Below are 45,150 nucleotides of genomic sequence, written 5' to 3' on the forward strand. Positions count from 1 at the left end.
ATTAGCCTTTTCTACGCGAAAGGATTCGCGCTGTTGCGGGGGCAAAAAAGGGTGTTTGTGTCGTGTTTGTTTTTTATTTCATAGTGTAGGTTATTGTTTTGCTCAAAGTCGGGAGACTTTGCGCAGCGGTTTATTACTAATTTCAAATCTAAGATTTATAATTTGTACTTTAAGTCAAATCAATGTAGAATGATTTCTACAAAATTTTAGTTTGTAGTTTTGGTTTTACATTTTACTAAAAAAATTTTTGATGTTTTTTATTGGTAATAAATAATTTTAGTAGTAATTTTACCACATAATTTCGATACGAATAGCGGTAACTATTCGAGGCTTTCGAAAGAAATTTAGCTCAAAATCGGGTAACTAGCTCCATTTTTTTGAGCTTTTTTTATGCTTTTTTGTCAAAAACCAGTCGCTTTTTGGTGGGTTTTTTCGTTGAATTTCTAGTCAATTTAGCGGTTTTTCCTCTTTTTATTTTGTTTGGGGCTTTTTTTCAACTTAACAAGTCGAGTTTTTCAACTCGTCAGGTCGAGTTACAACACTCGACCGGTGCAATTTGAGCTAAATATTTTGCAAAAAAAAGCCCCGAACGCGGTAACGATCGAGGCTTTCGAGAGAGACTTAGTCTCAAATACGAGTAACTAGCTCGCTTTTTGGTAACTTAGTGTACCTAGCATTTGTTTCAGCTTTTTAGCTGGACGAAACAAAATGCGACTTTTCTTAATGTCCGTTGCCGTAACATCTTCTTCAAAATCTTGTCCGCTAGCGCTAACGCTTACTTGAAACGTACCTACGTGCCCTAATTTTACAATTCGGCCTTGGCTAAGCTCCATTAGCATGTTGCGTTCTAATGAACGTAAAACAGCGTAACAATCGGTGTCCGTTAAGGTACACTGATACGCAATCATTTCGGCTAACGACTCTAAAGTAGTTTCACCATTTGCAATCGACGTTGCATAATACTTTTCAGGCGCTGTTATGTCCTGAGGATTCTTCTTTGGAAGAATCTTAAACTTAATACTCATAATTTTACTGTATTAAATTAAAAACTAATTTTTGCCTCTTGGAAATGCTCTGAAACACTATCCTGACCTGCATTACAAAGGTCAAAATAATATTTGAAAACAAAAAGTCTACTTATTCACAATTTGACTTAGTTTTTAACAGAACGAGCAATTTGGAAAAAAGCTATTTTTAACTCGTTAAGCCAATAGGGTAAAGGGATGAGAGGTTTTTTTGGGGTTGGGAATTGGGTATTGGGTATTGGGTGAAGGGTTTTGGGTTAAGGGTACAAGGCATAAGTTTATACTCTGCAACTCTGATACTTTGCAACTCTGATACTCTGAAACTTTGCCACTCAGAAACTCAGCCACTAAAAAAAAACTCTAATTCACCACCGCATTAATCTTCTGCCAAAGCACTTCATCAAAAGTAGAAAGGGCCAAGTTGCTACTGTCAGCAGCTTCACCCATTCGTATGATAACTAATTTACGACTTGGCACCACGTAAATTTTTTGGTCGTTTTTACCTAATGCGCAATACATATCTGCCGGAGCGGTAGTAATGATACTACCATTAAATTGCAACTGGCTTTGCGGAAGATGAAAGCTGCTTTTTCCGTTTAACCACCACAAATAGCCGTATGCCATATTGATGTTTTGCGAGGTGTTTGTAGCTGAGGTATGATATGGTTGGTTAATTATGGTTTGCCCGTTCCAATTGCCATTGGCTAAAGCCAGTAACCCAAAACGCGCCATACTTCGGCTGTTGCTCCAATAGACACTTAATGCCGTTGGATCGGTTACCCAAGCGCCTGTCATTCCAATTGGGTTGCGTAATTTGTTGTTAAAATAATTGTCCCACGTTTGGTTAGTGGCAGTGGCTACTACATCTTGTAATTTTACATATACATTATGGTAGGCCCATCGGGTACCTGCATCGGCTACGTATTGTAAATTATTGGGTGTAACCGTATCGCCCAAAGCATCGTTTAACCCAGAATTCATACTTAATAAATTCTTGCAAGTAATTAGGTTTTCCTTAGCTAAAGGCGCACTTGTCCAACCCGTTCCTAAATAATCGGATACTTTGTTGTTAATGTTTAAAAATCCTTCTTGTGCCGCTATTCCTGTAACGGTAGCGGTTAATGTTTTTCCTGCACTTGCCCAATACCAAGGGGTAGTAGCAGTATGCCCGTTATAATACTTTTCTAAAACTATTTTTCCGTTGTGTAAAACAATACAACTTTTTGAGTTTTTTTCAATTAAGTACGCGTCAAGTGCCGCAATATTTGCCGTATTCCAGCCCAAACTTTCAGGTGTTTTGGTTTCCCAAGTACCTGTATTTGGTGGAAAATACATCGCTTCCACAGGTGGTATAGGAGATGAATTTGAAGCAGGATTTTCGTCGCTACATGAAATGAATAGAATACTTAATAATAGACTACTTAGACGGATTAGATTGTTAGACATTTTAGACATATTAGATTTCTTAGATTTTTAGACTTCTTAGACTTCTTAGATTGTTAGACTTTTAGATTTTTTAGACTAATTAGATTTCTTAGATTGTTAGACTTTTAGATTTTTTAGACTAATTAGATTTCTTAGATTGTTAGACTTTTAGATTTTTTAGATTTTTTAGATTTTTCCCTTAACCCTTAACCCTTAACCTTTAACCCTTCACCCTAAACCTTCTTCGCTTCCTCCCAAAACACATCCATTTCGGCTAAGGTCATATCCGATAACGATTTGCCTAATTCGGTGGCTTTGCTTTCTAGATATTTAAAGCGGTTGATGAATTTTTTGTTGGTGCGTTCTAAGGCGTCTTCTGGGTTGATGTTTAAAAATCGTGCGTAGTTAATCATAGAGAATAACACATCGCCAAATTCGGCTTCTATTTTATCTTGATTGTTAGCCGCAATTTCCACTTGTAATTCGGCAATTTCTTCTTCTACTTTTTCCCAAACTTGATGGGTTTCTTCCCAATCGAATCCTACGGCTTTTACTTTGTCTTGTATTCTACTGGCTTTTACTAAAGCGGGTAAGCTTTTCGGAACGCCTTCTAAAACAGAGGTTCTGCCTTCTTTTAATTTCAGCTTTTCCCAATTTTGTTTTACTTGTTCTTCGTTTTCTACCACCACATCGCCATAAATATGGGGATGACGGTCTATTAGTTTATCGCAAATGCTATTGGCTACATCGGCAATGTCAAAATCATTTGTTTCCGAACCTATTTTGGCATAAAACACAATATGTAGCAACAAATCGCCCAGTTCTTTTTTAATTTCTGGTAAATCGTGGTCTAAAATAGCATCACCCAATTCATACGTTTCCTCAATGGTAAGATGACGTAAACTTTCTAACGTTTGCTTTTTATCCCACGGACATTTCTCACGTAAATCGTCCATGATGTCCAGTAATCTTTCAAAGGCTTGTAGTTGTTGGGCTCTTGTGTTCATTCTTTTATTTCAAAATTCAAAATTCGTTGTTGGTTGTTCAAAATTTAATGGCTTTCAGCTTTTAGCGATTAGCTTTTTAGATTTGTTTGATTTTTAGATTTTTAGAGTATCAAAGTATCAAAGTATCAAAGTATCAAAGTATCAAAGTTGCAAAGTATTTACTTTTTACTTTTTACTTTTTACTTTCGACTTATGCCTTCACCCTTCACCCAAAACCCAAAGTTAAAAAAAATATCCCAAACTAAATTAAGAATGGGATATACTATATTTTTTTGATAGAAAAAGCTTATTCAGCGGTTTCTTCTTTTACTTCTGTATTTAAAGCATCTAAAGTCACATAGCCTTTAGGTTGTAAAATATTATACCAGTTAAATATTTTTTTAATATCCGAAGTGTATACTCGGTCTTCGTCATATTCTGGTAAAATTTCACGGAAATAGCTTTTTAATTTATCGTCTGCTTCTTTGTGCGAAATAGTAGCTTCTCCGTTTTCTTTGGTAGCTATTGATTTAAAAATATCTATTAATTTTACTTCTTCATTGTAAGTAAACACGGCAATTTCAGCTAATAAACTAACATTACTTCTTAAACTGACAGTAATTTTTTTACCATCTAATAAAGATTCTGCCACAAATCCAGAACGGGTTTGTACTTTTAATTCGAAAAGTCCTGGCTTCCCAGAAATGGCTAATATTTTTTGAAAACTCATGGGTTATAATTTAAATGTGAGCAAATATATATTTTAAAAAATGAATTTCCAATTTGAAAATCCAAAATAAAACATAAAATTTTTAGGTCCGATTTATTTGATTTTTAGGTTGGCAAATTTCATTCTATAATCGGGTCTTGCTTTGCCTTCCATAATATTTTGAAGTTTCTTACCTACTAATTTTTTCTTTAACATAGAAAGGTGGTCAGTAAATAAAATACCTTCAATATGGTCGTATTCATGCTGAATAACGCGTGCGATTAAACCGCTATACGTTTCGGTTTTTTTTACAAAATTTTCGTCAAAATATTCAATAGTAATGGTTTCATGACGCAAAACGTCTTCACGCACATCGGGAATACTTAAACAGCCTTCATTAAACGCCCAAATTTCACCTTCTTCTTTTAAAATTTTAGCATTAATAAACGTTTGTTTGAACCCTTTTAATTGTTCGGATTCCTCTTTAGTAACTTCGTCGCTATCTGCAAAAGGGGTGGTGTCAATTACAAATAATCGGATGGCTAAACCTACTTGAGGTGCTGCCAAACCTACGCCATAAGCATTGTACATGGTTTCATACATGTTGCTTAGTGTTTCAGTTAAGTTTGGGTATTCTGGTGTAATGTCTTCGCAAACTTTTCTTAAAACAGCTTCGCCATATCCGTATATAGGTAAAATCATGGTTTCTTTTTTTTTGCAAAATTAGCAAATTTTCTTTTAAAAAAAGTAACTATTATTCATTAGCACCACCAACATCACTATTATCTAATTTTACAGGATATTTAGGATTGAACAAAGCAATAAACTTTTTGGTTTTATAGGTGTTGTAAGTCATTTTATTTGATAACGCAATTATCGTAACCGTATCTGTTTTTTGCGTAATATACGATGAGGTATTTCCGTGCCACCAACCGTTATGATAGGTTAGAGTAGGCGCTTCTTTCCATTCACGTAAACGAATACCCAATCCGTAATTTTTTTCACCTTTCGATTCGTAGCTGTATCCTTTAAATATTTCTTTCTTTAGTTTTTCGCTAAAAAAGTTTTCTGAATACGTGGCTAAATCAAACTTTAATAAATCGCGTGCTGTAGAATAAATGTTTTTATCCCCATATACCAAATCCAAATGGTCAAAAGCCAGTCGCAATCGATTCGATTTATAGGTTTGACTTACTGTGTCGTGGTGTTTTTCGTAGTCAAAAACAAACGTGTTTTTCATACCAAGTGGTTTAAAAAGAAGTTCATTCATGGCTTCATGATAACGCATTCCAGATACTTTTTCAATGATTAACGCTAATAAAGAATAGTTGGTGTTGCAATAGGCAAATCGCGTTCCTGGTTTGCTTTCTAAATGAATTTTGCCTGAATTTATAAGTTTTAAAATGTCTTGATTGGTAATTCTTTTAGAGCGGTCCCATTTTACATCTCGTTCAATAAAATAACCATAATGACGCAAGCCGCTTCGGTGATTTAGTAACATTCTTACCGTTATTTCTTTGTGATAAAAACCTTCTAAGTAGTTGGAAACTTTATCGTCTAAACCAATTTTTTCTTCGTCAACCATTCTTAAAATAACCGCTGCCGTTAAAACTTTACTTACAGAAGCGATATGAATGGGCTTATTTTTTCCGTTTTTATCGTCTTTTTCTTTGTAAGCAAACCCTTGATAATCTTCAAACAAGATTTTTCCGTTTTTTGCGACTAAAAACTGACCATAAAAATCACCTTTGTTAATTAATTTATTGTATTGGTAACTGATTTCGTTTTTTTGTTTCTCGCAATACGCAGAATCTAATTCGTTAAATGCTACAAAAAAGTCGCTTTGGTCTTGTTGTGTGCCATTTTTTTTTGAAAATTCCGATGCGTTGTCTTTGCAAGAAAGTGTAAATAAAGCAAGTGATAAGAGTGTAAGGCGTATTCTCATTATTTTCTGATTTCTATAGTTGGATTTTGTTCGATTAACTGCTCAATAAATTGGTCTCTATTATTTGGCGATATAAATATGTCGTCGTATTTGTGATAAACAATCTCAATGCCTCTATGATGAAAACCAGGTTTGTAAAAATTTGTTTTCATAATAGAATTGGAATATTTTATGGTTCTAATTTCTGAAATTTTAATTTTTGTTTTGTAAAAAAACATAGAAACAACCAATAGGTTTTCTTGAATTTCGTAATACGTAGTCAAAAATGTAACTGTAATTATTACACTTAAAAGTAAAATTAGAATACCAATTGGTGCCAAAACCATTTCAATAGAATCTCCAGATAAAAAAGCAATAAGCGATACGAGTACTGCAGGAAATAGGGGTATAAAGAAATTAATTTTACTAAAGTCCGATTTGTATTTCATATATTATTTAGCTGTTTTTTTTGGGCGAAATAGTAGCTTGAATTTTTTATTGGCTTTGATTATATAAAAATGTCATCTGCTTTTGCAAATTAAAGTATTTTTGAAGTATTTTTGATAAAAAATATTGAAAATGTCAACTATCAACTGGAAAATCGTAAAAGAGTACGAAGATATCACGTATAAAAAATGTGATGGTGTGGCGCGTATTGCCTTCAACAGACCTGATGTGCGAAATGCATTCCGTCCAAAAACAACTGCCGAATTATTAGATGCTTTTAAAGATGCCCACGAAGATACTTCTATTGGAGTGGTTTTATTATCTGCAGAAGGACCTTCTTCAAAAGACGGAATTTGGAGTTTTTGTAGCGGTGGCGATCAAAAAGCAAGAGGCAAACAAGGGTATGTAGGCGAAGACGGCTACCACCGATTGAATATATTAGAAGTACAACGTTTAATTCGTTTTATGCCAAAAGCAGTAATTGCTGTGGTTCCGGGCTGGGCTGTTGGTGGCGGACATAGTTTGCACGTCGTATGCGATTTAACTTTAGCAAGTAAAGAACACGCCATTTTTAAACAAACCGATGCTGATGTAACCAGTTTTGATGGCGGTTATGGTTCGGCCTATTTAGCCAAAATGGTAGGACAGAAAAAAGCAAGAGAAATTTTCTTTTTAGGAAGAAACTACTCGGCACAAGAAGCTTACGATATGGGTATGGTAAATGCTGTAATTCCGCACACTGAATTAGAATCTACTGCTTACGAATGGGCACAAGAAATATTAGGAAAATCGCCAATGTCTATTAGAATGTTAAAATTTGCTATGAATTTAACAGATGACGGAATGGTGGGACAACAAGTTTTTGCTGGTGAAGCCACACGTTTGGCTTATATGAGCGAAGAAGCTGTAGAAGGTAGAAATGCGTTCTTAGAAAAACGCAAACCTAATTTTGAGAAAAAGTATATTCCTTAGATGGGTGAAGGGTGAAGGGTGTTAAGTAAAGGGTAAAAGTAAAAAGTAAAAAGTGTTCACAAATAAAAAACTTCTTTTAGTTTTAAGTAGTTCAATGCTCTTGTATTGGTTGCTTAGCAAAACAATTGATGTATATCAGATTACTATTATAGGCGTGCTTTATGAAATTATTTGGCTTCCAATGTTAGTATTGTTTATTGTTTTGCCAATACTAAACACCTATTCACTAATTAAAAACAAAAATTGTTTGATGTCTTATTTTAGTTTGGCATTCAATGTAATTACACTATTAATCGTTTTCTTAGTTTAATGAAAAACAGAATACAACCTTGGATTCAAGCGGCACGCTTACGAACGTTACCCCTTTCAATTTCTGGAATTTTGGTAGGAAGTGCGTATGCGTATTACCAACATACATTTGAATGGATCATTTTTGTGTTGGCATTATGCACCACATTGTCTTTTCAAGTACTATCCAATTTTGCTAATGATTATGGCGATGGCATAAAAGGTACCGATGCCAATAGAATTGGCGAAAAGCGATTAGTAGCTTCGGGTGAAATTACTTCTGCCCAAATGAAAAAGGCAATTATCATCAACTCGGTTATAGCCTTTGTTTTAGCTGTAGCTTTAATTTATTTTGCATTTGGACAAGAAAATTTTGTGTATTCGTTTACTTTTTTGGTTTTAGGAATGGCTTCAATTGCCGCAGCCATAAAATACACCGTTGGAAATAACGCTTATGGATATAGCGGTTTTGGAGATGTTTTCGTTTTTATCTTTTTCGGATTGGTTGCTGTTATTGGAAGCAATTTCTTATACTCGCAAAGTATCGATATTAAATTATTTCTTCCCGCTACGGCTATTGGAATGTTAAGCACCGCTGTTTTAAACTTAAATAATATGCGCGATATTGAGAATGACCGAATCGCAAATAAAAATACGTTAGTGGTGAAGTTTGGATTGAAATTTGGTTTATGGTATCAAAGAGTGTTAGTTTTTATGCCGATTGTACTTTATATACTTTTTTCATTAAATTTTAAAAACGGGACTCCAGGATTTTCTTTTTTATTTTTATACTTAGCAATATCACACAATAAAACGATAACAAAAATTGTAGAAAAAAATTCTCCAAATGAATTTGATCCGCTTTTGAAAACGGTCGCATTGACTACTTTTTTGTTTGCCATTTTATTATCATTAAAAATAATTACATCGTAAATCTTTATGATTAAATAATAGTAACTATGAAAATAACATTTTACGGACACGCGTGCTTGGGCATTCAAATCAATGATATTCATATTTTGGTAGATCCTTTTATTACAGGAAATGCTAAGGCATCACACATTTCTATTGATGAGATTGAAGCCGATTATATATTGTTAACGCACGCACATCAAGACCATATTTTAGATGTAGAAATAATTGCCAAACGAACCGATGCGGTAATTGTTTCTAATTATGAAATTGCTTCACATTATGGAAATAAAGGATTTCATTATCATCCGATGAATCACGGCGGAAGTTGGGATTTCGAATTTGGGAATGTCAAATATGTAAATGCGATTCATACCTCCTCATTTCCTGATGGAAGTTATGGTGGGCAACCTGGTGGATTTGTAATTGAAGGCGAGCATAAAAACATATACATTGCAGGCGATACGGCTTTAACAATGGATATGAAATTGATTCCGATGCGAACCAAATTAGATTTGGCTATTTTGCCTATCGGAAGTAATTTCACAATGGATGTAGAAGATGCTATTATTGCTTCAGACTTTGTAGAATGCGATAAAATATTAGGCTATCATTACGATACGTTCGGTTATATCGAAATTAATCACGAAGAAGCCAAACGAAAATTCTTTCAAAAAGGAAAAGATTTAATGCTGTTAGAAATTGGACAAAGCATCGATTTATAAACTTTGGTATCAAAATTGCTTAACAACAGAAAAACTATTTTATGAAAAAAATATTCTTATTCCTTCTTATTGCTCATATTTCTTTCGCTCAGAAAGATGGTTTTTGGGATAAAGAACGCGCGTTTACAAAAGAAATTAAACTTTCATCGGGCAACCGAACCTTAGTGAAAATTGACGACTTGCCTGAAGGTGCCTCTGAATTTGTATTCCGAATTTCACTAATTGATGAAAACGGAAAAATCACAAATAGCTTGGCATCTGTTTTAAAAGCCATACCCGATCCAACAGGTATTAGTCAGGGCGCAGCAGGAGCTCTTTTTTTAACCAATTCTCTTTCTGGTGACGATACTTGTGTTTATGGAATTTACACGTCTGAGAAGGCCGGAAATCAGTTTTTAAAAGACGGAAAGTTAGAAACGGCTTGTTATTTCAGTAAAGAACCCATAAATAAAGACAGTAAAGTAATTTCTATTAAAAACACAAAATGTTTTGAAAACACACCAAATATTTGGTTTGCTTTTGAAAATAAAAACTGGGTATTAAGCACCAAAATAGTATTGGAAGTAGTGTCTTGGATAGATTATTCAGCCAGTAGAGGGTGGAATTTAGAATCAAAAAAAGAAATCGTTACACTTGGAAAAAAATTAGATTGGTATAAAAAATCATCAAATGAAGCCGTTTTTTTAGCTCAATTTGTAGCAAGTTTTATAGATAAATATAAATATTCAGAGTACCAACAATTATTGGCTATTGAAAAAACAAAAGCGGTTAACGATGTACAAGAAATTGCTTTAAAAAAATCAAATCAATATGAAAGTTATTTGAATACCATTCGTGCGGAAGCCGTTAAGTTGTTTAAAGACAGCAAAGTTGACGAAGCCATTTCTATAATTCAGAATGAAATTATATTTAAGAAAGCAGCCAATCATATCGATTATGGTTTATTGGGAAATTTCTACTTGTTTTCAAAACAATTTGCTAAAGCAGAGGATAATATAAACAAAGCTATAGTGTTAGACAAGAACGATTTAATACATCAATTACAATTGGCACACGTGTATTTATTTACAGAACGTATTTCGGAAGCTAAAGACCTCCATAATCAATACAAAACGCAAAACATTGCCTCAAATACAAGTTGGGTAAATCAAACGAAATCTGATTTTTCTGAGTTCGAAAAGAAAGGTTTTCCAGTAAATAATTTTAAAAAAATACTAAGAATCCTTGAATAAAAGTCAATAACAAAATCCCAAATCCCAAATCGTTTTCGTTAAATTTGGAATTTGGAATTTTTTAATTTGGAATTTTAAATGCACGCTACCTATAAAAAATACATCCTAAACTTTAAACGGCCAAGCGGCACCTCTCGTGGTGTGATGACGGAAAAAGAAACCTGGTTTTTACTATTGGAAGAAAATGGTAAAATTGGAATAGGTGAGTGCGGATTGTTGCGAGGCTTATCTATTGATGACCGCCCAGATTATGAAGAAAAATTAAAATGGGTGTGTGAAAACATTCATTTGGGAAAGGATAAATTATGGGATGCTTTACTTGAATTTCCTTCCATTCAATTTGGTGTAGAAATGGCATTTTTGTCTTTGCAAGCCGTTTCACCATTTGAATTATTTCCTTCTGATTTTACCCAATCAAAAGATTCAATTTTAATTAATGGACTGGTTTGGATGGGTGAGGAAGCGTTTATGAAACAACAAATTGAAGAAAAATTAGCGGAAGGTTTTACCTGTATAAAATTGAAAATTGGCGCTATAGATTTTGAAAAAGAATTGGGTTTATTGCGATTTATTCGTCAACATTTTGATGCTAAAACCATTGAAATTCGTGTAGACGCAAATGGTGCTTTTACTTCAAATGAAGCTTTAAATAAATTAAATCAATTATCTGAATTTGAATTACATAGTATAGAACAACCTATTCAAAAAAACAACACTGACAAGATGTCAGAGCTATGCAAAACCACACCTTTTCCAATAGCGTTAGATGAAGAATTGATTGGTGTTTTTAAATATGAAGATAAAGCAATGCTTTTAGACGCCATACAGCCACAATATATTATTTTGAAGCCCATTTTTATTGGCGGCATAAAAGGCAGCTTAGAATGGATAGAATTGGCCGAAAAACGAAATATTGGTTGGTGGATTACTTCTGCTTTGGAAAGTAATGTGGGATTAAATGCGATTGCACAATTTACGTACACGTTAAACAATAAAATGCCACAAGGATTAGGAACGGGTGGTTTGTATACCAATAATTTCGATTGCCCTTTAGAAATTAAAAATGGGCAGTTAGTTTATGTAAAAGAACGAAATTGGGAATTTAAATTGTAATTTTACAAATAGTTCCTATAAATTATACGTGTTATGAAGTTACTTTTATTACTTTTCTTTTGTTTTACTATGAATACAATATCAATTTATGATTTTTCTAAAAACTCAAACGTTTCCGACTGGATTATAGTTGATGATGTGGTTATGGGAGGACGTTCTAATGGTCAGTTTTCTATCGATGAAGATGGGAACGGTGTATTCTCTGGTACAGTTTCTACTGAAAATTATGGGGGATTTTCGTCTGTAAGGTATCAATTTGACAAAATAAATACTACAGCAGACAGTAAAATTACTTTAAAAATAAAAGGTGACGGTAAAGATTACCAAATTAGAATTAAAGACAAAATATCAAAATATTATTCTTATATCACCACATTTAAAACTAATGGAGACTGGCAAGAAATTAGTATCAATATGAAAGATTTATACCCTTCTTTTCGTGGTCAAAATTTAGATTTACCCAATTATAACAGTAGTTCATTTGCTGAATTGGTTTTTTTAATTGGAAATAAAAAAAATGAATCCTTTCAGTTAGTAATTGATAAAATTGAGCTGAATTAAAAAATTAGTCGCTTTTCGTAAATCAAAATTCGTAAATCCTAAATTACAATTTATCCATATTACTTGCCAATGTTTCTATAAACTTTGTAATTGGTCCTTTTACCATCATCGCCATCATTGCGTTAAATTCACCTTCAAAAAATAATTGAATATCGGTTTCATTTTCAGAAATCGCATCTATTTTTGCAGTTAAAGTAAACGGTAATTTACTTGATGCAGCACCTAAAATAATTTCTGAATTTGGTGTGCTTGCTTTTTTTACCAATTTAATTTCTGGCATACCTTTTAAGCCAAATTCAAAGCAATTTTCATCAATAACTTCAAATTTTGCCATATTTTCAGGCATTAATTTCTCAAAATTTTTAATATCAGATAAGGCATTAAAAATGTATTCAGCTGATTTTTTTACGTTTGTTTTTGGACTTTCTAAATTCATTATTTTGTTTTTTTTGTTTCAGGTTTCAAGTTTCAAGTTTCAGGTTTCAAGTTTCAGGTTTCAAGTTTCAGGTTTCGTAAATCTAAACTCGTAAATCTTAAATTCAAATTTACGCTTTATTTTTTGTAATTCAAATAATCTTGCAATAGTATTGTTGCGGCAATTTCGTCAATTAATCCTTTGTTTTGGCGTTGTTTTTTCTTTAAACCGCTATCAATCATAGTTTGAAATGCCATTTTTGAGGTAAAACGTTCATCTACACGTTCCATTTTCATATTTGGAAATTCGGTATGAAATTGCTCGATAAATTTTTCTATAATTTCTGTGCTTTCACTTGGTAAACCATTCATTTGTTTCGGTTCGCCAATGATTACAGTTTCCACATTTTCTTTCGAAAAATAGGTTTTTAAAAAAGCAATTATATCTGTAGATGGAATAGTGGTAAGTCCGCTTGCAATAATTTGAAAGTCGTCTGTAACCGCAATTCCAGTTCGTTTTTGTCCGTAATCTATGGATAAAATTCGTGCCATTAAATTAATTTAAATACAAAAGTAAGTAAAACCCTATGTAAATATATGAATTAGTACAAATAAAAAATCTCACCTTGACCAATCAAGATGAGATTTTAAAATAAATATTTCTGAATTTATTGTTTTGCAGTTGGTAAACTTTCTAAAATTTCCACTTCAAAAATGATATTACTGTTTGGTGGGATTACGTTTCCGGCACCTCTTTCGCCATATCCTAAATTTGCTGGAATAAAGAAAATGGCTTTATCATTGAAATTCATATTGTTAATTCCTTCTAAAAATCCAGGGATTAAACCTCCTTTGCTTCCGTATTTAAATGGAAAAGGTTGGTATCCGTTTTGGTTGGCTCTGTTTTGATCAAATTTACCATACATTTTGTTAATGGCTTCGTAGCTACTGTCAAAAAGAGTACCGTCTTCTAAATATCCTGCATAATGCACATAAATGTCTTTACCTTCTGCAGGTTTTACGCCTGTTCCTTTTTGTAAGATGCTATATTGTAAACCTGAAGCAGTAGTTGTCGTTTTTGCTTTTAAAGCAGCTAATTCAGCAACTTTAGCAGCTAAAAGCGGCCCTAATTTTTCTTTCATTTCTTTATCAGCAATGGCTTTTGCTTCCGCTTCTTTTTGTCTTTTTTCCGCTTCTAATTTTGCTGCAGCTTCTGCTTTAATTCTGTTTTCTTCTGCTTCTTTTTTATCTAATTCAGGTTTTATTTTCATATATTCTGAAAATACTTTTTCTGCATTGAAATTTTTAGCTAATTTTCCTTTTCTAACAATTACTACTTTTTCAATTACATCATCTTGAGCAATAGCATCTACTACTTTTTGCCCTTCAATAACGTGACCGAAAACACTATGTTTGTTGTCTAACCAAGGCGTGTCTTTGTGTGTGATAAAAAATTGAGACCCATTTGTTGCAGGACCTGAATTTGCCATAGATAAAATTCCAGGTTTGTTATGTTTTAAGCTTGGATCAAATTCATCTTTAAACTTATATCCAGGATCTCCCGCTCCAGTTCCTAATGGACAACCACCTTGAATCATAAAATTAGCAATAACTCTATGAAATTTTAAACCATCATAATAAGGTTTTCCTTTTCTGTCGTTGGTTACAAATTCATTTTTACCTTCTGCTAACGTAATAAAATTCGCTACAGTAATAGGTGTTTTTTGAAACTCTAATTGTAAGGCAATTTTACCTTTGTTGGTATAAATTTCTGCAAATATACCTTCCAAAACTACTGGTTTTGGTTTTGCATTTTTAGTTTGTGCTAAAGAAACAGTGGCAGTTAATGCACACAATAATACTACTAACTTTTTCATTTTTAATTAATTTGGTTTTTCTAATAATTCTACTTCAAATAATAATGTGGCATTAGGCGGAATGGTGCCATACCCTTGTTCGCCATACCCTAAATGCCCAGGTATTAATAAGGCCATTTTATCGCCAAATTTCATATTTTCTAATCCTTCAATAAATCCAGGAATTAAGCCGGTTTTACTTCCGTAAGTAAAAGGAAAAGGTGCATATCCGTTTGCTTCTTTTCTGGCTTCATCTAATACACCATTCTCTTCGGCTACATTTGCATAACTTGTGTCAAACAGCGTGCCATCTACAAAAAATCCGGCATAATGAACAAATACTTCTTGGCTATAAACTGGTTTTTTTCCTTTTCCTGAAGAAATTAATTTATAAATTAATCCTGTTTTGGTTTTCGTACCTGTCGCTTTAATATCCTCAATTTGAGCTACTTTTTTGATTTTAACTTGCTCAAGTACTTTTTGTAATTCGACTTGTTTGTCAAAATATTCTTTAAAGACTTTAACCGCGTCGAATTTTTTAGCAGCATCACCATTTCTGATGATTTTTACAGTATTTATTTTATCGCCAACCACAATTGTACTTACAATATCTAATCCTTCTACTACTTCGCCAAAAACACTGTGTTTTCTATCTAAATAAGGTGTTTGATCTGTTGTTATGAAAAACTGAGAACCATTTGTGTTAGGTCCTGAATTTGCCATAGATAATATTCCCGCTTTTCCGTGATTTAATTCTGGGTGAAATTCATCTTTAAATTTGTACCCAGGTCCGCCTTGACCAGAACCTAAAGGATCACCACCTTGAATCATTGGTGGATTTGCTTCGACTCTGTGAAAAGTTAATCCATCGTAGAAGTGAATGCCTTTGTATTTGGAGTTCACATAATTATTTTTTCCTTCAGCTAATGTAACAAAGTTAGCTACGGTAAAAGGTGTTTTTTCGAACTCTAATTTTATAGTAATATTTCCTTTAGATGTTTCAATTAAAGCATATAAACCATCTGATAAATTACCATTTTCAACTTTGCCTGTGCAAGAAATAAATAGCGTGCTAAATAAAAGGAATGTAAGTATCTTTTTCATTTTTAATTATTCTGGGGTTTCTGTTTTAATTTCATTTAACGTTACGTGACAAATAATAGGCTGATTCGTTCCGATTTTTTTATCATCACCGTGATATCCGTATGCAGATTGTGATGGAAAAATGAATTTCACCTTATCGCCTTTATGCATTAATTTGATACCGTTTCTTAAGCCACTCATAATGTTTTGTTTGTCTACATAATAGGTTTGTGGTTTTAATTCTTCAGCAGAATAAATAGTATTTCCGTATAAATCGGTAATTTCATATTCAAAATTCACTACATCACCTTTTACAGGAAATACGTTTTCAGTACTTTTATTTTCATAAGCATACCAAAAGCCTTTTTCTGAACGATTGTATATAAATGCAGTATCTTTTTGAATGATTTTAGTAATCGCAATTTTTTCTTGTTCATTTAACTTTTTATTTCTGTCAATGGATTCTTTCATAAAAGTTCCAGAATTTTGAGAAATGGGTTTACGCGCTTGCTTTTCAGAACACGAAGCAATGAAAATGGTTGTTGCAACAAGTAAAATATATTTGAATGAGTTCATTTTTGTTAATTTATTTTTTTTCGACTGCTAAAATAGCAATAAATTTAGTTATTGTGTCTTCTAAACTATCAAAAGATTTTCCGCCAGCGGCATTTTTGTGTCCGCCACCATTAAAATGATTTCTGGCAAATTGGTTGACATCAAAATCACCTTGTGAACGAAACGAAATTTTAATAATTTTTTCTTCAGCAACTTCTGTAAAAAAGGCTGTAAAATCTATATTTTTAATAGTTAAGCCATAATTTACAATACCTTCTGTATCGCCTTTTTTAACTTGTAGTTCGTTTTGTTCTTGTTGCGAAAGTGCAATATAACTGGTTTTGTATTCGGGTAACACTTTCATATTTGAAAGCGCTTTTCCTAAAATTTGTAGTTTATTATAATCGCCATTATCGTATAAATTTACGTGAATTTGCGAATTATTCACGCCGATATCAATTAAATTGGCTACAATACGATGCAAGTTTCCGGTAGTTCTTGGAAATCGAAACCCACCAGAATCTGTTGCGATTCCTGTATATAAGCACGTAGCTGCATCTAAATTTATGAAGTCGCCAAGTCCTAATTTTTGGATGAATTCATACACCATTTGGCAAGTGGAACTATACTCAATATCTGAAAACATATATTTTGCATAGGTATCAGGTTTCTCGTGGTGGTCAATCATAAAAAATGTAGCAGAAACCGTTTTTAAAACCGTTTCCATTTGCTCACCTGTACGATGAAATGCATTAAAATCTAACGTAAAAATTAGTTCTGCTTCTTTTAAAACAGAAGTTGCTTTATCTGTATGTGCACCTTCAAAAATTAGTGTTGCGTCATTTGTACCTGGAATCCATTGTAAATAATCTGGAATTTCATTGGGTACAACAACCGTAATTTGGTGATTTAATTGTTTTAAAATATGATATAACCCAAGCGTAGAACCCATTGCGTCACCATCTACATTTCTATGCGGAATGATAGCAATTTTTTTTGGAGTTGCTAAGAGTTGTTTTATTTCAGAAATTTGACTTTCGTTTATATGTTGCATTAGTTGAATAGTTTAAAACCAATTAGTACACCTAAAAAACCAATAAAAATCGATGATATTGTGTATAAAAGCGCTAAGTTATAATTTTGATTTTGAATAAATTGAATGTTTTCTAAACTAAATGTTGAAAAAGTAGTAAAACCACCACAAAACCCAGTTATTAGTAAAAGTTTCAACGTTTCATTTTGTACATTATTTTTCTGAATATATCCAAAAAGTAATCCAATTAACAAACAGCCTAAACCATTTGCAATGAAAGTAGCCCAGGGAAACTGAGTTGTACTGTTTCTGGTTAAAAAATAACTAAGTAAATATCTGACTACGCTGCCAATTCCGCCTCCAAGTAGAACTAAAAATATGTTTTTTATCATCGTTTTAAACTAAAATGTCCTTTTATAATTTTACCGTTTGAAACTTCTATAACAAACCAATAATCTGTTGAAGGAAGCTTTTGATTATCGAAAGTGCCGTCCCAACTGGTGTTGGTTTTGTTAATTTCTTTTATGAGTTTTCCAAATCTATCAAAAATAAAAATTTTACTGTTTTCTAACCCTTTTTTATCTAAATTTTTAATTTGCCAGATATCGTTAAAAGTATCTCCATTAGGGGTGAAAAATTTTGGATAGGAAATTGCGAAAAAAGTATCAGAAATTGTTCCGCATTGTTCTTCTTTTACATAAATACGGTATTCTCCAGGTTCAGGCAAGTTAAAAAAGGGTGTGTTTTGAAAATTTACATTGTCAATTGAATAAGTATAATTTCCATTTCCCGTAATAGTAATTAAAGCCGTTAAATTTTCTTCAAAATCATTTACTTCAATACTTGTAATAGTAGCAAGTTCAGAATTAATTACAGTATATGTTTTTGTATTTGTGCATCCATTCGCACTTGTTAACGTCACAATATAATTTCCTTCATTTGAAATAGAAATTGTTTGCGAATTCTGAACAGGTAAAGTGTTCCAACTATAAGTAGAAAAGCCAGTTGGAGCACTGATTGTAGTTGTTGAATTATTGCAAATATTTATTAATTCGGTTGCTAAAATACCACCAGATGATAATACGTTTAGCGTTATTGGAATGTTAGAATAGCAATTTTCAAGCGAAACTATTCTTGCATAAATAATTTGTTGATTTGGTGTAGTATTCGTGAAGTTTGCTGGTAAAGCAGTTGTTCCTGAGGGAGAATCAAATAATGCTACACTATAATTATTAGGTAAGTTGTTAAAAATTTGTGTTTTAATGGCGTTCAAATCAAAGTCGGCAAATCCATCAGAATTCGTATCACAAGCTGTAAAACTGGTAGTTGATGTTGTTATGTTAGGCGCATATTCTATTTCAATTGAGCCTGTAATAACGCAAGTAGTATTGACATTTATTTCTACCGTATAGGTTCCTGCTGATGTTACATCATAAGTGGCACTATTTGTCCCAACTTGATTTCCATTTTTGAACCATTTATAATTTGTAGCTCCAACTTGTGTAGCATTTAAAATTAACGTTTCGTTAGGGCATAAGGAATTTCCTGATAAAAGTAATCGATTAGGCCCTAAGTCTTTTTCTGATATAAAACTTCCAGCTTTTAAGAAAATCCCAGAATCAAATCGGGCATTTCCTTCATCGGCAATTACTAATTTTATATGATATAAAGTTCCAGGTATTACTGCTGCTTGTGCCGTTAAAATTTTAGTTTGCCCATCATAAGTAGTTGGGTAATTGCCTGAATTAAATGCATCAAAATATGCTTCATTCGCAGCAGGACAAATAGTTCCGCTTCCTCGAACCGTATTCACTCGCACAGGAATAGTTGTGTTTGGAATTAACGCTAAGTTTTGATACGTAGAGGCAGTAGCTTCTTTGAGTAAAAAAGCAAAACCATCAGTATAATTGCACTGGTTTGAAGCTGGATTCAAAAGATATTGTTCGGATGCAAAAATATAATCAAAACTAACTGTATTTGCATTCGGTATAAAATCGAATTCTAATACAGTAGCATTAAACGTGTTAGATAGACTTAATGCAGTATTTAAATCGGTGTCTCCATTCCAACTCATTCCAATGCCTGAATCAGAAAAATTTGTATTAGGTCCAATTACGGAACTTAATTTTCCAGTACTTAAAACAATACCTTCTTGAAAAGGAAATACAGAACCATTAGCATTGAAATACCCAAAACTCATTTCACCCGCACTAAAATTTCCACCAGTTGCAGAAAAGTTACTTACAGATACGCAACCACTATTGACTAAAATGTTTTCAATTAGCTGTTGTGCTGTAAAGGTTTGATTTACAGTTATGTTTTGCGAAACGCCAACGTTAAATAAAACGCCAAAAAATATAAATATTATTTTTCTCATAGCATCAGCAAAGATACTATAAATCTCGTTTTTTAAGGATGTAAAAAGATAATAATAAGAATAAACAAGTCCAAAATAGTACTATTACAATACTTATAGGCTCTACGGCATAATTTTTCTCTATAGTGGCACCCACTGAAGTTGTCACAGATTTAATAAAGTTTAGTCTTGTAAATGGCTCTACAATTAAGTTAGACATAGATTCTAAAGGTAAAATATCTTTAACCCAATCAATCACAATAGTATCTTTATCTAAATGTGTATACCCTAAAATTTCATATTTTAAAATGGCGTGTCCAATATTTTCGCCTAAAAACCAAACAAAAATAAATCCTAATGTAAAAGCAGATCGTTTAATTAATAAGGCAAGAAACAAACAGAAAGAGAAAAACGCAACGTGTTTTAAAAAGTAAGCAAACAAATATTCTAAATCCGAAAAAATAATGCCTATTTCTGTAAAGGAAGAATATTTTAAACCTAAAATTAAACTAATTACAAAAACTAAAATTGTTGAAACGAATGAGAATAATAATATAGTATACACTTTTGATAGTAAGAACTCTTTTTTGGACATTCCATCAATTAAGTTTTGTTTTAATGTGCCGTAACTGTATTCATTAGCAATCATTGAAACAATAATTACAGCCAAAAATATTTTTAACCAAGAAGCAATAAACGTGGTAAAATGCCAAATATATGGAAAGTTAAAAAATCCACTTTTTGCAGCTTCAAATTTAAACACACCAAAATCAAATTCAATTAAAGCTACCGTAGCTAATAACGAAAGCGATAAAAAATAGACTATGGTTAATATTCTGCTAGCTTTGTTTTGCCAAATTTTTTGTAATTCTATAGAGAGTAGTCTTTTCATTTTTTTTAGTTTATTTAGTTTGAAAGTTGCCTGAGGCTCTCGAAGGCAATTGTTGAATTAATTTTGTTGCCTTCGAGAACCTCAGGCAACAAAATTAATGTTTCGTTAATTCTAAAAATTGCTCTTCTAAACTGTTTTTTCGTTTCACTAAATGTGAAAGCGTAATATTTTGTTTAAATAAGTGCGAATTTAATTCTGCTGCATCTAAATTAGCATTTAAATACACCAATACTTTCGAATCCTCTTCTTCAATTTTTTCAATTTGTGGAAATGATTGTAGCGCCGTTTTTAATTGAGCTAAATTATCTGATTCTAACTCAAAAAATCCTTCATTTGCTGTAATTCCGTCAACCGTTCCTTGGTATAAAGTAACGCCATTTCTTATTACAATAACGTGTGAGCATACTTTTTCTACTTCGTCTAATAAGTGAGACGCTAAAAGAATTGTTGTACCCTGATTGGCAATAATTCGGATTAAATCTCTAATTTGTCTAATTCCTTGTGGATCTAAACCATTTGTAGGTTCATCTAAAATTAAAATTTCTGGATCGTTTAATAGGGCAGAGGCAATAGCCAAACGCTGCTTCATTCCTAAAGAAAACGTTTTAAATTTGCTGTCTTTTCTTTCTAAAAGACCTACTAATTCTAATTTTTCGGTGACTTTTGTAAAGGGAATGTTTTTTATTTTACAGACTAATTTCAAATTGTCTTCCGCTGACATATAGGGGTAAAAATTGGGACGTTCAATAATGGCACCCACTTTTTTTAGGGCTTCGTGTGTAGAATGTGCTCCATCAAACCATTGAAAATCGCCAGATGTTTTGTTTACTACGTTTAACACAATGCCCAATGTAGTTGATTTTCCAGAACCATTTGGTCCTAAAATTCCATATACATTTCCTTTTTTAATTTCAATAGAAACATTGTTTACCGCGTGAACTTTGCCGTATTTTTTATGAAGATTGGTGATTTTTAATATAGTTTCCAATAGTATTACGTATTTAATTTATAGGTAAGACGACAGAAACGGTATCGTGTTACACGAATTCATTAAGAAATTTCGATTTATTTTTTCGAATAAAAGCAACAATTAATACTACAACATCTTCCTCTTCTTCTGTAAAGAAAATTTCATCTAAGTCTTCCCAACCTGAGATAATTTTTTCATCAAGTTTGGCTATAACTTCTTGTCTTTTTGCGGTGTCTTCGGTATATTTTACTGTAAATAATTGAAAAGCTTTTGTCAGTAATGTAGCTGTTTTAGGCGCTTCAATTTCTTTATATGCTTGGATAATTTCTGTAGCAAAATCGCCACTTTCATTATTAAAGAAATACTGCAAACCGCCTTCATTCATCGCAGCTTCAAAAATATCTATAAGTACAAATGTTTTTTCGGCGTGGTTTAAATCTGTTTTTTGTTTTTTATCCCAAATATGAGTACCAACAGCTTCAATAATAGCTATTTCGTCTTCTAATTGTAATACGGTTTCAATATTTTGCATATAAAAATGTTAAAGTTTGTTTGTTTTGTAATTTATAAAATAAGGTATAAAAATTTATACTATCATTTCTTAAAAAGCTCCAATAAGTATTTCGCACCCACAAAAGGAGAAATTTCGTGTTGTAGTACTTGTTTTTTTACGGTTTTCAATTGTTTTATTATTTCTGGATGCTGATAAAAGCTATTTTTCAGTTGTTCGTTTATTGTTTCCATCATCCAATATTGGTTTTGTGCTTCCCGGTTGGAATTAAAATAACCAGATTGAGTAGTTTGAGAAATATAGTCTAAAATAATCGCATACACTTCTGTAATACCATCTAATGTAAGCGAGCTGCAAGTGGTTACTTTAGGTTGCCATCCTGAATCTTTCATTGGAAACAAATGCAACGCTCTGTTAAATTCTATTTGCGCCATTTTTGCTTTTTGTATGTTGTCGCCATCAGCTTTGTTTATTACTACTGCATCTGCCATTTCCATAATACCTCGCTTAATACCTTGTAGCTCATCGCCAGCCCCCGAAATTTTTAAAAGTAAAAAGAAATCTACCATACTGTGCACGGCAGTTTCACTTTGTCCAACACCTACGGTTTCTATAATAATCGTGTCAAAACCACAGGCCTCACATAAAATTATGGCTTCGCGAGTTTTTCTGGCTACTCCACCTAAACTTTCACCAGAAGCGCTTGGTCGAATATAGGCATCTTCATCTTTTACCAATTCTTCCATTCGGGTTTTGTCTCCCAAAATACTTCCGTGACTCAATGTGCTACTTGGATCAATAGCTAAAACCGCAACTTTTTTTCCAATGTTGGTAAGGTGTTTTCCAAACGCTTCTATAAAAGTACTTTTTCCTACGCCAGGCACACCTGTAATACCAATTCGAACCGATTTATTGGCATAAGGCAAACAACCATTTATGACTTCGTTCGCTTTTTCAAAATGTATAGGGTTGGTGCTTTCAATTAAGGTAATAGCTCTACTTAAAGCTACTTTGTCGCCTAAAATAATTTTTTCAATCAGCTCAGCCGCACTAACTTCTTGCTTTCTAAACGCTTGAATGTGCTTTGCTACCTGAGAACTTACTATTTCAGGTTTAATTATTCCGTCTTTTTCGGAAAGTGCAGATATTTTATTATTTTTACTCAATTAAAATTGCTTTGTGTAAAAGTAATAATTTTTTTTAAATGAAGCCATTCCTGCTATCCGCTAAATCTTTTTATTTAAGTTTCCTTCGAGTGCCTCAGGAAACTTAAATAAAAAGGATACCGCTCCTATCAGGGCTAAGGCATTCGTTTTCAAAAGAAGCCAAATTAATTGCAAAAACAAAAAACTATTTACTATTCGATACTTTCGAAATTTAGTAGTAATAAAATATAAAATTATGAATTTCAATACCGAAGCTTTTCAAAAATTAACCGCTATTGTAGGCGAAAATTATATTTTTACAGATGCTGAAACGCTTTTGCATTTTGGTCACGACGAAACGGAAGATTTATCTTTTCCACCGCAAGTAGTTCTTAAACCAGCCAATGCACAAGAAATTTCCGAAATTTTAAAAGTAGCCAATCAATATAAAATTCCAACTACGCCAATTGGTGCAAGAACCGGATTAAGTGGTGGTGCCTTATCTATTTTTGGAGGCATTGGTTTGTCGTTAGAGCGACTAAATAAAATTATTGAAATAGACGAAAATAATTTGCAAGTCACAACCGAACCAGCGGTAATTACTCAAGTATTACGAGAAGCAGTAGCTGAAAAAGGATTGTTTTACCCTGTTGATCCAAGTAGTATGGGTAGTTGTTGGATAGGCGGTAATGTTGCCGAAAATGCGGGTGGCGCACGTGCTGTAAAATACGGTGTTACCAAAGATTATGTATTGAATTTAGAAGTGGTTTTGCCATCAGGTGCTATTATTTGGACAGGTGCCAATACGTTAAAAAATTCCACAGGTTATAACCTTACCCAATTGATGGTTGGAAGCGAAGGTACTTTAGGGATTGTAACCAAAATTGTTTTAAAACTAATTCCGAAAAACACACATAACGTATTGCTGTTGGTTCCATTTTATAAGGCTGAACAAGCTTGTGAAGCGGTTTCTGCTATATTTAGAGCTGGTATAGTGCCGAGTGCATTAGAATTTATGGAACGAGATGCCATAGATTGGTCGGTTGCCCATTTAGATGGTATTTCTGTAGAGGTAAAACCAGAGCATCAAGCCCATTTATTAATTGAAGTAGATGGTAATTACCCAGAAATTTTAATGCAAGAAGCAGAAAAAATATTGGAAGTAGTAGAACGATTTGAAATCGATGAAGTGTTGTTTGCAGATACAGAAGATCAGAAAAACGCCCTATGGAAAATGCGAAGAGGTGTGGCTGAAGCTGTAAAGGCAAATTCTATTTATAAAGAAGAGGATACGGTTGTACCAAGATATGAGTTACCAAAATTATTGAAAGGAATTAAGGAAATTGGTTCAAAATACGGATTTCAATCGGTGTGTTATGGACACGCTGGTGATGGAAATTTACACGTAAATATTATCAAAGGCACAATGACTGATAGCAATTGGAAAAATGAAGTACCAAAAGGAATTCGAGAAATTTTTGAGTTAACAGTCTCGCTAAAAGGCACTTTGTCTGGAGAACACGGTATCGGATTGGTACAAAAAAACTATATGGATATTGCTTTTAACAAAGGTCATTTAGAACTTATGGAAAGAATAAAAGCTGTTTTTGACCCTAATAATATTTTAAATCCTGGGAAAATTTTCCCTGACGAGTTGTAAAAAATACGGGTTTATTTTTTTAAGAAATCTAATAATACAGGATCTGCATTTTTAAACGTATTGTCCATTTCTGTAATGGTGGCAATTCTTTTTTTGTTAAGTTTTATTAGAATATCTTTTTCAGTTGTAAATAAAATTACAGTTAAAAACGGATTGTTTAGGTATTGATTTAAAAGCAGTATTACATCTTCAATAGGTTTTATTTCTATAATTTCTTCGGATAAATATCTAAACGTTACATTGAATTTTAAAGTATCATTATCTACAATCGTACGAAAATATACATTTGTTAATTCCGTTTTTCCAATCGTTTTCCCTAAGGTTAACTTTGCGAAAGTCCCATTAGATAAACTGGTTTTTAGGTGTTCGTAAATAGCATTTATTTGTTCAGAATAGCTCATTCAATTTTTTTTGTAAAAGTACTAAAAGTTACGAATAAAAAAATCCTCAATTATTACTAATTCAGGACTTGTTTGTTTAATCTCTTTTTGGATTGTTTTTTTTATCGCGTTTTTCTTCTTTTTTTTCCTTAGCGGTTTTTAAAGGTTCTTTTTTTTGTACTTTTTTTGCGTCTTGACTTTTCGCCATAATTTTTTGAATTTTCTAATTACTTCGCATTATTCGTTTTGTAAATATAACTTCTTTTATTGAAGTTCAACCTATCTAAATCTGGTTTTACCAATTATTAATCATAAAATGTAGCCCAATAATTTATTAATCTTCCAATTTTGGCTAAAATTATTCAAATAGACTATATTTGCACCTCAAAAATCCAAACATATAAATATGGGACTTATTAAAATTTTTTCTGGAAAAGAAACAATTGCACAAAAATTACAAACAGTAATAGAATCGGGTAATGTATTTGTAACACAACGAGAAAACAAACAAAATTCCGGAACAAATAAAATAATTGAATTGTTTATTGAAGAAGATGATTTTATGAAAGTGAGAGACGCAATAGAAGATTTTAAAATGAATATGTAATTTTAGTGATTAGTAAATAGTGTATAGTTTTATATAATTTACAAATACTTTAACCCATTACCCAGAACCTTTTACCTTAAAATAAAATGATTACAGTTAATGATATCGCCGTTGAATTTGGCGGAACCACTCTTTTTAGCGAAGTAACTTTCGCCATTAATGAAAATGATAAAATTGCCCTTATGGGTAAAAATGGCGCAGGAAAATCCACCTTATTAAAAATTGTTGCAGGCGAAAGCAAAGCCACACGAGGTAGTATTTCTGCTCCAAGTGATGCGGTAATAGCTTATTTACCTCAGCATTTATTAACTTCAGACAATTGTACGGTAATGGAAGAAGCTTCTAAAGCTTTTGCTGAGGTGCTTAATATGAAAAAAGAAATTGACGATATTAATGAGCAATTAACAGTTAGAACAGATTATGAAAGTGATGCGTATATGAAATTAATTGAACGCGTTTCTGAACTTTCTGAAAAATTTTATGCCATTGAAGAAGTCAATTATGAGGCAGAGGTAGAAAAAGTTCTAAAAGGTTTGGGTTTTGAAAGAGAAGATTTTACTCGATTAACGAAAGAATTTTCTGGAGGTTGGAGAATGCGAATTGAATTGGCGAAAATTTTATTAAAAAAACCAGATTTAATTTTGTTAGATGAGCCAACCAATCATATGGATATTGAAAGTATTCAATGGTTGGAAGATTTTTTAATTAATTCTGCAAAAGCGGTAATGGTAATTTCCCACGATAAAACATTTGTAGACAATATTACTAATCGTACTATCGAAGTTACGATGGGTCGAATTTACGATTACAAAGCCGTATACTCTGAATATTTAGAATTGCGAAAAGACAGAAGAATTCACCAACAAAAAGCATTTGACGAACAACAAAAATTCATCGCAGATAATCAAGCATTTATAGATCGTTTTCGTGGTACATTTTCTAAAACAGATGCGGTACAATCTCGTGTTAGAATGTTAGAAAAAATTGTACCAATTGAAGTCGATGAGGTCGATACTTCGGCATTAAAGTTGAAATTTCCACCATCGCCACGTTCTGGACAATATCCAGTGGTAGTAGAAGAATTATCAAAAAAATACGGCGACCACGTTGTATTTAAAGATGCGAATATGGTTATTGAAAGAGGGCAGAAAGTAGCTTTTGTTGGAAAAAATGGTGAAGGAAAATCTACAATGATAAAAGCCATAATGAAAGAAATTGAGTTTGAAGGTAAGTTAGAAGTAGGCCATAATTCTCAGATTGGTTATTTTGCTCAAAATCAGGCTTCTTTATTAGATGGAGAAATGACAATTTTTGAAACAATAGACCAAATTGCGGTAGGCGATGTTCGTACGAAAATTAAAGATTTATTAGGTGCTTTTATGTTTAAAGGTGACGATATTCAAAAGAAAGTAAAAGTGCTTTCTGGAGGAGAAAAAACACGTTTGGCAATGATAAAATTATTATTAGAACCTGTGAATGTTTTAATTCTGGATGAGCCAACCAATCATTTAGATATGAAAACCAAGGATATTATTAAAGATGCTTTACGCGATTTTGATGGCACATTAATTTTAGTTTCACACGACCGTGACTTTTTAGATGGTTTGGCAACAAAAGTGTTCGAATTTGGAAACAAACGCGTTAAAGAACATTTTGAAGATATCAAAGGATTCTTGGCTTACAAAAAAATGGAAAGCTTACAAGAAATTGAAAAATAGATATAGAATATACATAAAAAAAGCTCCAACAGGAGCTTTTTTTATGCGTTTTTGTAATGTTTAAACGGAAATAATAACATTCCAAAACATTCGCCTTGATGTTTTCCAATATGTTTATGGTGCATTTTGTGTGCACGTCTTAACGCACGAGCATATTTGTTATTTGCGTTTCTAAATAATTTAAATCGTTGGTGAATAAATATATCGTGTACTAAGAAATAGGTTAATCCATAAGCAAAAATCCCAAGTCCAATTGCCAATCCGATTGCTAAAATTCCATTTTGCCACAAAAAGAAAAAGGTCATACTTACTACAGCGTAAAATATAAAGAACGCATCATTTCTTTCAAACCACGAATCGTGGTCTTTTTTGTGATGGTCTGCATGTAAACTCCAAAGGAATCCGTGCATTATAAATTTATGTGTAAACCACGCCATAAATTCCATCATAAAAAATGTTATAAGAAACACTACTATATACAACCACATAATTTTTTAATTTAAAGTTTTAATGTTTGAAAATTACTTTTTAATAGTTTAAAATTAAAGTAAATTTAATCTATATTTTACATAACAACGCGCTAAAAGTTCGGCTTTTTCATAATCAGGAACTCTAATCCGTGTGTTTTTTATTTCTGTTGAAGGTGTCGTTTTCAATCTTTTCAATAATCGTTTGTAATATCTGTACGCGGTGTAAACGCCAAATTTAGCTTCAATAGGTAAACGTAAAATTCCTTCGTATGCCATTTTAAAATCAGCTTCAATATCTTCAATAATTTCTTTTTTTGAAGTTTCTGTTAGCTTATTTAAATCGGTATTTGGAAAATAAGTACGATTTAAACCTTCAAAATCAGCTTTTAAATCTCTCAAAAAATTCACTTTCTGAAAAGCAGAACCTAATTTCATAGCAGATGCTTTTAACTCTTCGTACCTTTTTTCATCGCCATTTACAAAAACCATTAAGCACATTAATCCCACAACATCTGCACTTCCGTATATGTATTCGTGATATTCTTCAGTGGTTTTGTATTCTTGTTTTACTAAATCAAGTTTCATACTTTTCATGAAAGCAGCAATCAAATCTTGACTAATATTGTGCTTATTAACAGTATGTTGGAACGAGTTTAAAATAGGATTTAAACTAATTTTATTCTGAATAGCATCTTCTAATTCGTTTTCAAATTTTTCAAACAAAACTTCTTTGTTGTAATCATGAAAACTATCTACAATTTCATCAGCAAAACGAACAAATCCATAGATATTATAAATATCTTGTCTAATTGATGGCGCAAGCATTTTCACTGCAGATGAAAAAGAAGTACTGTACGCTTTGGTGACTTTAACGCTACATGCGAAAGAAACGGTATCAAATAATGCCTTCATATTATTGGTATTTTTTTATTAATTGTGAAACTAACTTTCCTGATATTAATGCAGGAGGAACGCCAGGTCCAGGAACAGTTAATTGTCCCGTAAAATATAAATTTTTAACTTTTTTACTTTTCAATTTCGGACGTAAAACAGCGGTTTGTAATAATGTATTAGCCATCCCGTAAGCATTTCCTTTGTAGGAGTTATACTCTGATTTAAAGTCTTTTACGCAAAAAGATTTTTTAAAGATAATGTTTTTTCTAACACTTTGTTTCGTAATGTGTTCAAATCGACTCATTATTTTTTCAAAATAGATTTCTCTTAAGTCTTCAGTATCTTCTAAATCTGGCGCAATTGGGATTAAAAAAAAGCCATTTTCACAACCCTCTGGAGCGGTTTCTTTATTTGTTAAAGAAGTAAAATTAGCATAAAATAAAGGTTCTGAAGGCCATTCTGGATTGTCGTAAATTTCAACAGCATGTTTCTCAAAATCCGAATCAAAAAATAAATTATGATGACATACATTTTCTAATTTTTTATCAAAACCTACATAAAATAATAGCGAAGAAGGTGCAAAAGTTTTTTTATCCCAATACGCTTCAGAATATTGTCTGTTATTAATTGGTAATAAAGTTTCCGTATGATGGTAATCTGCTCCCGAAAGTACTACATCTGCTTTTAAAATTTCATTGTTTATTTCAATCCCACAAGCTCGATTGTTTTCTACAATTATCTTAGTTATGTTTGAATTTGTTTTATAAGTAACACCTAATTCTTTTCCTAACTGAACCATAGCTTGGACTACATCAAAAAAACCATTTTTTGGTTGCCACGTTCCTAAACCAAAATCCGCATAATTCATAAAACTATAAAATGATGGTGTATCTGATGGTTTTGCACCTAAAAACAATACAGGAAATTCTAAAATTTGTTGTAAATTTTTATTTTTTATTTTTTTACGAACATCTCTTTTTATGTTTGAAAAAAATTGGTCGATTTTAAGTGCGGTTTGAGGTGTAACTAATTCAAAAATACTTTCGCCAGGTCTGTATACTAAATCTTTAATGGCTATATCGTAATTTTTTTTAGCGTTGTCTATAAATTCACTTAATTTTTTACCGCTTCCTTTTTCTAATTTTTCGAAATCGGAAATAATAGTATTTAAATCATCCGAAACATCAAAATGCGTATTGTCTTCAAAAAACACTCTATATCCTGGAGATAATTTTTCTAAACTATAGTAATCAGAAGGTTTTTTATTAAAATCTGCAAAAAAACTTTCAAATACATCGGGCATCCAATACCAGGAAGGTCCCATATCAAAAGTAAAACCGTCAGCAGAAAATTGTTGGGCACGCCCACCTAAATTTGTGTTTTTTTCAAATACTGTTACCTTATTTCCTTCTTTAGCTAAATAACAAGCTGCAGCTAATGATGAAAATCCAGATCCTATAATATGTATTATTTGTGGCATATATGTGTAATTAGTATTTTAATGTAATATTATAGTGTATACAAGAAATCTTTTAAGTTTTCTATAGATCTAATGTTTTCAGGTAGTTTAGAATTGTCTAAAGTTTGAGCTTTTCTTCCAAAAATTAACAACTCATTAGAATTGTTCTTTAATATCGTATTCTTAAAAGTTTGAATATAATTTTCTATTTCACTTTCATTTGGCTCTACAGTTAAATAGGTGATATAGGTTATTTTTTTGAAATGATTGTTTAATTCCAATAAATTTTCAATAGGTAAACTTCTTCCTAAATATACTGAATGATGTCCTTTTGTAACGATTTCGTGATGAAGAAACAAAAGACCTAAATCATGAATTTCATTAAAAGGTAAGTATAAAATGTAGGTTTGATCCGAAACGCTATTTTGTTTTATTTGATATTTCTCAATTTCAATTAATATTTTTTGTTTTATTAAATGAGAAATAAAATGTTCGTGAGCTGGAGATATAGTATTCGTTGTCCATAAAACGCCTATTTCCTCTAAAAGAGGTATAAATGTTTCGAAAAATACGGCACTAAAACTTTTTTCACTAAGTAAATCATTGTACGTTTTAACAAAAAGCGGCTGGTCGAAATTTAACATCGCCATTTTAAAATTGCTTAAAACATGATTATTTACTGTTTTTTGAGTTTGAATTTTAACTACAAACTTTTCAATTTCTGTTTGATTTAGTTTTGAGATTTTAGAAATCTTATACCCAAAATTAGTTAACAAAACTACATTTAAAAGCTTTTGTAGGTTTTTTAAATCATACAATCTAATATTAGTATCCGTACGCATGGGCTCAAGTAAATTGTACCTTTTTTCCCATATACGAATAGTATGCGCTTTAATACCTGAAAGGTTTTCCAAGTCTTTAATACTGAATGTAGATTTTATGTTGTTCATTTTTTACCTAAAAAGTTTAAACAAAAATACATAAAAAATAGAAACAATTGCAATAAAAAGAAAAAAAATCTTGCAAAAGCAAGATTTTAAAGTGACCAAAATGGGATTCGAACCCATACGCCTTGCAGCACCACCCCCTCAAGATGGCGAGTCTACCAATTCCTCCACATGGCCTTAAATAAAAAAGAAGCTAAGCTGATGCTTAACTTCTTTTTGTGACCCCGCTGGGATTCGAACCCAGGACCCCTACATTAAAAGTGTAATGCTCTACCAGCTGAGCTACAGAGTCGTAGCAATGAAGTTATAATTTTGTATGTTTTGAAATATTTTTGTGACCCCGCTGGGATTCGAACCCAGGACCCCTACATTAAAAGTGTAATGCTCTACCAGCTGAGCTACAGAGTCTAAAAAACTATTTCTTCATTGCGGGTGCAAATATATGATGATTTATTTATTTCACAATAGCTTTTATATAATAATTTAATATTTTTTTGTATTTTATTTATAACCCCTTAATTAAGAAGAGTTTGTTGTCTTTTTGGTTAATTTAATAATTAAAAATTCATTAAAATATTATACTTTTATACCGTAAAATTTCAAAATAAATATGAAAATAATTCTAATTGGCTATATGGCTTCGGGAAAAACTACTATTGGAAAAATACTTTCAGAGTCGTTACAATTGCCTTTTTATGATTTAGATTTTATTATTGAACAAGAATTAAAAACAACAATTAATGAAATTTTTGAACAAAAAGGGGAACTTTTCTTTAGAAAAAACGAAAGAGAAGTTTTGGAAGCATTTTTAAATAATACAGATAATTATGTTTTAGCCTTAGGTGGCGGGACACCTTGTTATTATGATAATTTTAATTTGTATCAGAAAGCGGAAATAAAGAGTTTTTATTTGAAAACATCTGTAACCACTATAATTGAACGTTTGAAAACACAAAAAAATACACGACCAATAGTAGCTAATTTAAAAGATGAAGAATTAATAGAATTTTTAGCAAAACATTTATTTGAGCGCAATTATTTTTACAACCAAGTTCAAACAATTATTACTGTTGACAATAAAAACGAACAGGAAATTGCTTCAGAAATTATTTCTAAATTAGCTTAAATACACATAAGAATTTTGTTCTTCAAAAACTACTTGTACGTGTTCCTGTAAAGAAGTAGACAATGATAATCCTTTGAAATCTGCTTTTACGGGGTATTTTTTATGATTTCTATCAATTAAAACTGCTGTTTTAAATTTATTTAAAGGAACGTTTAGAAAATGTTTAATAGCGTAAATTAAGGTCGCGCCAGAATTTAACACATCATCTACCAAAACTAAGTTTTTATTAGCATAAGCTTCTTCTGGTAATGATGTGGTAATCGTATCAGAAGGCTTTTGCTTGTTAATATTTACTTCACAAATAGTAATTTTAATATCACTTATTGATTCTAGTTGTTTGGCAATTTTTTGAGCAAATACAAAACCACTATTTGAAATTCCTGCAATAACCAATTCAGAATCGTTAGCAAATGTTTCGTATACTTGATACGCAATACGTTTTGTTTTATGTTCTATTTCTTTGTGAGATAAAATAATGTGTTGCATGGTTTTATTTTTTTTCAAATGTAAAAAACAATTCTTTATTTGCACGAGGTTTTATAGAATTATATGCAAGTTCTAATGTTTTAATCAAAAACGTATTAGAAAATAAATTCACATATTCCTCTTGACTTCCCCCAAAAGGCGGACCTTCTTCGGTTAATGGGAAATTAAATAATAATCCAGAAATTTTTCCTTTTTCGGATAATAAATCATACATTTTCACAACATAATTTGGTCTTAAATTTGGTTGTAAGGCACAAAAGAAAGTCTGTTCTAATATTAAATCATACGAACCACTGTGATTAAAAAAATCATCGAGAATTACATGTTTTTCTAATGTTTTATTTCTACTAATTATAGCATCTAAAGGGTGTTTTGCATAATCTATTACGAAGACATTTTGAAATCCCTTTTCAATTAAATAATCCAATTCATATGCATTTCCAGCTCCTGGAATTAAAATACGAATATTTTTATCTTTTAATTGGTCAATATATGCTTTTAATGGAGTAGACACTTCTCCAATATCCCAATTTGTAGTTGCTGATTCGTATCTTTCTTCCCAATATTCTTTATTTAACAACATCATTTATTCTGTATAATCGTCAATATCTCTTCGGTCTTTTTTTGTTGGTCTTCCTTCACCTTTAGCTCTATAATGCTCTTTCGAAAGTTTAATCAGTTCTAAATGTTCGAATGATTCTGGTGGCGTTTCATCTTTTCTGTATAAATCTACAATTTTTGCTGCAACTCTACTTGGTGGAATGTCTAAAACTTTAATGATATAGTTTATTTGGTCTCTTCTAAGCGTAATTTTGTCTAAAGGAAATACATCTCTAGATGCTTTTGCTTTTACATTATTTACTGAAACATGTCCTTTTTTTATGGCTTCTGCTGCCAAACCTCTTGTTTTAAAGTATCTGATGCACCATAAATATTTATCAATTCGCATAAAATTCAAAAATGAATGTTAATATTTGTACAAAAATAAATGAAAATCGTATCTTGCGACCACTTTTTTAAATTAAATTTTTCCAAAATGAAATTATCTTTAAGATTATTACTTTTATTACCTTTTATATTTGTTGTGGTAGGATGTCCTGCAGATGATGAAACCCCACCAATACAATCAAGACCTTATTTAGAGGTTTATAATGAAGATATTGCTGAAATTGAAGATTTTATGGAATCTCACTACATTACTGTTGATGCTAGCTATAACGTTTCTTTCACTAAAATTACAGCTACTACACCAGGAACACCAATTTTTGATGCTTTAGATACTTCTGCAAGTCAAAACAATCCAGCAAAACCTTTAAAATTCAAAACTATTTCAAAAGAAGGCGTAGATCATAAATTATATTATTTAAAACTTAATGAAGGAATGGGCTCCAATCCTACAAGATTAGATTCTGTTTTTACTTCATATAAAGGATATAAAACAGATTTGTCTAGTTTTGATGCTGCTTCAAGTCCTACTTGGTTTCAATTACAAGAGGTAATTCAAGGTTGGCAAGAAGTTTTCCCAGAATTTAAATCTTCTAATGGACAAACTATAAATCCTGATGGAACAATTACTTATAACAATTTTGGAGCTGGTGTAATGTTTGTGCCATCAGGTTTAGCTTATTTTAGCGGAACTGGCGGAGGTGCAATTGGCTCGTACACACCTATTATCTTTTCTTTTAAATTAATGAATGTAAGATATAAAGATCATGACGGTGATAAAATTTTATCGAAAGATGAATATGGTGGACCCGCATCAGGCACTCCACTAGATACTGATGGAGATGGAAAACCTGATTATGCTGATTTTGATGATGATAATGATGGAAAACTTACTAAAAACGAACTTTTTGATGTTCTTCCAGCAATTCAAAAGATAAATGGATATTACAATTTTAATGATATTCCTGATTGTAATGGAAACCGCCCAGCAATTACAAAAAGAAAACACTTAAGTAATTCTTGTCAATAATATTTAAATCCTGCTAAAAGCAGGATTTTTTATTTTGTATTACTAATCTGAAACTTTATCTTTGTTAAAAATAGTGTTATGACAAATTTACAATCAATTATAGAAAACGCATGGGATAACCGTGAGTTATTACAAGAAGATACTACGCAAAAAGCCATTAGAGAAGTAGTAGAATTATTAGACAACGGAACACTTCGTGTAGCTGAACCTGTTGCTAATGGTTGGCAAGTAAATGAATGGGTAAAAAAAGCGGTTGTAATGTATTTTCCCATACAAAAAATGGAAACATTGGAAGCAGGTATTTTTGAATATCACGATAAAATTCCATTAAAACGTAACTTTGCCGAAAGAGGAATTAGAGTTGTACCAAATGCTGTTGCTCGTCATGGGGCTTATATTTCATCTGGTGTAATTTTAATGCCATCTTATGTAAATATTGGTGCTTACGTAGATGAAGGCACTATGGTAGATACTTGGGCAACAGTTGGAAGCTGTGCACAAATTGGAAAGCATGTACATTTAAGTGGCGGAGTAGGTATTGGTGGCGTTTTAGAACCTTTACAAGCAGCACCCGTAATAATTGAAGATGGCGCATTTATTGGTTCTCGTTGTATCGTAGTTGAAGGCGTTCGTGTGGAAAAAGAAGCTGTTTTAGGAGCAAACGTTTGTTTAACGGCTTCAACTAAAATTATCGATGTTACAGGTGCTGAACCAATTGAATATAAAGGAGTTGTACCTGCAAGATCTGTCGTAATTCCAGGAACGTATACAAAGAAATTTCCTGCTGGAGATTTTCAAGTGCCTTGTGCGTTAATTATCGGACAAAGAAAAGCGTCTACAGATTTAAAAACGTCTTTAAACGATGCTTTGCGCGAATATAACGTAGCGGTATAATGAAAATTTTAGTAATTCAGAAAAAAAGAATTGGAGATGTACTTACAAGTACTATCATTCTGGAAGCACTTAAAGAGCGTTTTCCAAATGCTGAATTACATTATTTAGTATACGAAAACAGTTATGCCGTTGTAAAGAACAATAAATTCATTGATAAAATAGTTGTTCTTGATGAAAAATCAAGAAAGGGAAAGTTGGCTTTTCTTGCTTTTTTATTTAAAATAAGAAAAGAAAAATATGACATCGTTATTGATGCTTATGGAAAACCAAATAGTGTGATATTAGCTTGGTTTTCTGGAGCAAAAAAAACAATCTCATTTGAAAAAAGTTATTCAAAATTACTTCTATCTGATGTAATTAACAGAAATATTTCTTCAGAATCAAACGCCTCCAAAGCCATCGAACACAGAATGGCTTTACTAAAACCACTTGGTATTGATTTTAAATTAATCGCTCCAAAAATATTTTTATCTGAAGAGGAAATCAGTATTGGTAAACAAAAACTAATAGATGCTAAAATTGATATTTCCAAAAATATACTAATGATTAGCGCTTTGGGTAGTCAGGATATTAAAAATTATCCATTGCAATATATGGCGGAAGTTTTAGATTACATTGTGGCTCAAAAAGAAGTGCAAATTTTGTTTAATTACCTTCCGTGGCAACAAAATCAAGCAAAAGAAATTTTTAATTTATGTAATGAAACTACGAAAAAAAATATTTTTATTGATTTTTTTCAAGATGATTTACGGGAATTTTTAGCGATTTTATTTCATTGCAATGCATTAATTGGCAATGAAGGTGGCGCTGCAAATATGGCTAAAGCGCTTCAAATTCCTACTTTTAGTATTTATTCACCTGGAATTATTAAAACAGATTGGAATGTGTTTGAAAATACTACCACAAATATTTCTGTTCACTATGATGATTATGCAGATGAATTGCCTAACGAAGGCGATTTATTTCAAAAATACAGTAAATTTAAACCCAATTACTTTTACGATAAGTTACTTGATTTTTTAAATTTTAATTGTAAGTAAATGAATTTCGGATTTGAAGCAAAACGAGTTTTTCACAACAAAACGGGTTTAGGAAACTATAGTCGCGATTTAGTTCGTGTATTAGCAACTAATTTTCCTGAAAACAAGTATTTTTTATATAATCCAAAAAAGAATAAAAAAACCCTTTTTGTATCAAATAATACGAATGTATTCGAAAGAAATCCGATTTCAAAATTCAATCAAAAATTTAAAAATTATTGGCGACAAAATACGGTTGTTAATGATTTAGTTAAAGATGAAATCGTTTTATACCATGGGCTTTCTGGTGAATTACCTTCAGGTTTAGCTAAAAAAGGTATTAAATCTATTGTTACCATTCACGATTTAATTTTTGTTAGATATCCTAAATTGTATTCTTTTTTTGATAGAAAAATTCATTTTTATAAGTTTAAAAAAGGAGCCATTAATGCCGATTTAATTATCGCAATTAGTGAACAAACCAAAAAAGATATTATTTCGTATTTAAATATTGATGCGAGTAAAATAGTTGTCCTATATCAAGGTTGCCAAGAGGTTTTTAAACAAGATTATTCAGAAATAGAAAAGCAACTTGTTTCCAAAAAATATAATTTACCTCAAAAATTTGTATTAAATGTAGGTACAATTGAAGAGCGAAAAAATGCCTTAACTATTGTAAAAGCTATTAAAAACTTAGATGTTGATTTGGTTTTGATTGGAAAGCAAACAGAATATGCAGATAAAATTTACCAATACATTATTGAAAATAAATTAGAAAAAAGAGTTCATTTTTTGAAAGGATTATCAGGTACTGACTTAGCAATTATTTATCAATTGGCATCTGTTTTTGTATATCCATCTGTATTTGAAGGTTTTGGAATCCCTATAATTGAATCATTGTTTTCTAAAACTCCTGTAATAACAACAAAAGGAGGAGTTTTTCCTGAAGCAGCTGGACCTAATTCGTTATACATTGAACCATTTGATGTGAAAGATTTAACCGAAAAAATAGCACTTGTTTTACAAGATTCGTCACTTGCTTCAAAAATGAAAGAGGAGGGATGGCAATTTGTACAACAATTTAATGATGAAGAAATTGCGAAAAATATTATGAATTGTTATCTGCAAGTTCTTTCAACTTAGTATATTTAAGGTAATTGCTAAATGCTGCAAACATACTCCAGGTAAAACCTTCATATCCATTTAAAAAATTCCGTTGTAAAAAGAAATATCTAATAAAATCAAATGGAAATTTGATAACTATTTTCAAAACACTACTTTTTTTCTTTTTTTCATGAAGCAATTCACCACTTAACAACGCATATTTAATTTGTTTTTGTATGGCGGTATTTATGTCAAATACTGTATAATGTAGCATTTCCTGTTGTAGCTTTCCAATTGTGCCATTTATTTCTATGGTTTCGTGCACTTTGTTGGGTGTAAATTTCCCGAAATTTTTATCAAATAATCTTAAAATTGGTCGTTTACTTTCAGCGCCATATTTAAAAACTTTATTTAAAAAAACATGTGTTCTGGGAATGGTATATGCCTTTGCATTTTCTTGATGATTTAGGTTGTGAATTTCTGAAATTAATGCATCAGATAATACTTCATCGGCATCTAATGAAAGCACCCAATTATGAGTAGTTTGTTCCAATGCAAATTGTTTTTGTAAACCAAAATTCTCAAATTTATGTGATATGACTTTTGCTCCAAATGATTCGCATATTGAAACTGTAGCATCTGAACTTCCAGAATCTACAACAATAATTTCATCAAATGTTTTTAATTTTTCTAAACATTTTGAAATGATATGTGCTTCGTTATATGTAATAATAAATATTGAAATTTTATGCTTCATTGTTCAAATATTTAGATAAACCATTTTGTATAGCAACCACTTTATGTTGTTTGTTGTATTGTCTTATATTGTTGTTATTCAGCCAAATGTCTTTTGTTGCATAACTTCTATCATGGTTTAAATGCAAACAAATGGCACTATATCTTATTTGTATACTTCTTATATTATTGTGAAATAAACGTTCGCCAATTTCTCTATCTAAACCGCCGTATTTCATGTCTTCATTAAAGCCATTTACGGCAATTAAATCTTCTTTAAAACAAGAAGTATTGTGCCCGTTAAATGTTTTTTTAGTTGGAGTAATCCAGTTCATGAAAAAAGCAAAAAATTTATTTTTTGTAAGTTTTATTAGTTTAAAATTCCATTTCAAGCCATTCTCTAAAAGCCATTTGGTTTGAAAACAGCTTTGATTTTTAATGTCAATTTCGGAAATCGAATTAGAAACAAAATCATTTAATTTAAAATAACCACCAGATAAAAAATTGCCTTTTTTTTGATATTTTACATGTGTTGCTACAAAGTCATTTCGCGGAATACAATCTCCGTCTGAAAATAAAATATAGTCGCATGATGCTTTAATTATGGCCTTATTTAAGATTTTAGTTTTTTGAAATCCTTCATCTTTTTGCCAAATATGAATTACAGGATTTTTAAATTCTGATTGAAATTTGTCAATTATATTTTTTGTTTCATTTGTTGAGCCGTCATCTGCAATAATTAATTCAAAATCGTTATGGGATTGCATAGTATAACCCCATAAAACTTTTTCTAACCAAGTTTCAGAATTGTATGTGGTAAGTATTATCGAAATTGTACTCAAAAAAGATTATTTTAAATTTTTTAGAATTAAAAATTCTTTGAAAGTACCAAATATATATTTTTTTTCTTTCATGGCTTGTATAAAATTACTTAATCTTTCCGACATGGCATCACCACTGTTTTTACTAACATATTTAGGAAAATTATAAGCGGCTTTATTATCTAAAGGAGTAAATTCCCATGGATGAAAATATATATTTAAATATCCGTCATTTTTATAAGTCCATTTTGCTAAGAATTTATAAATTGGTAAAGGTAAATTATGAAATGATAGCCAAAATAAAGGAAATCGAACTAAAGGGCTAACAGATGCAGGTATTTGCCAAACATTGTGTAAATTAAAATAGGTTCTTGGTTTGTCTAAATGATTATATCTTCCTGGTAAAAATGTTGGATTAATTGATGAATTATATAAATACCCAGCATTTTCTATTTCACGTTCATCTACAGGAAACATTCTAGGCATTCTGAATCCAACAACTTCAGAATTTGAAAGTGCTTCTAAAGCATCTTTGGATTGTTTTAAATGCACAACTTCAAAATTACTGTGATAATAAGTGTGAGAAGCCAATTCATGCCCTTCATTAATAATTCGTTTAATTAAATGAGGTACTTTTTCAGCAAAAACAACTGTTGAAAAAAAGGTAGCTTTAATTTGATGTTTTTGTAATAAATTTAAAATAATTTCAGTTCCTTTTTCGGAAACGTCAATTTGATTTTCAATTGAAATATCTTTACCATACTCAAAAGGCATGTCGAATTCTTCTATGTCAAAACTAAGTAAAATCATTTGTAATTGGTGCTGCTAATTAAATAATTTGGTCTTCCTTTAGATTGCATAAATAATTTACCAATGTAAACACCAATAATTCCTAATACTACTAAATTTAAACCTCCAAAGAAAACAACTGTTGTTATTACTGAAGCCCAACCAGAAATCACATGCCCATAATAAACACTATATAAAACATAAGCTATATAAAATATAAATGCCATTACGGATAAGCTAATGCCTAAAATAATAGCCATAGAAAGTGGCTTTGTACTAAAAGAAGTAATACCTTGAACAGCAAAACGCATCATTTTTCCTACCGTGTATTTGCTTTTTCCAGAATATCTTTCATTTGGTTCATAATGTATGGCAAATTGTTTAAAGCCTACCCAATTGATAATACCTCTGATAAATAATTCATTTTCTGTGAAATCCGAAAATACTTGCGCGACTTTTTTATCTATTAATCTGAAATCTGCTGTTCCAGGTTCAAACTTAATGTCAGAAAGCTTATTCATCAAGCCGTAAAATAAATTGGAAGTTTTATTTTTTATGAAACCTAATTTTTTGTCTTCTTCTCTTATAGTGTATACAACCTCAAATCCTTCTTCCCATTTTTGTATAAGTTTTGGAATAATTTTAGGAGGGTGTTGCATGTCGCCATCCATTGATATAATTGCGTCTACGTCATTTTTTGCTAAATCTATCCCTGCCTTGAGTGCGTTTTGATGACCGAAATTTCTGGATAATTCTAAATAAAAAATATGCTGATGTTCTTTTGATTTTTCTTTCAAAATAACGACAGTTTCATCACTTGACCCATCATCTACAAAAATAAATTTAAAATTGTAATTTATATTTACAATGGTTTCGTTTAACGCTTGTATTAAAACATCGATATTAGTGGCTTCGTTATATGAAGGGATTACTATGGCAATAGATTTATTCATGAGCTATAGATGAATTTGTTTCTTTTTTTAATGTTAGCAACTCGTAAATAATTTGAAACCAAATTAAAACACAAGGCAATGCTTTTAAAGCATATGGTTTTACATACGTTTCTCGAATAAATTTCGGTATTAAATCTGAAGGTGAGAAACTGGTTAATATCATCGCAAATATAAATAAAAACCAGGTCCATTTTGTTTTTTCTTCTTGAATAACAAACCAAATTGCTACACCAGCAAATGCAATAATATAAGTTGGACTTTCTGAGCCCGAACTAAAAATAACAGTAAAAATTAAAACGGATGCTAATAATAATAATTGAAATTTTTTGTTCGAAAACATATTAAATCTTAAATAAGGCAATCCAAAAAGTAATAATCCTGGAAGTAAAAATAGCATATTTGAAAGATGCGGCATATTTAATGTTTTTCTAACCATACCCATGATTGAAATGTCTTGCATAGAAGTTAAGGAAGCGTTTTCATTGTTTTTTTCTACTAATCTGACAAACCATTCTGAATAACTATTTAGTATAAATTCTGGTGAAGAAATAGCCATCGGTAAAACAAAAAAAACTACCGACCAAAAAGCCAATGAACCAATAAATTTCATTTTGTTTTTTGAAAAGAAGAAAAAAGCCAAGCCAACTATGCCGTATAATTTTATGAATGTACCTAAAATAATTAGACAAGCAGACCAAAAATCTTTTTCTTTCTCAATCAAAACATAAGATAAAATAATTATACTAGTCATTATTGGATTGAATTGTTGTCCTAAACTGGTTGTTAAAAATTCGTGCAGACAAATCCACAATATTAGATTTATTTTAGAGCTTTCTAAGTTTATTTGACTAATTGCGTATACTAAAACTATAGCATTAAATATGCACCATAAAACCATGCCAATTCCATCTGGTAAGATTGCAAAAGGCGCAATAAACAGACTGAAAACTGGTCCGTAATGGTTGTGGTCAAAGTATAAATTTGGATAAGATGCATACAACGATTTTTGTTTTAAAGTATGATAAAATACATTTTTAAAAATAAGGTAATTGTTGTTATTGCCTATTAAATATTGTTTTATTGCAGAAATTGTTGCTAATAAAATCCAAATAGCCAGTATTATTTTTTTATTATTTAAAAGCTTTGCAATCATAATCCTAATCTTTTTTTGAAATTCCTTTTTTTAAGTGCTTTATTAAAAAAAGCATCCGTGTATTTCCACATTAATTGAAAAACTTCTTCTTTTGGTTTGTTGTATAATTTTGCATATTCATAGCTTATAACTTGAACCATATATTCTGAAGGCGTTAATCGACAAAGATTTTTCATTCTTAAATTGAAATCCATTTCTTTATGAAACGTCATTCGATTTAAATCTACAAGATAAAAATCAAAAGTTCCTGATTCATTTTTTTTAATCAGCGTGTTTCCTGGTGAATGATCTTTAAATTCAATGCCTGCTTCATGTAATTGAAAACAAAAATGTGCTAATTGCTTTAAAATTTCATCAGTATCGGGATTGTCAACGCCAAATAAATCTTTAAATACATAATCTGGAGTAATATGTTCGCAAACATAATAACTATCTAAAAGTCGGAAAAAGTTTTTGTTTTCATAAAATCCAATTGGATTAGGAGTTCCTATGTTTTTTTGTTTTAAAATTGTAGCAAATTCAAATGATCTTCGGGCTTTTGATTTCCTAAAATATCTATAAATAATACCATTAATTACTATCGGAATTTTAAACGATTTTATATTTAAAACTATTGTATTGTAAGGAAATGTTTTAATGATATTCCTTTTTCCTGCAACTAATAAATCGCCTTCGGTTCCAAAATTTTTAATGATGTTTACAATCGATTTATTCATAAGTTGTATTTGAAATACAAATGTAATTGAAATCTTTGTAAAAAAACAATATCTTTGTTTTTTAAAAATGTATGTATGTCGCATAAAATTGCTGTAATTAGTTTTGATCATTGGAATTATGATGCCCATATTGTTACTGCTTTACAAAAAAAAGGAATAGAAAGTTTTCATATAAAAATTGGTAATTTTAAGTATAAAAATACCTGGGAACGCATTCAAAATACATTTAGTAAAGTCTTTTTAGGAAAAAATCCTAAACTAAAAAAACGTCAAGAATACATACTTCAACAACTAAAAGATAAGGGTTTTCAAAATCAAATTTTAGTTATTAATCCCGAATTAATTGATTTAGAATATCATTTAGAAATTAAAAAAAATACTGATAAATACATTGCTTATTTGTACGATAGCGTTTCAAGATGTCCCATAAAACATTTACTTGAAGGAGTTTTTGATGAAATATTTTCTTTTGATAAAGGTGATATTTCAACATACGGTTTTTCGCCAATTACCAATTATATTTATTTTGATTCACCCGTAATTGAAAAAGATATCAAACAAAATTTTATTTATATAGGTTCTATTGATAACAGATTAAAATATTTAAACGATTTTGGTGAGAATCTAAAAAAGCAGCAGCAATCATTTATGTTTTATGCGATTGGAAAAAAAGCCTTTGTCAATCAATTAAAACAATTATTTTTAGGAAAAAATAAGAATATTATCTTTAAAAAGAAACGTTTTACTCAAACTGAAACATTAAACATTTATGCTGAAAGTGAAATTATTGTAGATTTAGTTCGAGATAATCAATTGGGTTTAAGTTTTAGAATTTTTGAAGCTTTGGGTTTGCAAAAAAATCTAATTACTAATAATAAATCTATAACTACTTACGATATTTATAATTCTGGAAAAATTATTTATTTTGATAATTTTTTTAAACCAAATAAATTATCATTTAATAAAGAAAATTATTCTTATGACATTGTAAACAAATATAGCATAGAAAATTTTATTAAAAATATTTTTCAATTATGAAACAAAAAACATTTCTTGTTATGATGACTTCCGATGTTAAAATATGTAATTCGGTTAAAGAAAATTTAGAATTTTTAAATTATCATGTTGTTATTATTGTAAATGATGATTTTAAATATAAAAGTATACAAGATAAATTAGTTAATTTTTATAGAAAAGTATTTAAAAAAGACAAAAGTTATAAAAGACAATTAATTAGATCTTATGAAGAGAATAAGAACCTATTTTTATTGGAGCAACAAAAAATAAAATTTGATTTTACATTAGTAATAAGACCTGATAAATTTAGTTTAAAAGTTCTCGAAGCAGCTAAAATAAAATCAAAAAAAATGGTTGCTTATCAATGGGATGGAATGTCGAGATTTCCAGAAGTTACAGAAACCATTGATTTTTTTGATAAATTTTATGTTTTTGATGAAAATGATATTGAAAATAGCTCTAAAAAATTGTCTTACACTACAAATTTTTATTTTGATTGTTACCTTTCTTTATTTCAAAAGAGACCTATTTATGATGTTTATTTTATTGGAACTTATGATTCTAGAATTAACGATTTAATAAGTATTTGTAACAAATTATCAGGTTTAGGTTTAAAGTTAAATATTTTATTAGCTACATCACCAAAAAAAGACTTAAAAAAATATAAGTTTATAAAATATATTAAAAAACCGTTAACATATTATGAAAACTTAGAATTGTTATCACAATCTAAAATGATAATTGATTTAGCACATAAAAATTTGCATACAGGATTATCTTTTAGAACATTTGAAGCTATTGGGTATCAAAAAAAATTAATTACATCTAATCCCATAGTTGAAAAATACGACTTTTATTCCCCACAAAATATTTTTATTGTAAATCCTAATTTTGAAGGATTGGAAAAATTTATAAATGAAGAATTTACACCCATAAATGAAGAAATTAGAAATAAATATTCATTTAGTAATTGGATAAATTTTATTACAAATCAAGAACCTTTCCAGGAAATTAATATTTTTAAATAATGAAAAAAAAGATGTTATTTATATTTCCAAATTATTATGGTTTTGATGAAGTTATTTATCAAGGT

49 protein-coding genes and 3 tRNA genes are annotated in these 45,150 nt (G+C 30.8%); 16 read left to right on the top strand and 36 right to left on the bottom strand.

From position 1 onward, the window contains the following. Positions 1-641: 641 nt before the first annotated feature. The 7 genes from ACIQ16_RS07335 to ACIQ16_RS07365 form a co-directional block, all read right to left on the bottom strand. Complete coding sequence (locus ACIQ16_RS07335) at positions 642-1,025, bottom strand: HU family DNA-binding protein (RefSeq protein WP_396150118.1); 384 nt, start codon at positions 1,023-1,025, stop codon at positions 642-644. Between the two features lie 360 nt (positions 1,026-1,385). Next, complete coding sequence (locus ACIQ16_RS07340) at positions 1,386-2,471, bottom strand: serine hydrolase domain-containing protein (RefSeq protein ID WP_396150120.1); 1,086 nt, start codon at positions 2,469-2,471, stop codon at positions 1,386-1,388. A gap of 212 nt (positions 2,472-2,683) precedes the next feature. Beyond that, entirely contained in the window at positions 2,684-3,457 is a 774-nt protein-coding gene (gene mazG, locus ACIQ16_RS07345; RefSeq protein WP_396150122.1) for a nucleoside triphosphate pyrophosphohydrolase, read from the bottom strand. Positions 3,458-3,743: 286 nt separating this feature from the next. Further along, on the bottom strand, positions 3,744-4,166 hold the full coding sequence (locus ACIQ16_RS07350) for a DUF5606 domain-containing protein (protein WP_396150124.1): 423 nt from the start codon (positions 4,164-4,166) through the stop codon (positions 3,744-3,746). A 93-nt stretch (positions 4,167-4,259) separates the two neighbouring features. Next, positions 4,260-4,847: a peptide deformylase gene (def, locus tag ACIQ16_RS07355; protein ID WP_396150126.1), complete on the bottom strand. Its 588-nt coding sequence runs from the start codon at positions 4,845-4,847 to the stop codon at positions 4,260-4,262. 52 nt (positions 4,848-4,899) lie between these two features. Next, positions 4,900-6,090, bottom strand: coding sequence for a serine hydrolase domain-containing protein (locus ACIQ16_RS07360; RefSeq protein WP_396150128.1), 1,191 nt, complete (start codon positions 6,088-6,090; stop codon positions 4,900-4,902). After that, the gene (locus tag ACIQ16_RS07365) at positions 6,090-6,518 is read right to left on the bottom strand and encodes a PH domain-containing protein (RefSeq protein ID WP_396150130.1); all 429 of its coding nucleotides are present in this window, start codon (positions 6,516-6,518) and stop codon (positions 6,090-6,092) included. Before ACIQ16_RS07365 ends, ACIQ16_RS07360 begins: the two co-directional genes overlap by 1 nt. A 130-nt stretch (positions 6,519-6,648) precedes the next feature. On the opposite strand from ACIQ16_RS07365, the gene ACIQ16_RS07370 reads away from it, so the two are divergent. The 6 genes from ACIQ16_RS07370 (at position 6,649) to ACIQ16_RS07395 (ending at position 12,319) form a co-directional block, all read left to right on the top strand. Further along, positions 6,649-7,488: a 1,4-dihydroxy-2-naphthoyl-CoA synthase gene (locus ACIQ16_RS07370; protein ID WP_396150132.1), complete on the top strand. Its 840-nt coding sequence runs from the start codon at positions 6,649-6,651 to the stop codon at positions 7,486-7,488. A gap of 309 nt (positions 7,489-7,797) precedes the next feature. Then, complete coding sequence (menA, locus tag ACIQ16_RS07375) at positions 7,798-8,709, top strand: 1,4-dihydroxy-2-naphthoate octaprenyltransferase (RefSeq protein ID WP_396150134.1); 912 nt, start codon at positions 7,798-7,800, stop codon at positions 8,707-8,709. Positions 8,710-8,735: 26 nt separating this feature from the next. Beyond that, positions 8,736-9,413: a metal-dependent hydrolase gene (locus ACIQ16_RS07380; RefSeq protein WP_396150136.1), complete on the top strand. Its 678-nt coding sequence runs from the start codon at positions 8,736-8,738 to the stop codon at positions 9,411-9,413. A 41-nt stretch (positions 9,414-9,454) separates the two neighbouring features. Then, positions 9,455-10,645: a tetratricopeptide repeat protein gene (locus ACIQ16_RS07385; RefSeq protein ID WP_396150138.1), complete on the top strand. Its 1,191-nt coding sequence runs from the start codon at positions 9,455-9,457 to the stop codon at positions 10,643-10,645. Positions 10,646-10,723: 78 nt separating this feature from the next. Beyond that, positions 10,724-11,758: an o-succinylbenzoate synthase gene (locus ACIQ16_RS07390; RefSeq protein WP_396150140.1), complete on the top strand. Its 1,035-nt coding sequence runs from the start codon at positions 10,724-10,726 to the stop codon at positions 11,756-11,758. A gap of 69 nt (positions 11,759-11,827) precedes the next feature. Beyond that, positions 11,828-12,319: a CIA30 family protein gene (locus ACIQ16_RS07395; RefSeq protein ID WP_396150143.1), complete on the top strand. Its 492-nt coding sequence runs from the start codon at positions 11,828-11,830 to the stop codon at positions 12,317-12,319. 43 nt (positions 12,320-12,362) lie between these two features. On the opposite strand, the gene ACIQ16_RS07400 is transcribed toward ACIQ16_RS07395, so the two are convergent. The 12 genes from ACIQ16_RS07400 to meaB all read right to left on the bottom strand — a co-directional run bounded on the left by ACIQ16_RS07400 (position 12,363) and on the right by meaB (position 23,155). After that, the gene (locus ACIQ16_RS07400; RefSeq protein WP_396150145.1) at positions 12,363-12,755 is read right to left on the bottom strand and encodes an SRPBCC family protein; all 393 of its coding nucleotides are present in this window, start codon (positions 12,753-12,755) and stop codon (positions 12,363-12,365) included. A 116-nt stretch (positions 12,756-12,871) separates the two neighbouring features. Continuing rightward, entirely contained in the window at positions 12,872-13,285 is a 414-nt protein-coding gene (gene ruvX, locus ACIQ16_RS07405) for a Holliday junction resolvase RuvX (protein ID WP_396150147.1), read from the bottom strand. Positions 13,286-13,401: 116 nt separating this feature from the next. Beyond that, entirely contained in the window at positions 13,402-14,610 is a 1,209-nt protein-coding gene (locus tag ACIQ16_RS07410; protein ID WP_396150149.1) for a peptidylprolyl isomerase, read from the bottom strand. 6 nt (positions 14,611-14,616) lie between these two features. Next, the gene (locus ACIQ16_RS07415; RefSeq protein WP_396150151.1) at positions 14,617-15,693 is read right to left on the bottom strand and encodes a peptidylprolyl isomerase; all 1,077 of its coding nucleotides are present in this window, start codon (positions 15,691-15,693) and stop codon (positions 14,617-14,619) included. Positions 15,694-15,699: 6 nt separating this feature from the next. Beyond that, positions 15,700-16,248, bottom strand: a complete 549-nt coding sequence (gldI, locus tag ACIQ16_RS07420; RefSeq protein ID WP_396150153.1) for a gliding motility-associated peptidyl-prolyl isomerase GldI — start codon at positions 16,246-16,248, stop codon at positions 15,700-15,702. 10 nt (positions 16,249-16,258) lie between these two features. After that, a complete protein-coding gene (locus tag ACIQ16_RS07425) occupies positions 16,259-17,272 on the bottom strand; it encodes a bifunctional oligoribonuclease/PAP phosphatase NrnA (protein WP_396150211.1) in 1,014 nt (337 codons plus the stop codon). Between the two features lie 8 nt (positions 17,273-17,280). Next, on the bottom strand, positions 17,281-17,652 hold the full coding sequence (crcB, locus tag ACIQ16_RS07430; protein WP_396150155.1) for a fluoride efflux transporter CrcB: 372 nt from the start codon (positions 17,650-17,652) through the stop codon (positions 17,281-17,283). Continuing rightward, on the bottom strand, positions 17,649-19,637 hold the full coding sequence (locus tag ACIQ16_RS07435) for a choice-of-anchor L domain-containing protein (protein ID WP_396150157.1): 1,989 nt from the start codon (positions 19,635-19,637) through the stop codon (positions 17,649-17,651). The genes crcB and ACIQ16_RS07435 overlap by 4 nt, the downstream gene beginning before the upstream one ends. 16 nt (positions 19,638-19,653) lie before the next feature. Beyond that, positions 19,654-20,508 (bottom strand): ABC transporter permease, encoded by an 855-nt coding sequence (locus tag ACIQ16_RS07440; RefSeq protein ID WP_396150159.1) that lies wholly within the window; start codon positions 20,506-20,508, stop codon positions 19,654-19,656. Between the two features lie 94 nt (positions 20,509-20,602). Beyond that, positions 20,603-21,496 (bottom strand): ABC transporter ATP-binding protein, encoded by an 894-nt coding sequence (locus ACIQ16_RS07445; RefSeq protein WP_396150161.1) that lies wholly within the window; start codon positions 21,494-21,496, stop codon positions 20,603-20,605. 49 nt (positions 21,497-21,545) lie between these two features. Then, the gene (locus ACIQ16_RS07450; RefSeq protein WP_396150163.1) at positions 21,546-22,010 is read right to left on the bottom strand and encodes a DUF4375 domain-containing protein; all 465 of its coding nucleotides are present in this window, start codon (positions 22,008-22,010) and stop codon (positions 21,546-21,548) included. 62 nt (positions 22,011-22,072) lie between these two features. Beyond that, positions 22,073-23,155, bottom strand: a complete 1,083-nt coding sequence (gene meaB / locus ACIQ16_RS07455) for a methylmalonyl Co-A mutase-associated GTPase MeaB (protein ID WP_396150165.1) — start codon at positions 23,153-23,155, stop codon at positions 22,073-22,075. A 235-nt stretch (positions 23,156-23,390) separates the two neighbouring features. On the opposite strand from meaB, the gene ACIQ16_RS07460 reads away from it, so the two are divergent. Then, positions 23,391-24,794 carry an FAD-binding oxidoreductase gene (locus ACIQ16_RS07460; RefSeq protein WP_396150167.1) on the top strand — a complete coding sequence of 468 codons (1,404 nt, stop codon included), beginning with the start codon at positions 23,391-23,393 and terminating at the stop codon, positions 24,792-24,794. A gap of 11 nt (positions 24,795-24,805) precedes the next feature. Here ACIQ16_RS07460 and ACIQ16_RS07465 read toward each other — a convergent pair whose 3' ends face one another. Further along, positions 24,806-25,195: a hypothetical protein gene (locus tag ACIQ16_RS07465; protein ID WP_396150169.1), complete on the bottom strand. Its 390-nt coding sequence runs from the start codon at positions 25,193-25,195 to the stop codon at positions 24,806-24,808. Between the two features lie 385 nt (positions 25,196-25,580). On the opposite strand from ACIQ16_RS07465, the gene ACIQ16_RS07470 reads away from it, so the two are divergent. Together ACIQ16_RS07470 and ACIQ16_RS07475 are read left to right on the top strand one after the other, a co-directional pair. Next, entirely contained in the window at positions 25,581-25,781 is a 201-nt protein-coding gene (locus ACIQ16_RS07470) for a DUF2007 domain-containing protein (RefSeq protein ID WP_353076864.1), read from the top strand. 86 nt (positions 25,782-25,867) lie between these two features. Beyond that, positions 25,868-27,499, top strand: a complete 1,632-nt coding sequence (locus ACIQ16_RS07475) for an ABC-F family ATP-binding cassette domain-containing protein (RefSeq protein WP_396150171.1) — start codon at positions 25,868-25,870, stop codon at positions 27,497-27,499. Between the two features lie 41 nt (positions 27,500-27,540). Here the strand turns inward: ACIQ16_RS07475 and ACIQ16_RS07480 are convergent, their stop codons facing one another. From ACIQ16_RS07480 to ACIQ16_RS07510, 7 genes are all read right to left on the bottom strand, one after another. Then, complete coding sequence (locus ACIQ16_RS07480; RefSeq protein WP_353076861.1) at positions 27,541-27,987, bottom strand: beta-carotene hydroxylase; 447 nt, start codon at positions 27,985-27,987, stop codon at positions 27,541-27,543. Between the two features lie 54 nt (positions 27,988-28,041). Next, positions 28,042-28,881 (bottom strand): phytoene/squalene synthase family protein, encoded by an 840-nt coding sequence (locus ACIQ16_RS07485; protein WP_396150173.1) that lies wholly within the window; start codon positions 28,879-28,881, stop codon positions 28,042-28,044. A 1-nt stretch (position 28,882) separates the two neighbouring features. Next, on the bottom strand, positions 28,883-30,343 hold the full coding sequence (locus ACIQ16_RS07490) for a phytoene desaturase family protein (protein ID WP_396150175.1): 1,461 nt from the start codon (positions 30,341-30,343) through the stop codon (positions 28,883-28,885). A gap of 29 nt (positions 30,344-30,372) precedes the next feature. Continuing rightward, positions 30,373-31,272 (bottom strand): MerR family transcriptional regulator, encoded by a 900-nt coding sequence (locus tag ACIQ16_RS07495; RefSeq protein ID WP_396150177.1) that lies wholly within the window; start codon positions 31,270-31,272, stop codon positions 30,373-30,375. Positions 31,273-31,364: 92 nt separating this feature from the next. Further along, positions 31,365-31,446, bottom strand: a tRNA-Leu gene (locus tag ACIQ16_RS07500). 42 nt (positions 31,447-31,488) lie between these two features. Then, positions 31,489-31,561, bottom strand: a tRNA-Lys gene (locus ACIQ16_RS07505). Positions 31,562-31,604: 43 nt separating this feature from the next. Beyond that, a tRNA-Lys gene (locus ACIQ16_RS07510) sits at positions 31,605-31,677 on the bottom strand. Between the two features lie 202 nt (positions 31,678-31,879). On the opposite strand from ACIQ16_RS07510, the gene ACIQ16_RS07515 reads away from it, so the two are divergent. Next, entirely contained in the window at positions 31,880-32,395 is a 516-nt protein-coding gene (locus ACIQ16_RS07515; RefSeq protein WP_396150179.1) for a shikimate kinase, read from the top strand. On the opposite strand, the gene ACIQ16_RS07520 is transcribed toward ACIQ16_RS07515, so the two are convergent. From ACIQ16_RS07520 to ACIQ16_RS07530, 3 genes are read right to left on the bottom strand one after another with little or no spacing between them, the layout of a single operon-like run. After that, positions 32,387-32,881: a phosphoribosyltransferase family protein gene (locus tag ACIQ16_RS07520; protein WP_396150181.1), complete on the bottom strand. Its 495-nt coding sequence runs from the start codon at positions 32,879-32,881 to the stop codon at positions 32,387-32,389. The genes ACIQ16_RS07515 and ACIQ16_RS07520 overlap by 9 nt on opposite strands. A 4-nt stretch (positions 32,882-32,885) precedes the next feature. After that, complete coding sequence (locus tag ACIQ16_RS07525; RefSeq protein WP_396150183.1) at positions 32,886-33,467, bottom strand: SAM-dependent methyltransferase; 582 nt, start codon at positions 33,465-33,467, stop codon at positions 32,886-32,888. After that, on the bottom strand, positions 33,468-33,830 hold the full coding sequence (locus ACIQ16_RS07530; protein ID WP_396150185.1) for an RNA-binding S4 domain-containing protein: 363 nt from the start codon (positions 33,828-33,830) through the stop codon (positions 33,468-33,470). Between the two features lie 87 nt (positions 33,831-33,917). On the opposite strand from ACIQ16_RS07530, the gene ACIQ16_RS07535 reads away from it, so the two are divergent. The 4 genes from ACIQ16_RS07535 (at position 33,918) to ACIQ16_RS07550 (ending at position 37,912) form a co-directional block, all read left to right on the top strand. Next, positions 33,918-34,856: an FKBP-type peptidyl-prolyl cis-trans isomerase gene (locus ACIQ16_RS07535; RefSeq protein ID WP_396150187.1), complete on the top strand. Its 939-nt coding sequence runs from the start codon at positions 33,918-33,920 to the stop codon at positions 34,854-34,856. A 78-nt stretch (positions 34,857-34,934) separates the two neighbouring features. Beyond that, on the top strand, positions 34,935-35,750 hold the full coding sequence (locus ACIQ16_RS07540) for a 2,3,4,5-tetrahydropyridine-2,6-dicarboxylate N-succinyltransferase (RefSeq protein ID WP_396150189.1): 816 nt from the start codon (positions 34,935-34,937) through the stop codon (positions 35,748-35,750). Beyond that, a complete protein-coding gene (locus ACIQ16_RS07545) occupies positions 35,750-36,790 on the top strand; it encodes a glycosyltransferase family 9 protein (RefSeq protein ID WP_396150191.1) in 1,041 nt (346 codons plus the stop codon). Before ACIQ16_RS07540 ends, ACIQ16_RS07545 begins: the two co-directional genes overlap by 1 nt. Beyond that, entirely contained in the window at positions 36,791-37,912 is a 1,122-nt protein-coding gene (locus ACIQ16_RS07550) for a glycosyltransferase family 4 protein (protein WP_396150193.1), read from the top strand. Here ACIQ16_RS07550 and ACIQ16_RS07555 read toward each other — a convergent pair. Genes ACIQ16_RS07555 through ACIQ16_RS07580 form a run of 6 tightly spaced genes read right to left on the bottom strand, consistent with a single transcriptional unit; the run spans position 37,878 to position 43,040 of the window. Next, entirely contained in the window at positions 37,878-38,630 is a 753-nt protein-coding gene (locus ACIQ16_RS07555) for a glycosyltransferase family 2 protein (protein WP_396150195.1), read from the bottom strand. The two genes, ACIQ16_RS07550 and ACIQ16_RS07555, sit on opposite strands and share 35 nt — an antisense overlap. Next, positions 38,620-39,450 (bottom strand): glycosyltransferase family 2 protein, encoded by an 831-nt coding sequence (locus ACIQ16_RS07560; protein ID WP_396150197.1) that lies wholly within the window; start codon positions 39,448-39,450, stop codon positions 38,620-38,622. The genes ACIQ16_RS07555 and ACIQ16_RS07560 overlap by 11 nt, the downstream gene beginning before the upstream one ends. Before the next feature lie 6 nt (positions 39,451-39,456). Then, a complete protein-coding gene (locus tag ACIQ16_RS07565) occupies positions 39,457-40,239 on the bottom strand; it encodes a polysaccharide deacetylase family protein (protein ID WP_396150199.1) in 783 nt (260 codons plus the stop codon). After that, positions 40,236-41,171 carry a glycosyltransferase family 2 protein gene (locus ACIQ16_RS07570; RefSeq protein ID WP_396150201.1) on the bottom strand — a complete coding sequence of 312 codons (936 nt, stop codon included), beginning with the start codon at positions 41,169-41,171 and terminating at the stop codon, positions 40,236-40,238. The genes ACIQ16_RS07565 and ACIQ16_RS07570 overlap by 4 nt, the downstream gene beginning before the upstream one ends. Next, the gene (locus tag ACIQ16_RS07575) at positions 41,164-42,324 is read right to left on the bottom strand and encodes a glycosyltransferase family 87 protein (RefSeq protein WP_396150203.1); all 1,161 of its coding nucleotides are present in this window, start codon (positions 42,322-42,324) and stop codon (positions 41,164-41,166) included. Before ACIQ16_RS07575 ends, ACIQ16_RS07570 begins: the two co-directional genes overlap by 8 nt. After that, the gene (locus ACIQ16_RS07580; protein WP_396150205.1) at positions 42,321-43,040 is read right to left on the bottom strand and encodes a lipopolysaccharide kinase InaA family protein; all 720 of its coding nucleotides are present in this window, start codon (positions 43,038-43,040) and stop codon (positions 42,321-42,323) included. Before ACIQ16_RS07580 ends, ACIQ16_RS07575 begins: the two co-directional genes overlap by 4 nt. Positions 43,041-43,115: 75 nt before the next feature. Here ACIQ16_RS07580 and ACIQ16_RS07585 point away from each other — a divergent pair, with 75 nt between their 5' ends. After that, on the top strand, positions 43,116-44,078 hold the full coding sequence (locus ACIQ16_RS07585) for a hypothetical protein (protein ID WP_396150207.1): 963 nt from the start codon (positions 43,116-43,118) through the stop codon (positions 44,076-44,078). Further along, positions 44,075-45,085, top strand: a complete 1,011-nt coding sequence (locus tag ACIQ16_RS07590; protein WP_396150209.1) for a hypothetical protein — start codon at positions 44,075-44,077, stop codon at positions 45,083-45,085. The genes ACIQ16_RS07585 and ACIQ16_RS07590 overlap by 4 nt, the downstream gene beginning before the upstream one ends. Positions 45,086-45,150: the final 65 nt, after the last annotated feature.

Source organism: Flavobacterium sp. (assembly GCF_044360715.1).
Taxonomy (GTDB): domain Bacteria; phylum Bacteroidota; class Bacteroidia; order Flavobacteriales; family Flavobacteriaceae; genus Flavobacterium.

Excerpts from the sequence above, each read along its gene's own strand:
- menA (WP_396150134.1), top strand. The coding sequence starts at position 7,798 with ATGAAAAACAGAATACAACCTTGGATTCAAGCGGCACGCTTACGAACG.
- ACIQ16_RS07385 (WP_396150138.1), top strand. The coding sequence starts at position 9,455 with ATGAAAAAAATATTCTTATTCCTTCTTATTGCTCATATTTCTTTCGCT.
- ACIQ16_RS07335 (WP_396150118.1), bottom strand. The coding sequence starts at position 1,025 with ATGAGTATTAAGTTTAAGATTCTTCCAAAGAAGAATCCTCAGGACATA.
- ACIQ16_RS07525 (WP_396150183.1), bottom strand. The coding sequence starts at position 33,467 with ATGATGTTGTTAAATAAAGAATATTGGGAAGAAAGATACGAATCAGCA.
- ACIQ16_RS07520 (WP_396150181.1), bottom strand. The coding sequence starts at position 32,881 with ATGCAACACATTATTTTATCTCACAAAGAAATAGAACATAAAACAAAA.
- gldI (WP_396150153.1), bottom strand. The coding sequence starts at position 16,248 with ATGAACTCATTCAAATATATTTTACTTGTTGCAACAACCATTTTCATT.
- ACIQ16_RS07575 (WP_396150203.1), bottom strand. The coding sequence starts at position 42,324 with ATGATTGCAAAGCTTTTAAATAATAAAAAAATAATACTGGCTATTTGG.
- ACIQ16_RS07565 (WP_396150199.1), bottom strand. The coding sequence starts at position 40,239 with ATGATTTTACTTAGTTTTGACATAGAAGAATTCGACATGCCTTTTGAG.
- ACIQ16_RS07410 (WP_396150149.1), bottom strand. The coding sequence starts at position 14,610 with ATGAAAAAGTTAGTAGTATTATTGTGTGCATTAACTGCCACTGTTTCT.
- ACIQ16_RS07370 (WP_396150132.1), top strand. The coding sequence starts at position 6,649 with ATGTCAACTATCAACTGGAAAATCGTAAAAGAGTACGAAGATATCACG.
- ACIQ16_RS07590 (WP_396150209.1), top strand. The coding sequence starts at position 44,075 with ATGAAACAAAAAACATTTCTTGTTATGATGACTTCCGATGTTAAAATA.
- ACIQ16_RS07395 (WP_396150143.1), top strand. The coding sequence starts at position 11,828 with ATGAATACAATATCAATTTATGATTTTTCTAAAAACTCAAACGTTTCC.
- ACIQ16_RS07465 (WP_396150169.1), bottom strand. The coding sequence starts at position 25,195 with ATGAGCTATTCTGAACAAATAAATGCTATTTACGAACACCTAAAAACC.
- ACIQ16_RS07440 (WP_396150159.1), bottom strand. The coding sequence starts at position 20,508 with ATGAAAAGACTACTCTCTATAGAATTACAAAAAATTTGGCAAAACAAA.
- def (WP_396150126.1), bottom strand. The coding sequence starts at position 4,847 with ATGATTTTACCTATATACGGATATGGCGAAGCTGTTTTAAGAAAAGTT.
- ACIQ16_RS07470 (WP_353076864.1), top strand. The coding sequence starts at position 25,581 with ATGGGACTTATTAAAATTTTTTCTGGAAAAGAAACAATTGCACAAAAA.
- ACIQ16_RS07460 (WP_396150167.1), top strand. The coding sequence starts at position 23,391 with ATGAATTTCAATACCGAAGCTTTTCAAAAATTAACCGCTATTGTAGGC.
- ACIQ16_RS07415 (WP_396150151.1), bottom strand. The coding sequence starts at position 15,693 with ATGAAAAAGATACTTACATTCCTTTTATTTAGCACGCTATTTATTTCT.
- ACIQ16_RS07545 (WP_396150191.1), top strand. The coding sequence starts at position 35,750 with ATGAAAATTTTAGTAATTCAGAAAAAAAGAATTGGAGATGTACTTACA.
- ACIQ16_RS07365 (WP_396150130.1), bottom strand. The coding sequence starts at position 6,518 with ATGAAATACAAATCGGACTTTAGTAAAATTAATTTCTTTATACCCCTA.
- ACIQ16_RS07555 (WP_396150195.1), bottom strand. The coding sequence starts at position 38,630 with ATGAAGCATAAAATTTCAATATTTATTATTACATATAACGAAGCACAT.
- ACIQ16_RS07515 (WP_396150179.1), top strand. The coding sequence starts at position 31,880 with ATGAAAATAATTCTAATTGGCTATATGGCTTCGGGAAAAACTACTATT.
- ACIQ16_RS07495 (WP_396150177.1), bottom strand. The coding sequence starts at position 31,272 with ATGAACAACATAAAATCTACATTCAGTATTAAAGACTTGGAAAACCTT.
- ACIQ16_RS07350 (WP_396150124.1), bottom strand. The coding sequence starts at position 4,166 with ATGAGTTTTCAAAAAATATTAGCCATTTCTGGGAAGCCAGGACTTTTC.
- mazG (WP_396150122.1), bottom strand. The coding sequence starts at position 3,457 with ATGAACACAAGAGCCCAACAACTACAAGCCTTTGAAAGATTACTGGAC.
- ACIQ16_RS07380 (WP_396150136.1), top strand. The coding sequence starts at position 8,736 with ATGAAAATAACATTTTACGGACACGCGTGCTTGGGCATTCAAATCAAT.
- ACIQ16_RS07475 (WP_396150171.1), top strand. The coding sequence starts at position 25,868 with ATGATTACAGTTAATGATATCGCCGTTGAATTTGGCGGAACCACTCTT.
- ACIQ16_RS07450 (WP_396150163.1), bottom strand. The coding sequence starts at position 22,010 with ATGCAAAATATTGAAACCGTATTACAATTAGAAGACGAAATAGCTATT.
- ACIQ16_RS07435 (WP_396150157.1), bottom strand. The coding sequence starts at position 19,637 with ATGAGAAAAATAATATTTATATTTTTTGGCGTTTTATTTAACGTTGGC.
- crcB (WP_396150155.1), bottom strand. The coding sequence starts at position 17,652 with ATGATAAAAAACATATTTTTAGTTCTACTTGGAGGCGGAATTGGCAGC.
- ACIQ16_RS07585 (WP_396150207.1), top strand. The coding sequence starts at position 43,116 with ATGTCGCATAAAATTGCTGTAATTAGTTTTGATCATTGGAATTATGAT.
- ACIQ16_RS07490 (WP_396150175.1), bottom strand. The coding sequence starts at position 30,343 with ATGCCACAAATAATACATATTATAGGATCTGGATTTTCATCATTAGCT.
- ACIQ16_RS07530 (WP_396150185.1), bottom strand. The coding sequence starts at position 33,830 with ATGCGAATTGATAAATATTTATGGTGCATCAGATACTTTAAAACAAGA.
- ruvX (WP_396150147.1), bottom strand. The coding sequence starts at position 13,285 with ATGGCACGAATTTTATCCATAGATTACGGACAAAAACGAACTGGAATT.
- ACIQ16_RS07480 (WP_353076861.1), bottom strand. The coding sequence starts at position 27,987 with ATGTGGTTGTATATAGTAGTGTTTCTTATAACATTTTTTATGATGGAA.
- ACIQ16_RS07400 (WP_396150145.1), bottom strand. The coding sequence starts at position 12,755 with ATGAATTTAGAAAGTCCAAAAACAAACGTAAAAAAATCAGCTGAATAC.
- ACIQ16_RS07485 (WP_396150173.1), bottom strand. The coding sequence starts at position 28,881 with ATGAAGGCATTATTTGATACCGTTTCTTTCGCATGTAGCGTTAAAGTC.
- ACIQ16_RS07540 (WP_396150189.1), top strand. The coding sequence starts at position 34,935 with ATGACAAATTTACAATCAATTATAGAAAACGCATGGGATAACCGTGAG.
- ACIQ16_RS07550 (WP_396150193.1), top strand. The coding sequence starts at position 36,791 with ATGAATTTCGGATTTGAAGCAAAACGAGTTTTTCACAACAAAACGGGT.
- ACIQ16_RS07390 (WP_396150140.1), top strand. The coding sequence starts at position 10,724 with ATGCACGCTACCTATAAAAAATACATCCTAAACTTTAAACGGCCAAGC.
- ACIQ16_RS07535 (WP_396150187.1), top strand. The coding sequence starts at position 33,918 with ATGAAATTATCTTTAAGATTATTACTTTTATTACCTTTTATATTTGTT.
- ACIQ16_RS07580 (WP_396150205.1), bottom strand. The coding sequence starts at position 43,040 with ATGAATAAATCGATTGTAAACATCATTAAAAATTTTGGAACCGAAGGC.
- ACIQ16_RS07570 (WP_396150201.1), bottom strand. The coding sequence starts at position 41,171 with ATGAATAAATCTATTGCCATAGTAATCCCTTCATATAACGAAGCCACT.
- ACIQ16_RS07340 (WP_396150120.1), bottom strand. The coding sequence starts at position 2,471 with ATGTCTAACAATCTAATCCGTCTAAGTAGTCTATTATTAAGTATTCTA.
- ACIQ16_RS07360 (WP_396150128.1), bottom strand. The coding sequence starts at position 6,090 with ATGAGAATACGCCTTACACTCTTATCACTTGCTTTATTTACACTTTCT.